At 59.1% G+C, this 54,845-nt stretch carries 58 protein-coding genes and 4 tRNA genes (2 of these 62 only partly in view); 33 read left to right on the top strand and 29 right to left on the bottom strand.

What is annotated here, in order from left to right:
• Positions 1-556: the 3' portion of a 16S rRNA (cytidine(1402)-2'-O)-methyltransferase gene (gene rsmI / locus ACFPM8_RS03960; RefSeq protein ID WP_378995180.1), read on the top strand. It extends 347 nt beyond the left edge of the window; the window shows 556 of its 903 coding nt (coding positions 348-903); its start codon lies beyond the left edge, outside the window; the stop codon is at positions 554-556.
• Positions 557-744: 188 nt separating this feature from the next.
• Positions 745-2,658, top strand: coding sequence for a potassium transporter Kup (locus ACFPM8_RS03955; RefSeq protein WP_378995178.1), 1,914 nt, complete (start codon positions 745-747; stop codon positions 2,656-2,658).
• Between the two features lie 52 nt (positions 2,659-2,710).
• On the opposite strand, the gene trmB is transcribed toward ACFPM8_RS03955, so the two are convergent.
• The 6 genes from trmB to ACFPM8_RS03925 form a co-directional block, all read right to left on the bottom strand.
• A complete protein-coding gene (gene trmB / locus ACFPM8_RS03950) occupies positions 2,711-3,400 on the bottom strand; it encodes a tRNA (guanine(46)-N(7))-methyltransferase TrmB (RefSeq protein WP_378995176.1) in 690 nt (229 codons plus the stop codon).
• Between the two features lie 224 nt (positions 3,401-3,624).
• A complete protein-coding gene (locus ACFPM8_RS03945; protein WP_378995174.1) occupies positions 3,625-3,882 on the bottom strand; it encodes a BTH_I0359 family protein in 258 nt (85 codons plus the stop codon).
• Between the two features lie 376 nt (positions 3,883-4,258).
• Positions 4,259-5,794 carry a YifB family Mg chelatase-like AAA ATPase gene (locus ACFPM8_RS03940; protein WP_378995729.1) on the bottom strand — a complete coding sequence of 512 codons (1,536 nt, stop codon included), beginning with the start codon at positions 5,792-5,794 and terminating at the stop codon, positions 4,259-4,261.
• 22 nt (positions 5,795-5,816) lie between these two features.
• Entirely contained in the window at positions 5,817-6,053 is a 237-nt protein-coding gene (locus ACFPM8_RS03935; protein WP_378995172.1) for an accessory factor UbiK family protein, read from the bottom strand.
• Between the two features lie 93 nt (positions 6,054-6,146).
• A complete protein-coding gene (locus ACFPM8_RS03930) occupies positions 6,147-6,872 on the bottom strand; it encodes a GNAT family N-acetyltransferase (protein WP_378995170.1) in 726 nt (241 codons plus the stop codon).
• Between the two features lie 70 nt (positions 6,873-6,942).
• Complete coding sequence (locus tag ACFPM8_RS03925; protein ID WP_378995168.1) at positions 6,943-7,401, bottom strand: GNAT family N-acetyltransferase; 459 nt, start codon at positions 7,399-7,401, stop codon at positions 6,943-6,945.
• Between the two features lie 127 nt (positions 7,402-7,528).
• On the opposite strand from ACFPM8_RS03925, the gene glmU reads away from it, so the two are divergent.
• Positions 7,529-8,893, top strand: coding sequence for a bifunctional UDP-N-acetylglucosamine diphosphorylase/glucosamine-1-phosphate N-acetyltransferase GlmU (gene glmU / locus ACFPM8_RS03920; protein WP_378995166.1), 1,365 nt, complete (start codon positions 7,529-7,531; stop codon positions 8,891-8,893).
• Between the two features lie 46 nt (positions 8,894-8,939).
• Here glmU and ACFPM8_RS03915 read toward each other — a convergent pair whose 3' ends face one another.
• Positions 8,940-9,404: an Lrp/AsnC family transcriptional regulator gene (locus ACFPM8_RS03915; RefSeq protein ID WP_378995164.1), complete on the bottom strand. Its 465-nt coding sequence runs from the start codon at positions 9,402-9,404 to the stop codon at positions 8,940-8,942.
• A 164-nt stretch (positions 9,405-9,568) separates the two neighbouring features.
• Here ACFPM8_RS03915 and glmS point away from each other — a divergent pair, with 164 nt between their 5' ends.
• Positions 9,569-11,386, top strand: coding sequence for a glutamine--fructose-6-phosphate transaminase (isomerizing) (gene glmS, locus ACFPM8_RS03910; protein WP_378995162.1), 1,818 nt, complete (start codon positions 9,569-9,571; stop codon positions 11,384-11,386).
• A 103-nt stretch (positions 11,387-11,489) separates the two neighbouring features.
• On the opposite strand, the gene ACFPM8_RS03905 is transcribed toward glmS, so the two are convergent.
• The 9 genes from ACFPM8_RS03905 to ACFPM8_RS03865 all read right to left on the bottom strand — a co-directional run bounded on the left by ACFPM8_RS03905 (position 11,490) and on the right by ACFPM8_RS03865 (position 18,729).
• Positions 11,490-12,149 carry a YoaK family protein gene (locus ACFPM8_RS03905; protein ID WP_378995160.1) on the bottom strand — a complete coding sequence of 220 codons (660 nt, stop codon included), beginning with the start codon at positions 12,147-12,149 and terminating at the stop codon, positions 11,490-11,492.
• A 26-nt stretch (positions 12,150-12,175) separates the two neighbouring features.
• A complete protein-coding gene (locus ACFPM8_RS03900) occupies positions 12,176-12,601 on the bottom strand; it encodes a DoxX family protein (protein ID WP_378995158.1) in 426 nt (141 codons plus the stop codon).
• 34 nt (positions 12,602-12,635) lie between these two features.
• Positions 12,636-12,788, bottom strand: a complete 153-nt coding sequence (locus ACFPM8_RS03895; protein WP_378995156.1) for a DUF1427 family protein — start codon at positions 12,786-12,788, stop codon at positions 12,636-12,638.
• Positions 12,789-12,800: 12 nt separating this feature from the next.
• On the bottom strand, positions 12,801-13,019 hold the full coding sequence (locus ACFPM8_RS03890) for a DUF1427 family protein (RefSeq protein ID WP_378995154.1): 219 nt from the start codon (positions 13,017-13,019) through the stop codon (positions 12,801-12,803).
• Between the two features lie 20 nt (positions 13,020-13,039).
• Positions 13,040-14,899: an amidohydrolase gene (locus ACFPM8_RS03885; protein WP_378995152.1), complete on the bottom strand. Its 1,860-nt coding sequence runs from the start codon at positions 14,897-14,899 to the stop codon at positions 13,040-13,042.
• 84 nt (positions 14,900-14,983) lie between these two features.
• Complete coding sequence (locus tag ACFPM8_RS03880) at positions 14,984-15,637, bottom strand: hydrolase (RefSeq protein WP_378995150.1); 654 nt, start codon at positions 15,635-15,637, stop codon at positions 14,984-14,986.
• A gap of 70 nt (positions 15,638-15,707) precedes the next feature.
• Positions 15,708-16,409: a pirin family protein gene (locus tag ACFPM8_RS03875; protein WP_378995147.1), complete on the bottom strand. Its 702-nt coding sequence runs from the start codon at positions 16,407-16,409 to the stop codon at positions 15,708-15,710.
• Between the two features lie 402 nt (positions 16,410-16,811).
• On the bottom strand, positions 16,812-17,738 hold the full coding sequence (locus ACFPM8_RS03870; protein WP_378995145.1) for a LysR substrate-binding domain-containing protein: 927 nt from the start codon (positions 17,736-17,738) through the stop codon (positions 16,812-16,814).
• Positions 17,739-17,817: 79 nt separating this feature from the next.
• Positions 17,818-18,729, bottom strand: a complete 912-nt coding sequence (locus ACFPM8_RS03865) for a LysR family transcriptional regulator (RefSeq protein WP_378995728.1) — start codon at positions 18,727-18,729, stop codon at positions 17,818-17,820.
• A 170-nt stretch (positions 18,730-18,899) separates the two neighbouring features.
• Here ACFPM8_RS03865 and ACFPM8_RS03860 point away from each other — a divergent pair, with 170 nt between their 5' ends.
• From ACFPM8_RS03860 to ACFPM8_RS03835, 6 genes are all read left to right on the top strand, one after another.
• Entirely contained in the window at positions 18,900-19,664 is a 765-nt protein-coding gene (locus tag ACFPM8_RS03860; protein WP_378995143.1) for an SDR family oxidoreductase, read from the top strand.
• Between the two features lie 302 nt (positions 19,665-19,966).
• Complete coding sequence (locus ACFPM8_RS03855; protein WP_378995726.1) at positions 19,967-20,287, top strand: hypothetical protein; 321 nt, start codon at positions 19,967-19,969, stop codon at positions 20,285-20,287.
• Entirely contained in the window at positions 20,284-21,333 is a 1,050-nt protein-coding gene (gene mdtN, locus ACFPM8_RS03850) for a multidrug transporter subunit MdtN (RefSeq protein ID WP_378995141.1), read from the top strand. Before ACFPM8_RS03855 ends, mdtN begins: the two co-directional genes overlap by 4 nt.
• Complete coding sequence (locus ACFPM8_RS03845; RefSeq protein ID WP_378995139.1) at positions 21,314-23,323, top strand: FUSC family protein; 2,010 nt, start codon at positions 21,314-21,316, stop codon at positions 23,321-23,323. The genes mdtN and ACFPM8_RS03845 overlap by 20 nt, the downstream gene beginning before the upstream one ends.
• Entirely contained in the window at positions 23,310-24,866 is a 1,557-nt protein-coding gene (locus ACFPM8_RS03840; RefSeq protein WP_378995137.1) for a TolC family protein, read from the top strand. The genes ACFPM8_RS03845 and ACFPM8_RS03840 overlap by 14 nt, the downstream gene beginning before the upstream one ends.
• Before the next feature lie 220 nt (positions 24,867-25,086).
• Positions 25,087-26,367, top strand: a complete 1,281-nt coding sequence (locus ACFPM8_RS03835) for a glycosyl hydrolase family 18 protein (protein ID WP_378995135.1) — start codon at positions 25,087-25,089, stop codon at positions 26,365-26,367.
• 52 nt (positions 26,368-26,419) lie between these two features.
• On the opposite strand, the gene ACFPM8_RS03830 is transcribed toward ACFPM8_RS03835, so the two are convergent.
• The 3 genes from ACFPM8_RS03830 to ACFPM8_RS03820 form a co-directional block, all read right to left on the bottom strand.
• A complete protein-coding gene (locus tag ACFPM8_RS03830; RefSeq protein ID WP_378995133.1) occupies positions 26,420-26,956 on the bottom strand; it encodes a DUF2058 domain-containing protein in 537 nt (178 codons plus the stop codon).
• 75 nt (positions 26,957-27,031) lie between these two features.
• A complete protein-coding gene (locus tag ACFPM8_RS03825) occupies positions 27,032-28,099 on the bottom strand; it encodes an alpha/beta fold hydrolase (protein ID WP_378995131.1) in 1,068 nt (355 codons plus the stop codon).
• 235 nt (positions 28,100-28,334) lie between these two features.
• Positions 28,335-29,252, bottom strand: a complete 918-nt coding sequence (locus tag ACFPM8_RS03820) for an alpha/beta fold hydrolase (protein ID WP_378995129.1) — start codon at positions 29,250-29,252, stop codon at positions 28,335-28,337.
• Between the two features lie 286 nt (positions 29,253-29,538).
• On the opposite strand from ACFPM8_RS03820, the gene ACFPM8_RS03815 reads away from it, so the two are divergent.
• Positions 29,539-30,471: a LysR family transcriptional regulator gene (locus tag ACFPM8_RS03815; RefSeq protein WP_378995127.1), complete on the top strand. Its 933-nt coding sequence runs from the start codon at positions 29,539-29,541 to the stop codon at positions 30,469-30,471.
• Between the two features lie 23 nt (positions 30,472-30,494).
• Here the strand turns inward: ACFPM8_RS03815 and ACFPM8_RS03810 are convergent, their stop codons facing one another.
• The gene (locus ACFPM8_RS03810; protein WP_378995125.1) at positions 30,495-31,241 is read right to left on the bottom strand and encodes an SDR family oxidoreductase; all 747 of its coding nucleotides are present in this window, start codon (positions 31,239-31,241) and stop codon (positions 30,495-30,497) included.
• 168 nt (positions 31,242-31,409) lie between these two features.
• On the opposite strand from ACFPM8_RS03810, the gene ACFPM8_RS03805 reads away from it, so the two are divergent.
• Together ACFPM8_RS03805 and ACFPM8_RS03800 are read left to right on the top strand one after the other, a co-directional pair.
• Complete coding sequence (locus tag ACFPM8_RS03805; RefSeq protein WP_378995123.1) at positions 31,410-32,306, top strand: LysR family transcriptional regulator; 897 nt, start codon at positions 31,410-31,412, stop codon at positions 32,304-32,306.
• A 174-nt stretch (positions 32,307-32,480) separates the two neighbouring features.
• Entirely contained in the window at positions 32,481-33,551 is a 1,071-nt protein-coding gene (locus ACFPM8_RS03800) for a purine-nucleoside phosphorylase (protein WP_378995121.1), read from the top strand.
• Positions 33,552-33,623: 72 nt separating this feature from the next.
• Here ACFPM8_RS03800 and ACFPM8_RS03795 read toward each other — a convergent pair whose 3' ends face one another.
• Entirely contained in the window at positions 33,624-35,555 is a 1,932-nt protein-coding gene (locus tag ACFPM8_RS03795) for a M66 family metalloprotease (RefSeq protein ID WP_378995119.1), read from the bottom strand.
• 236 nt (positions 35,556-35,791) lie between these two features.
• On the opposite strand from ACFPM8_RS03795, the gene ACFPM8_RS03790 reads away from it, so the two are divergent.
• A complete protein-coding gene (locus ACFPM8_RS03790; protein WP_378995117.1) occupies positions 35,792-35,887 on the top strand; it encodes a hypothetical protein in 96 nt (31 codons plus the stop codon).
• A gap of 62 nt (positions 35,888-35,949) precedes the next feature.
• Positions 35,950-36,849: a LysR substrate-binding domain-containing protein gene (locus ACFPM8_RS03785; protein WP_378995115.1), complete on the top strand. Its 900-nt coding sequence runs from the start codon at positions 35,950-35,952 to the stop codon at positions 36,847-36,849.
• A gap of 86 nt (positions 36,850-36,935) precedes the next feature.
• Here the strand turns inward: ACFPM8_RS03785 and ACFPM8_RS03780 are convergent, their stop codons facing one another.
• Together ACFPM8_RS03780 and ACFPM8_RS03775 are read right to left on the bottom strand one after the other, a co-directional pair.
• Positions 36,936-37,436 (bottom strand): hypothetical protein, encoded by a 501-nt coding sequence (locus ACFPM8_RS03780; protein ID WP_378995113.1) that lies wholly within the window; start codon positions 37,434-37,436, stop codon positions 36,936-36,938.
• Between the two features lie 13 nt (positions 37,437-37,449).
• The gene (locus ACFPM8_RS03775; protein WP_378995111.1) at positions 37,450-38,295 is read right to left on the bottom strand and encodes a hypothetical protein; all 846 of its coding nucleotides are present in this window, start codon (positions 38,293-38,295) and stop codon (positions 37,450-37,452) included.
• A 418-nt stretch (positions 38,296-38,713) separates the two neighbouring features.
• On the opposite strand from ACFPM8_RS03775, the gene ACFPM8_RS03770 reads away from it, so the two are divergent.
• The 6 genes from ACFPM8_RS03770 to ACFPM8_RS03745 all read left to right on the top strand — a co-directional run bounded on the left by ACFPM8_RS03770 (position 38,714) and on the right by ACFPM8_RS03745 (position 42,905).
• Positions 38,714-38,962 carry a SymE family type I addiction module toxin gene (locus tag ACFPM8_RS03770; RefSeq protein WP_378995109.1) on the top strand — a complete coding sequence of 83 codons (249 nt, stop codon included), beginning with the start codon at positions 38,714-38,716 and terminating at the stop codon, positions 38,960-38,962.
• Between the two features lie 221 nt (positions 38,963-39,183).
• Entirely contained in the window at positions 39,184-39,921 is a 738-nt protein-coding gene (locus ACFPM8_RS03765) for an SDR family NAD(P)-dependent oxidoreductase (RefSeq protein ID WP_378995107.1), read from the top strand.
• 199 nt (positions 39,922-40,120) lie between these two features.
• A complete protein-coding gene (locus tag ACFPM8_RS03760; RefSeq protein WP_378995105.1) occupies positions 40,121-40,663 on the top strand; it encodes a GbsR/MarR family transcriptional regulator in 543 nt (180 codons plus the stop codon).
• Positions 40,663-41,085, top strand: coding sequence for a thiol-disulfide oxidoreductase DCC family protein (locus ACFPM8_RS03755; protein WP_378995103.1), 423 nt, complete (start codon positions 40,663-40,665; stop codon positions 41,083-41,085). Before ACFPM8_RS03760 ends, ACFPM8_RS03755 begins: the two co-directional genes overlap by 1 nt.
• A gap of 79 nt (positions 41,086-41,164) precedes the next feature.
• Entirely contained in the window at positions 41,165-42,439 is a 1,275-nt protein-coding gene (locus ACFPM8_RS03750) for an SDR family oxidoreductase (protein WP_378995101.1), read from the top strand.
• A 1-nt stretch (position 42,440) separates the two neighbouring features.
• Positions 42,441-42,905, top strand: coding sequence for a DUF2269 family protein (locus ACFPM8_RS03745; protein WP_378995099.1), 465 nt, complete (start codon positions 42,441-42,443; stop codon positions 42,903-42,905).
• A 53-nt stretch (positions 42,906-42,958) separates the two neighbouring features.
• On the opposite strand, the gene ACFPM8_RS03740 is transcribed toward ACFPM8_RS03745, so the two are convergent.
• From ACFPM8_RS03740 to ACFPM8_RS03725, 4 genes are all read right to left on the bottom strand, one after another.
• Positions 42,959-43,549, bottom strand: coding sequence for a hypothetical protein (locus ACFPM8_RS03740; RefSeq protein ID WP_378995097.1), 591 nt, complete (start codon positions 43,547-43,549; stop codon positions 42,959-42,961).
• Positions 43,550-43,755: 206 nt separating this feature from the next.
• Positions 43,756-44,688, bottom strand: a complete 933-nt coding sequence (ttcA, locus tag ACFPM8_RS03735) for a tRNA 2-thiocytidine(32) synthetase TtcA (protein WP_378995095.1) — start codon at positions 44,686-44,688, stop codon at positions 43,756-43,758.
• A gap of 14 nt (positions 44,689-44,702) precedes the next feature.
• Positions 44,703-45,101, bottom strand: a complete 399-nt coding sequence (locus ACFPM8_RS03730) for a dihydroneopterin aldolase (RefSeq protein ID WP_378995093.1) — start codon at positions 45,099-45,101, stop codon at positions 44,703-44,705.
• 4 nt (positions 45,102-45,105) lie between these two features.
• Complete coding sequence (locus ACFPM8_RS03725) at positions 45,106-45,858, bottom strand: SDR family oxidoreductase (RefSeq protein WP_378995091.1); 753 nt, start codon at positions 45,856-45,858, stop codon at positions 45,106-45,108.
• Positions 45,859-46,137: 279 nt separating this feature from the next.
• Here ACFPM8_RS03725 and ACFPM8_RS03720 point away from each other — a divergent pair, with 279 nt between their 5' ends.
• The gene (locus tag ACFPM8_RS03720; protein ID WP_378995089.1) at positions 46,138-47,319 is read left to right on the top strand and encodes a class I SAM-dependent methyltransferase; all 1,182 of its coding nucleotides are present in this window, start codon (positions 46,138-46,140) and stop codon (positions 47,317-47,319) included.
• Positions 47,320-47,356: 37 nt separating this feature from the next.
• Positions 47,357-47,551: a DUF2905 domain-containing protein gene (locus tag ACFPM8_RS03715; RefSeq protein ID WP_378995087.1), complete on the top strand. Its 195-nt coding sequence runs from the start codon at positions 47,357-47,359 to the stop codon at positions 47,549-47,551.
• A 192-nt stretch (positions 47,552-47,743) separates the two neighbouring features.
• Here the strand turns inward: ACFPM8_RS03715 and arsC are convergent, their stop codons facing one another.
• Together arsC and kefC are read right to left on the bottom strand one after the other, a co-directional pair.
• On the bottom strand, positions 47,744-48,100 hold the full coding sequence (arsC, locus tag ACFPM8_RS03710; protein ID WP_378995085.1) for an arsenate reductase (glutaredoxin): 357 nt from the start codon (positions 48,098-48,100) through the stop codon (positions 47,744-47,746).
• Positions 48,097-49,953, bottom strand: a complete 1,857-nt coding sequence (gene kefC, locus ACFPM8_RS03705; RefSeq protein WP_378995083.1) for a glutathione-regulated potassium-efflux system protein KefC — start codon at positions 49,951-49,953, stop codon at positions 48,097-48,099. Before kefC ends, arsC begins: the two co-directional genes overlap by 4 nt.
• A 177-nt stretch (positions 49,954-50,130) precedes the next feature.
• On the opposite strand from kefC, the gene ACFPM8_RS03700 reads away from it, so the two are divergent.
• The 10 genes from ACFPM8_RS03700 to rplA form a co-directional block, all read left to right on the top strand.
• Entirely contained in the window at positions 50,131-51,120 is a 990-nt protein-coding gene (locus ACFPM8_RS03700; protein WP_378995081.1) for a gamma-glutamyl-gamma-aminobutyrate hydrolase family protein, read from the top strand.
• A 219-nt stretch (positions 51,121-51,339) separates the two neighbouring features.
• Positions 51,340-51,425: transfer RNA gene (locus tag ACFPM8_RS03695), tRNA-Tyr, on the top strand.
• 60 nt (positions 51,426-51,485) lie between these two features.
• Positions 51,486-51,559: transfer RNA gene (locus ACFPM8_RS03690), tRNA-Gly, on the top strand.
• 60 nt (positions 51,560-51,619) lie between these two features.
• Positions 51,620-51,694: transfer RNA gene (locus ACFPM8_RS03685), tRNA-Thr, on the top strand.
• Positions 51,695-51,822: 128 nt separating this feature from the next.
• Positions 51,823-53,013, top strand: a complete 1,191-nt coding sequence (tuf, locus tag ACFPM8_RS03680) for an elongation factor Tu (RefSeq protein WP_378995079.1) — start codon at positions 51,823-51,825, stop codon at positions 53,011-53,013.
• A gap of 106 nt (positions 53,014-53,119) precedes the next feature.
• Positions 53,120-53,195 (top strand) — tRNA-Trp (locus ACFPM8_RS03675).
• 36 nt (positions 53,196-53,231) lie between these two features.
• Positions 53,232-53,615: a preprotein translocase subunit SecE gene (gene secE / locus ACFPM8_RS03670; RefSeq protein WP_378995077.1), complete on the top strand. Its 384-nt coding sequence runs from the start codon at positions 53,232-53,234 to the stop codon at positions 53,613-53,615.
• The gene (nusG, locus tag ACFPM8_RS03665; RefSeq protein ID WP_378995075.1) at positions 53,615-54,211 is read left to right on the top strand and encodes a transcription termination/antitermination protein NusG; all 597 of its coding nucleotides are present in this window, start codon (positions 53,615-53,617) and stop codon (positions 54,209-54,211) included. Before secE ends, nusG begins: the two co-directional genes overlap by 1 nt.
• Positions 54,212-54,412: 201 nt before the next feature.
• Positions 54,413-54,844, top strand: coding sequence for a 50S ribosomal protein L11 (rplK, locus tag ACFPM8_RS03660; RefSeq protein WP_038484621.1), 432 nt, complete (start codon positions 54,413-54,415; stop codon positions 54,842-54,844).
• On the top strand, positions 54,844-54,845 hold a 2-nt sliver of the coding sequence (gene rplA / locus ACFPM8_RS03655; protein WP_378995073.1) for a 50S ribosomal protein L1. It continues 694 nt past the right edge of the window; a 2-nt sliver of its 696-nt coding sequence is all that appears in the window; its start codon straddles the right edge of the window (only 2 of its three bases are visible, at positions 54,844-54,845); its stop codon lies off the right edge, out of view. Before rplK ends, rplA begins: the two co-directional genes overlap by 1 nt.

Here is a 54,845-nt window from a genome sequence, read left to right as displayed (position 1 = left end):
AGCGCGGATTGTCGATGCGGTGTTGCAGGCCGGCTTGCGGGCGCTGCCGCTGCCGGGACCGTCGGCTGCGATTACCGCGTTGTCGGTCAGCGGCCTGCTCAACGACCGGTTTTATTTTGTCGGGTTTTTGCCGAGCAAGGCACGCCAGCGCGAGATCGAACTGGCGAGCCTGGCCGGCATCGGGGCGACGCTGGTGCTGTACGAGGCGCCGCATCGGATTGTCGAAACGGTCGATGCGCTGCTGCAGGCGTTCGGCCCGAGCCGGCAAATCGTGCTGGCGCGCGAGCTGACCAAGCTGTTCGAAAGCGTGCATCGTTGCGCGTTGGCCGATGCGCCGGCATGGCTGGCGGCCGATGGCAATCGTCAGAAGGGAGAATTCGTGCTGTTGATCGAAGCCGCGCCGGTGGCGCTGGATGACAGCGCGGAAGGCGAGCGCGTGTTGCAAATCCTGTTGGCCGAGTTGTCGATCAAGCAAGCGGCGGCACTGGCTGCGCAAATCACCGGGCAAAAGAAAAATGCCCTGTATGAGCGGGCCTTGGCCCTGAAGAATGCCTAAATCCAATTCCCGGTAGGATGGCGATGTTTTTCCGCAACGACAATGTTGTCGCAAATTGGTTGGTGGGCCGGGTTCGAGAGTAAAATCCGGCACCTTGCGCGATGTGTCTGTAAGTTATTAAAGAAGAAATTCAATGGCATTAAGCGAGACATGCCTTGCTGGATGTCCGGCTTGGGCTTACCACCGAGATGAAAGAAATCATGAGTTCTACGCAAACTAGGAATGTCGCCGGATTCGGCTCAGCCAAGTTACACATCATTACGCTGGCCGCACTGGGCATCGTGTTCGGCGATATCGGCACCAGCCCGCTGTACGCGCTGAAAGAGTGTTTTAGTACGGAACACGGCATCCCGTTTTCGCCGGATGCGGTACTGGGCATCATTTCCATGCTGTTCTGGGCGATCACGATCGTGGTCTCTCTCAAATACATTTTGTTCGTGATGCGTGCCGATAACAACGGCGAAGGCGGCGTGCTGTCGTTGATGGCATTGGCGCTGCGGACCGCCACCAGCGGCTCCCGCAACGCCAAGATTTTGATGATGCTGGGCGTGTTCGGCGCCTGCATGTTTTATGGCGATGCGGTGATCACGCCGGCAATCTCGGTGTTGTCGGCAGTGGAGGGGATAGATATCGCCACGCCGGCCTTATCGCATTACGTGGTGCCGATCACGGTGGTGATTCTGACGGTGCTGTTCCTGATCCAGCGTCACGGCACCACCTTGGTCGGCAAGCTGTTCGGCCCGGTGATGTTTGTCTGGTTTCTTGCGCTGGCCTTGCTGGGCGTGGTCAATATGATGAAAGCGCCGCAGATCCTGGCGGCGGTCAACCCGTATCACGCGATTGCTTTCATGCAGCAGCACGCGCTGCAAGCCTTCGTGGTGCTGGGTTCGGTGGTGCTGGTGCTGACCGGCGCCGAGGCGTTGTACGCCGACATGGGGCACTTCGGCATCCGGCCGATCCGATTTGCCTGGCTGTACACGGTGATGCCTAGCCTGATGCTGAACTACTTCGGCCAAGGCGCGAATCTGTTGGTCAATCCTTCGGCGATCCAGAATCCGTTCTACCTGATGGTGCCGGACGTACTGCTGGTGCCGATGGTGGTGCTGGCGACCGCCGCCACGGTGATCGCCTCGCAGGCGGTGATCTCGGGCGCGTTCTCGATGACCAGCGAAGCGATTTTGCTGGGCTTCGTGCCGCGCATGCGGATTTTGCATACCTCCGAGGACGAGCGCGGCCAGATCTACATCCCCATCATCAACTGGATGTTGCTGGTGCTGGTGGTTGCAGTGGTGCTGGCATTCAAGAAATCCGATAACCTGGCCGCCGCGTACGGCGTGGCAGTGACCACCACGATGCTGATTACGACAGTGCTGGCAGGGGTGGTGATGCGCAGGATATGGAAGTGGCATCCGCTGTTGGTGGCGCTGGTCATCGGCGGATTCTTCATCGTCGATTTCGCTTTCTTTTCCGCCAACCTGCTGAAAATCGTCGACGGCGGCTGGTTCCCGTTGCTGCTCGGCGCGATCGCATTTTTCCTGCTGATGACCTGGTATGCCGGACGCATGTTGTTGCGTGAGCGCACCAAGGATGAAGGCATTCCGCTGGAGCCGTTTGTCGAAGGCTTGCTGGCGCATCCGCCGCATCGGGTGGAAGGCACCGCGGTGTTCATGACCGGCAATGTGGAGACCGTGCCGGTGGCGATGCTGCACAACCTGAAGCACAACCGCATTTTGCACAAGCGTGTGTTCTTCTTGAAAATCAGCATCTGGGATGTTCCGTTCGTCGAAGACAGCAAGCGTTTGTCGCTGAAAAAACTGGGCAGCGACGTGTATATCCTGCGCGCCGCCTTCGGCTTCAAGGAAGCGCCGGACGTCAACACCGTGATGGCGCTGGCGACCGCACAGCATGGACTTGAATTCGACCTGATGGATACGTCGTTCTTCCTGGCGCGCGACACCGTGGTGCCGAGCAAGATTCCCGGCATGCACCTGTGGCGCGAAAAGCTGTTTGCCTGGATGTATCAGAACGCCGCCAAGCCATCCGACTTCTTCCATATCCCGGTCAATCGGGTGGTCGAGTTGGGAACCAAAATCGAAATCTGAGCGTTTCGATGAAGAAACCAGGAACCGCTGCTGTTCCTGGTTTTTTTTTCGCTTATTTTTCTGCGATCCCGTCCAGCTTCACCTGGCAACGCCACAGCGTATGTCCCGACGCCAGATATTTGTCCTCGAACGGCGTGATAGGCGTGGCCGGCAGATATGCCGTGCAAGCGACTTCCTGCGCGCTTAACTGCGTCAGCGCGGCAGCGCATTCCTGCACGTAAATCTGCCAGTTGCTGCGGCACTCCAACACTCCTCCCAGCGCCACGATAGTAGGAAATACCGGATGCCCGTGCCAGCGCCGGCTGAGCTGGCCGATCTTCGGCCACGGATTCGGGTACAGCAGATAGTGGCGAACCGGAAAAATCCGTGCGGCCAATAGCAGCCGCCAGTAGTCCACCAGGTCGGCGCGAATCCGGATGAAGTTTTGCGGCAGCGGCCCAGGCCCCGGCCACAAGGTATTGCGGCCGACCCGATCGGCGGACTGATCGACGCCGATCACGAAATGATCCGGAAACTGTGCGGCCAGATGCATGGTCGACAAGCCGACTCCGCAACCGGCATCGAGAATCAATGGCAATTCGCCTGCCGCGCGCCAGGCGGCGATGCTGCTGTCGAACGCGCTCTGGTTGTAGGCGCTGACCGGTTTCTGGAATTGATGCGCCGCATGTTTGGCGACGGTCGCCGTCAGTTGGTCGTGCACGCCGGTCTGGGCACTGAAAATAGGGCTGGAATTTGCGCGCATGCAGCTGAAGACTTACTAAAGGGAAAGGATGGGGGAGGGTACACCAGGGCACCTCGAAAAACCTACTGCGCGGCCCAATCTCGGGCCTGTGATGCTCATCGTACCTCCGTACGACTGCGCTTCTCGCCCCGACCTTGGGCCGCTCGCTACGGTTTTTCGAGGTGCCCTACAAAAAACGATTCCCGCATCAGCGGGAATCGAGGTTGGGGGCGATGTCGGCAGGCTTACTGTAGCGTGACCGGCTGACTCATCATCGCGTCGTAGTTACCCAGAAAGGCATCGATATCTTCAATGCTTGGTTCGGTGGCGATCAGATCCTCAACTCCTTTACGGAAAAATTCTGCTAAGGCACCACCAATGAAAATTTCGCGCTTGAACGATTTATCGACGATTTCGTAACCGCCGAAACGCAAAGCTTCGCGCTGTTCATCCGCACCAAATTCAACGACGCTGTATTGGTCACTGTTGTAGATCAGGTTCATTATGCGCTCCCGGTAAGCCAACTAATTAAGACAGAAGGTAATGATCGAGTAAGCAGTTTTCAAGCCAGCAGCAGAAAATATTGTTTGAAACTCCTTTTCCAGTTGAGGTGTTTTGGATGGGAAACATTTTTCGGTGAAAGGATATCAAGTGCCTATCCTCTTTACATACTACGCCGCGATATGTCTTTGTCACGCAATAAATAGGACTTATCTGATTTGCTGCCACATATTGCAACTGAAGGGCACCTCGAAAACCGAAGCGAGCGGCTCAAGGTCGGGGCGAGAAGCGCAGTCGTACGGAGGTACGGCGACGATCCTTGTCACCCCTGCAGCCCCGAGATTGGGCCGCGCAGTAGGTTTTTCGAGGTGCCCTGAATTATCTATCCCGCAACGCTCGTCGATATTGAATCGCCTCTGCCACATGCGGCCCGGCAATGGTGGCCGCGCCTGCCAGATCGGCAATCGTGCGCGCGACTTTGAGTGCGCGATGATAGCCGCGTGCCGACCAGTTGAGATGCGTCATCGCGCTGCGCAATAATTGTTCGCCGGCGCTATCCGGCTGGCAATAATTGTCAATTTCGGTGGTGGACAAGCCATAGTTTCCCTTGCCCTGGCGCGTCAGTTGCGCTGCATGCGCACGCTCGACCCGGGCGGCAATCGCGGCCGACGGCTCGCCATCGGCTTGTTGCAGCAATTGCTCGTGGGGCAATGCGCCGACCTGGATCTGCATATCGATGCGATCCAGCAAGGGACCGGAAATCTTGTTTTGATAGCGGGCGATATTGTCCGGCGTGCAACGGCACTGGTTGGCCGCGTGTCCCAAATAGCCGCACGGACACGGGTTCATTGCCGCGATCAGTTGGAATTGCGCCGGGAAATCGGCTTGCCGCGCCGCCCGTGAAATCGTGATGCGGCCCGATTCCAGCGGCTCGCGCAACACCTCCAGCACGCGGCGATCGAATTCGGGCAGTTCATCAAGAAACAACACGCCGCGATGCGCCAGCGAAATTTCTCCGGGGCGCGGGGTGCCGCCGCCGCCAACCAGCGCCACGCCGGATGCCGTGTGATGCGGTGAACGGTAAGGCCTCACTTTCCAGTTATTGCTGGAAAAACCGCTGGTCAGCGATTGCACCGCCGCCGACTCCAGCGCTTCCTGGTCGGTCATCGGCGGCAAAATCCCCGGGAAGCGTGCCGCCAGCATCGATTTCCCGGTGCCGGGAGGCCCCACCAGCAGCGCGCTGTGACCGCCGGCGGCGGCTACCTCAAGAGCCCGCTTGGCTTGCAACTGTCCTTTGACATCGCTGAAGTCGAGGTAGCGCGGCGCTCGCGCCTGCGGCCGTGCGACGTGACGCGTCAGCCTTGCTTCAGTTTGTTTGGAAGAGAAGTGGGCGCATACGTGCAGCAATGAATCGGCAGGGAAAATGCTGGCATCGGCGACCAGCGCGGCTTCATCGGCATTGGCGCGCGGCAGGATGAATGCGCGCTGCCTGCGGTTGGGGGCGGCGTCGCGGCGGTCCGCCGACGTCATCGCAAACGTCATCGCCAGCGCGCCGCGTATCGGTCGCAACTCGCCCGACAACGACAGCTCGCCGGCAAATTCATACTGATCCAGTTCGGCCGCCGGCATTTGGCCGGAGGCGGCCAGGATGCCGAGTGCGATCGGAAGGTCGAAGCGGCCGGACTCTTTAGGCAAATCCGCGGGTGCCAGGTTGACGGTGATGCGGCGTGAGGGGAATTCGAAACAGGCGTTCTGCAGCGCCGCCCGGACCCGGTCTTTCGATTCCTTGACCTCTGTTTCCGGCAGGCCGACGATGGTGAAAGACGGCAAGCCATTCGCCAGATGGACTTCAACGGTGACTTCGGGAGCTTGCATGCCTGCCAGCGCCCGACTTTTCAATACCGCCAGCGTCACTGGCAGCGGCGCGGTTGGCCTGTCACTGGCGCTTGGCCTCAAGCTCGGCGACTCTTGCCTCCAGCGCTTCCAGTTTGGCCCGGGTCGCCGCCAGCACCTGGGTTTGCACATCGAACTCTTCGCGCGTGACCAGGTCGAGTTTGGAGAAACCCTGACTTAGCATTGCCTTGACGTTCTTCTCGATATCCTTGGCCGGCGAATGTTCGATGGCTTGATTGATCTTGGCTTGAATGTCGTCGAAAAAATTGGGTTTGTTCATGATCGTCCTCTACGGGCTAAATAAAAATGATAACTCATACCAACCAGGCGGGCATTGAAAACCTGTGCCTGGCCACGGTATTTAAGACTTGCCTTATGCGGCGGCTGTCAACCGGTCGGCGCGAATCTCCGTCAGCGATTTGAGCTGATGTCCGGCGGCGTCGAAGTTATCCGGCCGCAGCCAGCTTTCAAACACGGCGCGTTCTGCCGGCCACTCGCCATCCAGCATGGAAAACCAGGCGGTGTCTCGATTCTGTCCTCTAAAGACGCGATGTTGCCGAAACACGCCTTCTGCCGTAAACCCGAAACGGCGCGCCGCTTGCTGCGAGCGCAGATTGAGGGTGTTGGTCTTCCACTCCAGGCGCCGATAGCCCAAGTCTTCGAACGCATGCCGCGCCAGCAGATAAATCGTTTCAGTGGCGGCCCGGGTCCGCTGCAGACTGGCGCTGAACCAGACGTGGCCGATTTCGATAGAGCCGTGTTCCGGCGTGATGGCCAGATAGGCGATCGTGCCTGCTGCCAGGCCGGTCTGTTGATCGACGATGGTGAAGAAATGCGGATCGCTGGAAGCCGCGCAGCTTGTTAGCCACGCCGTAAAGTCTTCCCGCCCCTGGAACGGGCCTGACGACAAATAATCCCATTGATGGGCATCGGCGCCGGGGCCGCATGCGGCCAGATATAAGGCTTCGGCGTCGCGCTGCGGATCGATGGGCAGCAGCCTTACGTTGGCTCCCTGCAAAACAGTGCGTTGCGGCAGGCGTGCCGGTTGCCAATCCGGCAGTGGGCGGGCATTTTCCAACGGAAAAGATGGTTGTGGCATGAGTGTTTCGATAAATGATGAATCGGATTAAAAATGCGCAGCCGCAGTACGGGCCGGTTGCGCGCAGAGCTCAGTCTAGCTGTTTGCGGTATTGGACAAAGCCGGAACGCTGCGCGATGCGGTCATACAGCTGCATCGCGGTGGCATTGGTTTCATGGGTCAGCCAGTGCACGCGAGTGCATTGTGCGGCTTTTGCCTCCGCGCAGACGTGCTCGATCAAGCGGCGGCCGATGCCGCTGCCGCGCTGCTGCTGATCGACGAACAAATCTTGCAGATAACAGGTATCGGCCACGCTCCAGCATGAGCGCTGGAAGATCCAGTGCGTCATGCCTACCGCCTGGCCGTCAACCATCGCCAGCGCGCCAAACATCGGCTCGCCGGGATCGAGCAGGCGCTGCCAGGTCACCTGGCTGGTGGCGTCCGGGATCTCGGCCTGGTAAAAGATTTGGTACTTTCGCCATAGCGGCAGCCAGAGCGGATGGTCTTGCGCAGTGAGCGGCTTGATGTGCGTGCTTGCATCCGAGGTCAAGATAAATTCTCCATGCGAAGTGGTGGACCGGAGATTTTACTGTGCCGTTGCGGCGCGCAGTGATGGCGGCCGATTCCAGGCCGAAACCGGCGTGATAAAATTTTGCACCACTTTTCTTGAGCACCTTATGAACATTGTCATTCTCGCCGCCGGTATGGGAAAGCGCATGCAGTCCGCGCTGCCGAAAGTATTGCATCCGCTGGCGGGCAAGCCGCTGCTGGCCCATGTGGTCGATACGGCGCGCGCGCTGTCCCCGACCAGCTTGTGCATCATCTACGGCCACGGCGGCGATGCCGTGCCGCGCGCATTTACCGCTTCGGACCTGACGTTTGCCAAGCAAGAGCCGCAACTGGGCACCGGCCATGCGGTCGCGCAGGCCGCCGCGCAACTGGATGATGCGGTGCCGACGCTGGTGTTGTACGGCGATGTGCCATTGACCGCCGGCACCACATTGCAACGGTTGCTGGATGCTGCCGGGAGCGACAAGCTGGCGATCTTGACGGTAGCGCTGGACGACCCGACCGGTTACGGCCGCATCGTGCGCGAGAACGGCAATATCGTCCGCATCGTCGAGCAAAAGGACGCCACCGCCGAGGAACGCGCGATACGCGAATGCAACACCGGCATCCTGGTAGCGCCGACCGTGCAACTCAAAAAATGGCTGGCGAGCTTATCCAACAACAATGCTCAGGGCGAATATTATTTGACCGATATCGTGGCCAGCGCGGTCGCCGACGGCATGCCGGTGGTATCGGCGCAGCCCGCTGCGGTATGGGAAACGCTGGGTGTCAACAGCAAGGTGCAGCTTGCGGAACTGGAGCGCATCCACCAACGCAGCATTGCCGATCGCCTGCTGGAGCAAGGCGTCACGCTGCTCGACCCGGCGCGGCTCGATGTGCGCGGTACGCTGACTTGCGGACGCGACGTCAGCATCGATGTCGGTTGCGTGTTTGAGGGCAATGTGACGCTCGAAGAGGGCGTCGTTATCGGCGCCAATTGCGTCATCAAAAATGCCCGTATCGGGCGCGCCGCCAACATCAAGCCGTTTTGCCATATCGAAGATGCGACTGTCGGTGCAGCGTCGCAGATCGGCCCCTATGCGCGCCTGCGGCCGGGCACCGAACTGGGCGAGGAGGTCCATATCGGCAATTTCGTCGAAGTTAAAAACAGCCAGATCGCAGCCGGCAGCAAAGCCAATCATCTGGCCTACGTCGGCGACGCCACGATCGGTTCAAGAGTCAATATCGGCGCCGGCACCATCACCTGCAACTACGACGGCGTCAACAAATTCCGCACCATCATCGAAGACGACGCTTTCATCGGCAGCGACAGCCAGCTGGTGGCGCCGGTCCGGGTCGGCAAAGGCGCGACCCTCGGCGCCGGCACCACGCTGACCAAGGATGCGCCGGACGGCAAGCTGACCGTATCGCGTGCCCGGCAAGTCACCATCGACGGTTGGCAGCGGCCCGTCAAAATAAAAAAGGCACCCTAAAGTCGGGCCGTAGCAAGCGCGGATGCGCTTGCTGACGGTTCATGCGTCACACCGCAATCCTGGTTTCAAACTTGCTGCGGTGAATCGAAAAATAACTGCGCACGTTCCGCACATTCTTTTGCGCGGCAAACAGTTGGTGGGCCAGCGCATGATAAGCCGCCATGTCCGCCACCTGCACCACCAGCACAAAATCCGGTCCCGGCGATACTCGATAACATTGCAGCACCGCCGGCTCGCCGGCCACCAGCGTCTCGAACTCCACCTGCCGTTCCGCCCCCTGATGGTCGAGCGTCACTTCAACAATCGCCATCAGCCGGGGCCCGACCAGCTCCGGCGCCACCAGCGCCACCTGACGCGTAATCACGCCCGCATCCGTCAAGCGCTTGACTCTCCGCAGGCAGGTCGGCGCCGACGCATGCACCTGTTGCGCCAGCTGATGATTGGTTTGCGACGCATCCGCTTGCAACGCGTTCAAAATACGGCGATCCAGCTCGTCCAGATCAATCTCCATGGTATGCCTTGTAATTTATCGTCTTTAAATTAATATAAATGAAATTATATTTCACATGAAGAATTGCATGAAATAATCGTTCAAAATATTGATGTTTTAGAAGTCTTATTTCTTGCGTACTCCCCTAAGATACGGCCATCACAACTTACAAAGTAGAGGCCCCCATGTGCGGAATCGTCGGCGCAGTAGCGCAAATCAACGTCACCCCTATCCTGTTGGAAGGGCTCAAGCGGCTCGAATATCGGGGTTATGACTCCTGCGGCGTGGCCTTGCATGTCGACGGCAAATTGCAGCGTTCGCGCAGCACCTCGCGCGTGGCAACCCTGGAAGCGCAAGTCGAACAAGCCGGCCTGGCCGGCTTCACCGGCATTGCCCACACCCGCTGGGCCACCCATGGCGCGCCGGTCACCCACAATGCCCACCCTCACTTTTCGCGCGAGCGCATCGCGCTGGTCCACAACGGCATCATCGAAAACCACGACGAATTGCGGAGCGAGCTGCAAGCGGCCGGTTACGTTTTCGAGAGCCAGACCGATACCGAAGTGATCGCCCACCTGGTCGACCATATGTATACCGGCGACTTGTTCGAGACGGTCCAGCAAGCGGTGCGCCGCTTGACCGGCGCCTATGCGATCGCCGTGTTTTGCGTCAATGAGCCGCATCGCGTGGTCGCCGCGCGCCAGGGTTCGCCATTGATCGTCGGCCTTGGCCAGGGTCAGAACTTCGTCGCCTCGGACGCGATGGCGCTGGCCGGCACCACCGACCAGATCATCTACCTGGAAGAGGGCGACGTGGTCGACCTGCAACTGCAGCGCTGCTGGATCGTCGACGCCGCCGGCAAGTCGGTCGAGCGTCCGGTCAAGACCGTGCATGCCTACACCGGCGCGATCGAACTCGGCCCCTACCAGCACTTCATGCAAAAGGAAATTTTCGAACAGCCGCGTGCGATTGGCGACACCCTCAACGGCGTCACCGGCATCATGCCGGAACTGTTCGGCGACAACGCCTTCAATGTCTTCAAGCAAATCGACTCGGTATTGATCCTGGCTTGCGGCACCAGCTACTACGCCGGCCTGACCGCCAAATACTGGATCGAATCGGTTGCCAAAATCCCGGTCAACGTCGAGATCGCCAGCGAATACCGCTACCGCGATAGCGTCTCCAATCCGAACACGCTGGTGGTCACCATCTCGCAAAGCGGCGAAACCGCCGACACCCTGGCGGCGCTCAAGCATGCTCGCGAGCTGGGCATGCAACACACGCTGACCATCTGCAACGTCGCCACCAGCGCCATGGTGCGCGAGTGCGCGCTGGCCTACATCACCCGCGCCGGGGTCGAAGTCGGGGTCGCTTCGACCAAAGCTTTCACTACCCAACTCGCCGCCTTGTTCCTGCTGACCTTGGCGCTGGCGCAAACCAAAGGCCTGCTCAGCGAAGAGCAAGAAGCCGCCCACCTGAAAGCCATGCGCCACCTGCCCGTTGCGTTGCAAAGCGTACTGGCGCTGGAGCCGCACATCGTGGCCTGGGCCGAAGCCTTCGCCCGCAAGGAAAACGCGCTATTCCTGGGCCGCGGCATCCACTACCCGATCGCCCTGGAAGGCGCGCTGAAGCTGAAAGAAATCACCTACATCCACGCCGAAGCCTATGCCGCCGGCGAGCTCAAGCACGGCCCGCTGGCGCTGGTCACTGAAGAAATGCCGGTGGTCACGGTAGCGCCCAACGACGCGCTGATCGAAAAGCTGAAATCCAACATGCAGGAAGTCCGCGCCCGCGGCGGTCAGCTATACGTATTCGCCGACGCCGACTCGCACATCAAGTCCAGCGAAGGCGTGCACGTGATCCGGCTACCGGAAAACTACGGCCTGCTGTCGCCTATCCTGCACGTGGTGCCATTGCAATTGCTGGCGTATCACACGGCACTGGCGCGCGGCACCGATGTCGACAAGCCGCGCAATTTGGCGAAGTCGGTGACGGTGGAATAGGGCGAAGTTTGGTGAGGGGGACTATATAGGCAGGAAAAGAGTCCCAGCTGCGCCTGACGATGAAAACTCAAATCGTCTCTGGCTTGCATCTGGGATTTCTCGATCAACGTTTTCCTGGTAGAGCAAAGCCAGCCAATATCAAAATAGGGACCAGCAGGCTCCAGAATTGCCAATACACACAGGCAAAAGCGCCGTTGGTCGCACCTATGCCAAACGCCAGCACAGGCCATAAAAATTTGTGGATGCGTTGTCCTGGCGCGCCGTCGCTACCGCCTCTGCTCCAATCCACTAAATCGATCACGAGTTGCGTGACGTTGCCGGTCATGACGGTAGTGGGCGTGGTATCGGCCAGAATCAGGCGATTGGCCGCATTTTGTACGCCCATCGCCGCCGCCCCCGCCATGCCGGCGCATAGGGCGGCCAGGGTGTTGGTCGTGCTTATTGGTTCTGCCTGCCAGCCCAGCAGCATAAAGGCCAACAGGAAGCATATCTGCATGCCGAACACGGGACGCAACGGCTCCCGGTTCCTGCTCTGCAGCGCGTGAACGCCCAAGCGCGTCAGCGCTACTGCCGCCACAAAGGCCGGGAAAGCCAGGAATTTGATCAGCACGCCGTGGCTGGGCCGCGCCAGTTCGCTGCCTATCAGCACAAAATTGCCGGTGACGTGGGCGGTAAACAGGCCGGACAGCGACATAAACCCAACGGTATCCACGTAGCCTGCCACGTAGCCCAGCCCGATTCCGAGATACTTGTTTTGATTCATACGCGATCCCATCTCCGATTCCGGCCTCATCCGCGATCTCGCAGCGCGGTTTCCAGCGAAAAACGTCCGGGTCCCGCCAGCGCTATGCCGGCGAAGATGGTCATCAGCAGCCATCCGAACTGACCTTCTGCAATACTCCATTCCGGGTGCACAAATACCATGGACACCAACAGCAGGAACAGGATGGGCAGGCAGGCCAGCCGGGTAAGAAAGCCCGCGGCGATCAGCAGCGGGCACAGCACTTCGGCAAAAATCGCCAGCGACAACGTGAGACCGACTCCCATATGAAAAGGATCTTCGATGTGCCCCAGTTCGCTGCTGTAGTGCAGCAGCTTGGGCAGGCCGTGCACATATAGCAGCAGGAAGGCGCCGGCCAACCTGAGCAGGAGCAGGCCGGCATCGGGGGTGCCCTGCTTCATCCAACTACCACTGTCAAAGTTCATCATCGTCATCGCGCATAGTCCTATCGTCGTTGATTGGTCTTGTTTAAACAAAAGTTCCGGCCAGCACATAACCAGCGCTCATGGCTACAACCAGCAGCGCTCCTATGGGCGTGGGCGGCGCCGGGGATGGGATGTCTTGCCAGCGGCAGAATGCGCCGATGGCCAGGCCCAATAAAGCTCCAATTGCCAGTTCCATGTCATATCCCCTTCATTTCTTCTCGATCGCATGTCCGGCGCACAGGTCCTTGTTGTCGGCCGCACGCAGCTGGCAATAACGATCCACCAGCCAGTAACCGGTACTCATCATCAGCACCAGCAAGGCGCCGCTCAGAACCGGCGGCGAAGGTACAGGAATGTGGGTCAGGCGACAGGCAATGCCAACGACAAAGGACAGCAGCAAGCCGACGACGATTTTGGTGTAAGGCACGATGGTTTCTCCTGGCCGGCTCAAAATGCAAAGCAACTGCAGCCCAGCGCGCCCCAGAAACCGGCAAACTCCGACACCGGCACGCTGGACTTGCGCGCCACGTCGTGCGCATGCGCATGCACGCCGCAGGCGCCGCGGCACTGGTGCGGCAGCAAGGCCTGGCGTTGTGCCGCAGTTTTGGAAGCGGGCCGGTAGTGGCCGGGGACCTTCGCTACCGGCGACCAGTCCGGCAGAACGGGCAGGGAGCCCGGGGCCAGCGAATCGAATTCCTGCGCGCCGTACACGATCTTGCCGCCGACGATGGTCATCACGGATTCGATGCCCTTGATGTCTTCTTCGTCGACGCTGAAGAAGTCGGCCGAGAGCACGGCCAGGTCGGCCAATTGACCAGCCTTGATCTGCCCCTTCTTGCCCTGCTCATTGGAAAACCAGCTGCTGCCCGTGGTCCACAATTCCAGTGCGGTGTCGCGCGACAAACGCGCTGCAGCGTCATACAGCCGCAGGCCTCCCACGGTGCGGCCCGACACCAGCCAATACAAGGCGGTCCACGGGTTATAGCTGGCCACCCGGGTGGCATCGGTGCCGGCGCCCACCGGCACGCCCATTTCCAGCATCTTGGCAACGGGCGGCGTGGTGCGCGCCGCGTCGGCGCCATAGCGCTCGACAAAGTACTCGCCCTGGAACGCCATCCTGTGTTGAATCGCAATGCCGCCGCCCAAGGCGCGCACCCGCTCTATATTCCGGTCCGAGATGGTTTCGGCATGATCGAACAACCAATGCAAGCCGTCGAACGGGATCTCGCGGTTGACCTTTTCAAAGACATCCAGCATGCGGCTGATCGATTCGTCATAGGTGGCGTGCAGGCGGAAGGGCCAGCGCTGGCTGACCAGATGGCGCACGACTTTTTCCAATTCGTCTTCCATGCCGGCAGCCAAGTCGGGCCGAGGTTCCAGAAAGTCTTCAAAGTCGGCCGCGGAAAACACCAGCATTTCGCCGGCGCCGTTGTGGCGGTAAAAGTCGCTGCCGTCGCCCGGTTGGACCATCTGTGTCCATTGCTGGAAATCTTCCAGTTCCTGGCCTTTTCTTTGCGTGAACAGGTTATACGCGATGCGCACGGTCAGTTGCTCTTCCTTGGCAAGCTGATCGATGATGGCATAGTCTTCCGGATAGTTCTGGAAGCCGCCGCCGGCGTCGATGGCGCTGGTCAAGCCCAGCCGGTTCAGTTCGCGCATGAACTGGCGGGTGGAGTTGATTTGCAAATCCAGCGGCAACTTGGGCCCCTTGGCCAGAGTCGCATACAAGATCATCGCATTCGGGCGCGCGATCAGCAGTCCGGTAGGGTTGCCGGCGGCATCGCGCTGAATTTCTCCGCCTGGCGGATTGGGCGTGTCCTTGGTATAGCCAACCGCTTGCAGGGCCGCCCGGTTCAATAGCGCGCGGTCATACAGGTGCAGGATAAAGACCGGCGTATCGGGTGCCGCGGCATTGATTTCTTCCAGGGTGGGCATGCGCTTTTCGGCGAACTGGAACTCGGTCCAGCCACCGACCACGCGCACCCACTGCGGATGCGGCGTGCGTGCCGCCTGTTCTTTCAACATGCGCAGGGCATCTGCCAGCGAAGGCACGCCCTCCCAGCGCAACTCCAGGTTGTAGTTCAGGCCGCCGCGTATCAAATGGATATGCGAGTCGTTCAAGCCCGGGATGACGGTGCGCCGCCGCAGGTCGATGACCTGGGTGGCAGCCGTCTTGTATTGCATGACGTCTTCGGTGGAACCGACCGCCAGGAATTTGCCGTCCTTGACGGCAACGGCGCTAGCCGTGGGCTGGCCGCGGTCTACGGTGTGGATGCGTCCATTGTGGAGAATCAGGTCGGCGTGCATGATGCCTCTCAAAAATTAGCTGTTGAAACCGGCCGGTCGCGCCTGGCGGCATGGCAACCGGCCGAGCTTGGCGCCTGGGCCTATTTAGTGGCCTTCGCTCGCATTGAACATGGTCTTGGCGTAGATCAGGCCCAGGCCGTATCCGCCGCCGTGGGCGATGGAGGTGGCGACCGTCTGATCATAGGTCTCGCCGCGAGCCCAGTCGCGCTGCAATTCCAATAGATATTGCAGCGAAGTCATAGGGCGGGCGCCGGCCTGAATCATGCGTTCCATCGCACGCTGGTGAGCTTCGTCGGACACGTCGCCGCAAGCATCGGCGATCACATACACTTCAAAGCCCTGATCCAAGGCCGACAACGCCGGGCCAACGATACATACCGAGGTCCACAAGCCGGCCAGCACAATCTTTCCTTTGCCGATGGCGTTCACGCGCTCGGCGATGCGGCCATCTTCCCAGGTGTTCATGGTGGTACGGTCGATCACCTGCTCGTTGGGGAACACCGATTTGATCTCGTCGAACATAGGTCCGGAAAAGGATTTTTCAGCGACCGTGGTCAGTATGGTCGACGCCTTGAACTCTTTGGCGGCCTTGGCGACCAGGGCCGCATTGTTGCGCAAAGAGGCCACATCAATCGACTTGGTGGCAAAAGCCATTTGCGACTGATGGTCGATCATGATCAGGGTGTGGTTGCTGGGATTTAACATGGTCTTGCCAGGTTCTGCTTTTGCTACGGGCATGATGCGCTCCTTGAGGTAGGTCATGAATAAAGGCCGATGCTTGGCAAGGGCCGGGTTGGATTAGGTGAAATTAATAAGGTAAATCGAATAACAAGATTTCAGCGGCTTCGGCCTGACTCAATGTCACCGTGCTTTCATCAGTCATTTTTAGGGCGTCGCCGGCCGCTAAGATCGTGCCGTTCACGCTCAGTTGTCCACGCGCCACATGAAGGTATGCGGTGCGCCCGGGGGCAAGCGCATGCTGGACCTGGTCGGTTCCGTTCAAAATCGATGCATAAATCGCGGCATCCTGATGGATCAACACCGAGCCGTCGCGACCGTCCGGCGAAGCGATCAGGCGTAACTGCCCCTTCTTCGACTCCGGGCTGAAGTGCTTTTCCTCATAGCCGGGTGCAATCCCTTGCACGTCGGGAGTAATCCAGATCTGCAGGAAATGCACCGGTTCCGAGCGGGAGTGATTGAACTCGCTGTGGCGAACTCCGGTTCCCGCCGTCATGCGCTGCACGTCGCCGTAGTGCAAGACCGACCCGGTACCCATGCTGTCCTTGTGTTCCAGCGCGCCGTCCAGGACGTAGGAGATGATCTCCATATCGCGATGTCCGTGCGTGCCAAAGCCCTGAGCCGGTTGCACGCGGTCTTCGTTGATGACCAATAGCGGACCAAAACCTGTGTGTTGCGGATCGTGGTAATGCCCGAACGAAAAGGTATGGCGTGAATGCAACCAGCCGAGATTGGCAACCCCGCGATCCTCACTCTTACGAATTTGCAACATGATGTTCTCCTTCGCTTCCTTGCTGATGCCGCCAAAACTTACTTGGAATAAACATCAGCAAAATTATGTTGAATAATTTCGAATAAATAATTCTATGAATTTTCTGCATTTGCCTGCTGAAAACTCAGTGATTGAATTATGCTCACTCGCGAAACAAAAGAAAAACGGATAAATTACAGTTGTATGTTCGAATATTTCGAACATTGAAAATGTGCGGCAGTAAGTAGCAAATAGTGAGCAAGACCGATAGTTAGGCTTGGTTGACGGCAACCGGCGGGGATTGCGCCGGTTCCCTAAAGGAGTTACTGAAGTATGCGGCGCGCCTGTTCCTGCGGACCGACTTTTTGGCTGTCAAGCGCCCGCCAAAAGCAAGCGGGATACAAGTTAATGGTTGTCGCGGCTTTAGAAATCGACGCCCGGCACAAAACGCATCAGTTGCTCAAATGCCCCAGGCTGACGCATGCGCTTAAGCCACCAGCTGAGCGCCGCACCGTTTTCGCCAGTTCGCCAAGCCAGGAAAACTTCTTCGTCGTTACGAGGCTCTTCCACGTCTTTTTGTACCAGTGCGCCGGACGCGATGGCAGCGCGCGCGCATGGCTCGGGCAGGAAGCCGAAACCTAGTCCTGCCAACTGGAATTGGTATTTGCTACGTATATCAGGGATCGTTAATGCGTCCTGCCCAAACAACAACCCTACAGTACGCGGCCGCAATGTTCGAGCCGAGTCGGCCACGACGACGGCACGATAAGGATGCAAGTCCGACTTATTGAGCGGTCTGTCAATGCGCGCCAGAGGATGGCCAGGAGCGACCGCAAACACAAACGGAATTTTTCCCAATGAGTGCGCGTTGTATCCACCGCCGGAGGGTCCTTCGCCCACCGCACCCACCAGCACATCCACTCGCCGCTCAAGCAAGGATTCCCAGGTTCCAGACATTGCGTCATGCATGATGCGCAAGCGGGTGCGATCCGCTACCATGTAAAATTCCTTGATCATGTCTGCTAGCGCAATCGGAGCAAACAAGGAATCCAAGCCCAAGGACAGTTCCGTTTCCCAGCCAGAAGCCACCCGGCGCACCCTGTGCTCCAGGTTTTCTGCCGCCTTCAGCAGATACCGACCCTCTCTTAACAATTCTTCGCCCGCTGGCGTCAAGCTGACCTTCGGACCGTTACGCTCAAACACTTGAACGCCCAGATCATCCTCCAGCTTGGAGACCGTATAGGAAATCGTCGAAGGTACGCGATGCAATTCAGTGCCGGCGGCGGAAAAAGATCCTCGTCGATCTATTGCGTCCAGAATTTGTAGAGCATCAAGGCTTAGTCTTAACATTCGCTATATTGAATTTGGTTATCTAACTTTTCCATACGTTGTAGCGCATTTCCAACCCGGCGCAGTCTATCATTCCGCACTAGGCATTGACGTCCCATGGCGGCGTCCCTTTGAAGGCGTCGGCGAGGAAATCGATCATGACACGAACCTTCGCGCTGAGATGACGGCGGCTCGGGTAAACCGCCAGGACATCAATGTCCGGCAAGCGATAGCCCGGCAGCAGCGGTATAAGTCGTCCGGCGCTCAAGTCGGCGCCGATCAGGAAGCTGGGTTGCCAGATGATGCCTAGTCCTGCCAGCGCCGCCGAGCGGGCAGTATCGCCATTGTTGGTGTGCATGACGCATGACACCTTTACGGAGCTGGCCTTGCCATCGACATCCGTGAAGTTCCATTCGTCGGCGGTCGCAGAGTAGCTGTATCCGATGCAAGCGTGGCTGCTCAGATCGGATGGAGTTGTCGGAGTCCCGTGCTTGCGAAGATAGGCAGGCGAGGCACAGACGATGTTATGTGAGGTGGCGAGTTTGCGCGCCGCATAGGAGCTCGAACCGGTACGTGAGATGCGAATCGCCAAGTCATAGCCTTCTTCAACGATATCCACTACGCGGTCAATCAGTGCGACATTCAGCTCCACTTCGGGATAGCGCAGCAGGAATTGCGGCCAGAGCGGCGCCAGATGGAGAATGCCGAAACTTAGCGGCGCATTGATACGCAGCACGCCGCGCGGTTTCATGGTGGCCGATGATGCGATCAGTTCGATTTCGGCGACTTCTTCAAGTAGCACCTTGGCCCGTTCAAAGAGCGCCTCGCCACTTTCCGTCAGCGACATTTTCTGAGAACTGCGATTGAGCAGCCTGGTGCCCAAATGGGATTCCAGATCACGGATATAACGCGTCACGTTGGCAGGAGAGGTCTGCAGGGCGTCAGCCGCGCGAGCGAAACCATTTTTTCGCACCACTTCAACAAATACCTCAAGGGCACGCATGCGATCCATCGTTTTCTTCCCGGTAGTTGATTCATAAATGCTGAACGTATTATGCATTTTTATCGTATTGATGAATGCATTTGTGAGTCATATAGTGTTTTCACGGGCCGAGCTAACGCGTTACTGCCCAATCAGTCAGTAAGCCAACCGGCAATGAGTAATCTTTTAGGAGTAACACCATGAATCGATTAAACGGAAAAGTCGCCATCATCACGGGCGCAAGTGCAGGGATTGGTCGCGCCACGGCAAAGTTGTTTGCCAACGAGGGCGCCAAACTGGTGGTCGCAGCAAGGCGCCAGGCTGAACTCGATAGTTTGGTGGCCGAGATCACGGCAGATGGCGGCGTTGCCGTCGCCCTGGCTGGCGATGTAACCAGCGAAAGCTATGCACAAGCCCTGGTTGAATTGGCATTGGCAAAATTCGGGCGTCTCGACGTGGCTTTCAACAATGCCGGCATTCTGGGAGAAATGGGGCCAACTACCGGTGTCTCGGAACAGGGTTGGACTGCGGCGCTAAACACCAATCTCACCAGTGGTTTTCTGGGCGCCAAGCATCAAATCCCGGCGATGCTGAAAACCGGCGCCGGTTCCATCATTTTCACTTCGACCTTTGTCGGCTACAGCTTTGCATTCCCCGGGGTGGCAGCCTATGCCGCCAGCAAATCCGGCCTGATTGGGCTGACCCAGGCGCTGGCTGCTGAATATGGCCCGCAAGGGATTCGCGTCAATGCGATTTTGCCGGGCGCAGTTGACACGCAAATGTATCGCGACATGAACAATACCGCCGAATCGCAAGCGTTCATTACCAACATGCATGCACTGAAACGCGTCGCGCAGCCGGAGGAGTTGGCGCGTTCGGTGTTGTACCTGGCCTCGGATGACTCTTCTTTTATCACCGGTACGGCTTCGTTGATCGATGGCGGCGCATCGATCACCCGCGCGTGATCAGCCTGTTTAATCAGGTTCGGAAGCATTGACGAAATGGGTGGCCGCGATAACGCGGCTTTACCCAACTCGCCAATTACCTCTGCCTTAAGGCGGCCTAGAAAAAAACAATGCACGTAACAATGTTTTCGCAAATAGTTAAATTCCCTCAACAGATAAAAACTGATCAATGTAAAATTCCCGCATCGAAAGGGCTGCGTTTAGACGGAGAAGCCACACGAACCGAACTCGAAGGCGTCGAGCTGGCTGCCAAATAAAGCATCATGACGTTTGCCGGCATAACAACAATCATCCCCGTTACCATGTTGCTCACACTAACCAAACCACGCATAGGCGACGCAAGCGCGCGCCGCACACGGCAGCTGCCGGCTATCGCCGTCCTCAGCCTGTTCCTGCAAGGATGCGCGCCGCGTGGCGCACCCTCATATGAAATTTTCGGTGCCTATTTTCCGCTCTGGCTCCTGGCCGGGGTGCTCGGTCTTATCAGCGCGCTGATCGCTCACAGAGTCTTCGTCTCCACCGGATGGGCGCAGATCGTACCGTTCCAGCTTTCCGTCTGCGTGGCGATCGGCGTGACCGTCGCCGTACTTGTCTGGCTCTCTGGAACAGGACGCTTGATATGAAAATGGCCGGCATGCGCAAAATCTCCCTCAAAGGCCGCGTGATCGCGGCCGTGATTGTCACGCTGGCTCTGATCGCAGCGTATTACGCGTATTACCTGACATCCCGCTTTCCGTCGACCGACGACGCGACCATCGACGCCGATGTAGTGCATGTCGCGACGCCGGTCGGCGGGCGGATGGTCAAGCTGCTGGTGGAAGAGAACCAGCGGGTCGCTAAGGGCGACGTGCTGTTCGAGATCGATCCCGTACCGTATCGCCTGGTGCTGGCGCAGGCCAAGGCCGATCTCGGACTCGCGCTCGCAGCGCTCGACACGCGCCGCAAGACGATCACGAGCGAGCGCGCGAACGCTGTCATTGCCGACGACCAGGCCAGCAAGGCCGCGCGCAGCTACGAATTGGCGACACGCACTGTGCAACGCATCGCTCCGCTCGCCGCGAAGGGCTACGTGCCCGCTCAGCAATTGGACCAAGCGCAGGTCACGCAACGCGAAACCGAGCTGTCGCTCAAGCAGGCGCAGGAGCAAAAGCGGGCGACTGCGCAATCGATCGGCGACGAAGCGGATGCGATCGCCACCGTCCATGCGCGCGAGGCCGCACTCGCGCTCGCGCAGCACAACCTCGACGAGACCGTCGTACGCGCGCCGCACAACGGCTTCGTCACCGGGCTCTCCGTGTTGGCAGGCGAAACGGTCGGACCGAACCAGTCGATCTTCACGCTAGTGCATGCGGACGAATGGTTCGCGGTCGCGAACTTCCGCGAGGCGTCGCTTTCGCAGATTCAGGTAGGCGACTGCGCAACGGTGTATTCGATGATCGACCGCAGCCAAGCGATCCGCGGCAAAGTTGTCGGCATCGGTGCGGGCGTGTCTGATTCCGACCGCATCAATTTGCCGCGCGCGCTGCCGCTCGTCCACCAGTCAGTGAACTGGGTGCGCGTCGCCCAGCGTTTCCCGGTGCGTGTGCATCTCGACGAACCGGTCGCCCGCTTGGTCCGAGTCGGTGCGAGCGCGATTGTCGAGGTCAGGCATGGTGCAGCCTGCCGCTGACTTTGGCCGGCCCGGTGCGGCCGCTCTGCTGAAGCTGCTCGCGCCGTATCCGGGACGTGCGGCGATGGCGTGGCGCGTTGCGCTCATCTGCGCGCTGACGGCGCTTGTGACAAGTGCTTACGGCACACCTGAAGCGGCCATCTCCGCATACGCCGTGTTCTTCTTGAATCGCCCCGACAGGCTAACGAGCGCGCTGCTGAGCGTCGCGATGCTGCTACTCGTCACCGTCCTTCTGGGGCTCGTGCTGATCGTGGCGATATGCGTGCTCGACGATCCGGTCTGGCGCGTCGCCAGCATTGCGCTGCTGTCGATAGGGCTCTTGTTCGTGACCTCGGCGAGCAAGCTGCGACCGGTGGGTGCGATTGTCGCGATGATCGTCGGGTTTGCGCTTGACAAGCTCGGCAGCGTCCCATTTGGCGAAGTGGCGACGCGCGCGCTGCTCTATGTCTGGTTGATGGTTGCGATCCCGATCGGTATCGCGATTTGCGTGAACCTGATCCTCGCGCCGTCGCCGCGCCGGCTGGCGTGCCGTGAACTGGCCAAACGCCTGCGGCTCGCCGCCCGCAGCCTGAACGATCCAAATGCGGCGCGCGATGGACTTGCCGCCTGCCTACGCCAGGGCGATGCGCAAATCGGCACGTGGCTGAAACTGTCCGTTGTCGAAGGATCGTCGGTGCGCGCCGATGCAGGCGCGTTGAAACAAGCGGTGTCGTCGACGCTGGCGATCCTGGTCGCCGCCGATCTGGCCGCGCATGAGCCATCGGGACGACTGCCTGCCGCGTTCAGCGCGCCGATTATCGAGACGCTTGAAGAGATGGCGGACATGCTCGATGCCGGCGGCTACCCGGTCGACATCGAACTCGACCTGCCGGCAGACAGCAATCTGACGCCGCTGATGCGTATCGCCGTCGCCAGCCTGCGCGACGCGATCGTCGGCTTCGCCGCGGTCGAATCCGAGGCCGCGCCGGCGCAGTCTCCGCCCAGGCGCGGCGGCTTCTTCCTGCCGGACGCATTCACGAATCCTGATCACATCCGCTACGCGTTCAAAACCACCGTGGCAGCCATGTTCTGCTACCTGCTCTATTCGCAGCTCGACTGGCCCGGCATTCACACCTGTTTCATCACGGTCTACATGGTTTCGCTCGGCACGACCGCTGAAACCGTCGAGAAACTGACGCTGCGCATCGCGGGCTGTCTCATAGGAGCACTGCTCGGTACCGCCGCAATCGTGTATGTGATGCCCGGGCTGACGTCGGTCGGCGAGCTGATGGGTGTCGTGCTGATCGGCGCCTGGCTCTCGGCGTGGGTCGCGTTCGGTTCGCCGCGTATTTCCTATGCCGGATTCCAGATCGCGTTCGCGTTCTTCCTGTGCGTGATCCAGGGCGCGGCACCCGGGTTCGACCTGACGCTCGCGCGCGACCGCACGATCGGGATATTGCTCGGCAATGTGGTCGTCTATCTGGTCTTCACGCGCGTGTGGCCGGTCAGCATCGCGGTACGGATCGACGCTACCCTCGCCGCGCTGCAACAGCAATGGATGAGACTCACGGCGCTTGGCCAAACGACCACGCGCCGCGCGCAGGCGGCGAGCGCGATGGCACAGTACGGCGCACTCGCTCAGGATCTCGCGCTGGCGCACTACGAGCCTTCGTGGGTGCGTCCCGCGCCGCAATGGATTGCCGAGCGTCAGCGCACTCTGGCCGAACTCGGAGCGCTGGAAGGGCCGATGTTCCTGCTCGCCGAGCGATCCACAGGCGACGCGGCGATAGGCGCTTGGCTGCGGCGACTGACGGGCGCAGCATCGCCAGAACCGACCGAAGTGGGACAGACGATCAGGCCTAATCCGGACCGGAAAGACGCGACGACCGACGCGCTCACTGCAGCTGTGCGCGTCGCGCTGATAAACCTGGGTAACGCCCGCCTCATCAAACTCAAGCACGGCTCCTCGGGCGGTGCGACAAAGGAACAAAATACCCATGAGCCGACTTAATCAGTCATTCGCACTGGCGATCCTGGCAGCGGCCAGCCTGGCAGGATGTGCCACATCGTCGCTCGACATGGCGCCCGAAGGTCCCGATCGCCCATGGCAACCGCGAACGAACGCGGCGGGCGCCATTGTGCCGGGCCCGGCGGCAGCGACGTCGGCATTGGCTACCCCGCCGAGAAGCTATCAATTACCCGCCAATCCCGCGCTTGCGACCGTGCCGCCTCCCTCCGCACTGGAACAGACGCACGCATACGGATTGCCGGAACTGATCGACATCGCCGAATCTGCCAACCCGTTGACTCGCATCGCGTGGAACGACGCGCGCAACGCCGCGCTCGCGGCCGGCATCGCGAAGAGCGCGTACTTGCCGCAACTGTCCATGGCGGCCATGGGGCAATACGCGAACGGCCACGGCAACAGGTCGTCGATACTCGGCGATTCGTCGGTCAGCGGTTCGACCCATGGTGCGACATCGGTGCTGTCGCTGCAGTGGCTGCTATTCGATTTCGGCGGACGCGCTGCGCGGGTCGAAGCCGCGTCGCAGGGGGCGGTGATCGCGAACATCGGTTTTACCGCCGCTCACCAACAGATCATCTACAACGTCAGTACCGCGTTCTATACGTATCAGGCGGTACGCTCGCGCATCGCCACGGCGCAGCAGGGGCTCGACAATGCCGAGGCGATTCTGACTGCGGCTCAGTCACGCTACAAACGCGGCATCGGCACCGTCATTGAAGTAGCGCAGGCCAAATGGAACCTCGCGCAGGCGAAGCTCGGGCTGGTTCAGGCGCAGGGTACGGAAAGCGACAGCTATCTGGCGCTGCTCTCGGCGATGGGCATTTCGCCGTTATCGAAACCGAAGATCGCCGAAATGCCGGTGCATCCACTATCGCCTGCGATCAGCGAATCGATCGACCGGATCGTCGCGTCCGCGATCGCCCGGCGTCCCGATGTGTTGAGCGCCTACGCGGCCGAACGGGCCAATTTCGCGAAGGTAAAGGCAGCCGAAGCGGAATTCATGCCGAAGGTATTTTTATCGGCCACCGGAGCGTACAACACGAGCAGTTCGTCGATTTCCGCGGTTCCGCCGGTCGGACAGCAACTGCCGACTGTCAACGTAAACGGAAGCCGTTACGGTGGGAACGTGATCGTCGGTTTGACGATCCCGCTGTATGACGCCGGCTTGCGTTCGGCTGCGCTTGCCCAGGCGCGCAATGATGCCGACAGTGCATCCACCCGCCTGGCCCGCAGCCGCGAAGAGGCCGTGCGGCAGGTGGTCACGGCACAGAACACCTTGCAGGCTAGCCTTGCGACACACGCCGCCGCCAAGGAACTGCTGGCCGCGGCGCAAGTGACGTACGATGCCGCGTTCGATGCTTATCGGCAGGGTGTCGGCTCGGTCACGGATTCCCTGCTTGCGCAGAATCAATTGCTGGCGGCGAAGAATGTCTATGCCGACAGTTACAGCGCCGCATTGTCGGCGGCGGCCACGCTCGCGCTCGCGACCGGTTCCGTCGATTCGATTGCGGCCCAGCCTGCCTGGTGATCGGCGAGGTATGGTGCGCTGCCTGTTCAGGCAATGGAACCGCTTGGCATGGCGATGCCACTCAGATACGGATAGACAGCCATTGACGAGACTCTTAAATCATTCTTCCTCATGAAAATATAAAGAGTGAGGTGGCTGAATGCAGCAAGAAATACGGCAGTACACCGCATGACATTTCGTATAGCTACGCCAGCCAACCAAGCCCACCCAGGAGAATAATTTGAAACTGAAGATGATCAAAGGTCTAGCCCTCGGTCTTTCATGCCTCGCAATTTCAGCGCACGGCGCTACGCAACAGAATGGTGCAGAGGCAGCTGCCGATGTCGAGCAAGCCGGGCATCAAGCCGCGCCGACTTGCCACTACAGCACCTGGACTGAAGGCGTCGACTATGCGGTAGGCAGCATCGTGAAATACCCTGCCAACGGTTCTTTTTATAAAGAGACGCATGCCGGCAGCAACGGCAGCGACGGCAGCAATCCGACGTCCAACAGCTGGTATTGGGCCCCCGTTGCCTGCAGCGGCAGCTCGACGTCGACGCCGAAACCGCCATCGAAAGCACCGTCAAACGGCTTCATTTTCAGCCCTTATTTTTATTCCGGGGACTACAACGGCACGCAACTCAATACCGCAGTGACCGGCAAGTCGGAACCTTTACTCAAGGCGATGCCGGGCAAGCTGTCGGCGGTTACCTGGGCGTTTGCTACCGGCAGTTGCGGCAGCGAAAACTGGAACGGCGTCTCGGCTGCGGCATTTGCCGCCGCCAACGTCGCCAGTTTTGTCAGCGCGGGCAAGAAATACATCGTCTCGACCGGCGGCGGCGGCGCTAACTTTAGCTGCACCTCGGACGCCAATTTCGCCAAGTTCATCAAGACCTACTACAGCGCCAACCTGTTGGGCATCGATTTCGACATCGAGAATACCCAGAGCCAAAGCGATATCAACAACCTGGTCGCGCGGGTAGCGGCGGCGCAGGCGACTTACCCGCACCTGCGCTTCAGCTTTACGCTGGCGACCGATGGCGGCAACGAAAGCCAAAGCCTGGGAAAAATGGGGGTGAGGGTGATGACCGCGATCCAGAACTATGGATTGAAGGATTACACGATCAATCTGATGACCATGGATTTTGCCGATTCGGGGCAGGCAAATTCGTCGCTGTGCACGCTCAACAGCAGCCGCAAATGCGATATGGGCAAATCAGCGATCAGTGCCGCCCAAAGTTTGCACAATCACTGGAAAGTCCCGTACAGCCAGATCGAGTTGACGCCGATGATCGGTGGTAACGACAGTATCGACGAGACCTTCACCCTGGCCGACGTCGTCACCGTATCGAATTTCGCATCGGCCAATAAACTGGCGGGCATCCATTTCTGGTCGTTTGAACGCGACCGCGATTGCGCCCCGGCGAACAAGGACAACCACTCGTCCAACACCTGCAACAACTACGGCAAGGCCGGCACCCTGGGCTATACCAATAAGTTCATTTCCGCTCTGGAACTCTGAGCGGATGGTTTGACAGGCCGGGCCGCCAATCGCGGTCCGGTGTGTACCAGCGCTACCACATCAAATCGTCCGGGTTCTGGAAGGCCGCATACGGATCGTCCGCGTCGATCTCGGTGCTGGTCTTGTTGACCCGCACGACCAGCGAGGGATCGCGCTCCGCGATCTTGTCGGCGATTATCCTGGGCACCAATTCCCTGGCGTCGCCCTGGCAGACGATCACCAGGCGCCCGGCCACCAAATGCTCCTGGACCGCGGCCGACACGTACAGCCGTTCGATCTTCTTGTCGTAGGTGAAATTGTAGGCAATGTCGCCGCTACCCTTGCTTTGGCGATTTTGCTGCACCATCTGGGCAATTTGCGCCGCGATCGCCTTTTGGGCGGCGGCCGCATCGCGCTGGGCATTGAGTTCGCGCGCCCGTTCGGCATTCTTGCGTTGCGTTTCGAGTGCCGCCAGGCGCGCTTCATCGACAGTGACCGTGCCGGTCCGGCGCTCGATCTTCTTTTGCTTGTTCTTGTCCTGGTTGACCAGTTTGGCTTTAGTTTTGTCGACCAGGCCGGCTTTCAAAAATTGCTCTTGTAAAGAGGCCATATGTGCTGCTCCGTAAATTGGGGTCCGCTAGCATAACAAAATCGGCTCTGCGGCCCCCCGATTGCGGCCTTGCGACTATTGCGCGCTTAACTTCTGCGCCGTACCGCCATCGTCAATCGGGAAGAAATCCTTCAGCAAATTGAAATACGCATCCGTTTCTTCCACCCAGGGCCGGTGTCCGCTGCGTTCAAAGACCACCAGCTTGCTGCTGGAGGCGGGCAGGGCGGCCTTGATTTCACCGGCTATCTTCGGCGTACCGACGCGGTCGTAACGGCCGACGCAGACCAGGGTCGGGACCGTCAGGGATTGCATGCGGGGGCGCGGATCGTAGCGCTTCATGGTGCCGGCCACCTGCCATTCCGGATCCTCGCCGATGAAGCTGCGGTACACATCGGAGTTCGAGCCGTCCGCCGGATCGCTGGATTGAAACAGCTTGCTCTCCAGGTCGGGATCGCGCCAGTAGATGTCGAGCTCGGTCTTTCCATAAAGCTCCCCGTATTCCGCAGCACTCGATTTAACACCGCGTGCCCGCAGTTGCATCAATTGCTCCCAAATCTCGGGAAACTGATTGCGCGCGGTGAAATTGACGCTGTCGATATTCTGCTGCCAGCTGTGCGCATTGAGCATCGTGCTGGACAACACCAGCCTGGAGACATGCTGCGGATACTTCAGTGCATATGCGAGCGCAGGCATGCCGCCATACGAATGACCGATCAACGAGATCCGGTCATATCCCAGCGCGATGCGCAGTGCCTCGATGTCTTCGGCGTCGCGTTCCACCGTGTATTCCTTAGTGTGTTGCGGCGCTAATCGATCCGATCGGCCGCGGCCGATGTTGTCCAGATACACAACCGTGTGTTCAGCGGCGAGCCGCGAAAACCACGGATGAAACGACGCATGGCTTGAACCGGGGCCGCCGGCGACCAGGAAGATCGGAGAGCCGGAGCCCTCGGTTTCATAATAAATTTTGCCGAATCTGGAAGGCGCGAACTGCCCTTTGCCGTGCATCTCTATGCCGCTCTTGGCCGCCGTCTCGACGCCGGTCTGCGCCATGGCGCTTGCCGGGAGCCAGCTGGCCATCGCGGCCGTCAATATCAGTGAAGCGATTTTTAAAACGCCGTTTTGACTAACTTGCGATTTCATTGTTTTCCTTTTTGGTGATCGAAAATTCTCATCTGACTTGCTGCCCGTCGAAGGGCAGCTGCATGCAATTACTTTGCCAGCATTTAGTGGACTGAAACAACCAATTCAAGAGCGCCTGTCACGTACCCGACACGCATGGCGGCGTTGCAAATGCTCGCAATAGTCTCGCTATTGCTGCGCTTTACGCCTTGCCCTGCGCGCCGGGAACGCGCCCTTCGCTCTCGAATCGGCTGTTTCAGTCCACTAGGAACTTAGTGACGCGGCCGGCGATCTCCGCGGAGTCCTCTTCCAGGGCGAAGTGACCGCTATTGAGCAGATGCAGCTCGGCATTTTTCAGGTCCTGCAAATAAGCGTGGGCGCCGGCCTCGATAAACAAGGGGTCGTTCTTGCCCCACACGATCAGGGTCCGCGGCTGGCTCTTGCGAAAATAAGCATGCCAGGCAGCGTATTGCTCGAGATTCGAGTGGTAGTCGACCAGCAGATTCATCTGGATCTTGCGATTCAGGTCGTTTTGCAAGCCGTCTTGGTCATGCGTCCATGCATCCGGGCTCAATTGTTCCGGATTGCGGGCGCCGGTTTTGTACATGAACTGCACGCCTTGCGGACTCAGGACCTGTGCCATGGCGCGTTCGGTGTCGGGATTGATGCCGACGCTGAGCCGCTTGATGTCGCTCGCCACTTGCGAGGACAGACCTTCCTTGTAGGCATTGGCGTTCTGGATGATCAATGCCGAAATCCAGTCGGGGTGATTGGCGGCCATGCGGTAGCCGACCGGTCCGCCAAAATCCTGGACATACAGCGCAAACTTTGTCAGCCCTTTCTTTTGCACGAAGCGCGTCATGACGTCGGCCAGCCCGTCAAACGTCGGCGTGAACGCCGCGCCTTCCGGTACTTCGCTATAACCGCTGCCCGGATAATCGGGCGCAACCACGTGAAATTTGCCCATCAGCGCAGGAATCAAATCGCGGTACATATGCGATGACGAAGGGAAGCCGTGCAACAGCAGAACGGTCGGATTGGCCGGATCGCCCGCCTCGCGGTAAAAAATCTTGATGCCGTCGACGTCCTGGGTGCGGTAAGACACTTGTGTCGCGGCGTGCGCGTCAAGCGATGAAAGCAGCGCAATAAATAAGCCGATGAGTTTCGATTTCATGATGTGCTCCTGATAGGAAAGAATGGTTGGCAGTAATTTTTCGTTTCGTTAAAGGACCTCTAAAAATCTACTGCGCGGCCCAATCTCAGGGCTGTGATGTTCGCCGTACTTCCGTACGACTGCGCTTCTCACCCAGACCTTGGGTCGCTCGCTACGGTTTTTAGAGGTCCTTAAAATCTTGCATGTCAGAAATATACCTGCATTCAATAGTCACGATAAGACGGCTAATTGGATAAACTCTGTCCATTAATAATGGACAGTGAATAATGGACAGTGCGCGATCAACATGACGAATCTTTCCTCGATCAATCTCAATCGTTTGCTGGTGTTTGTCACGGTAGTGGAGGCCGGCTCGCTGACCGCGGCGGCCAGCCGGCTGGGCCTGACCAAGACCATGGTGAGCACCCACATGCAGCGGCTGGAGAGCGAGATCGGCGCCAGCCTGCTGCTGCGTACCACGCGCAGCCTCAAGCTGACCGACGCCGGCGAGGCGTTTTACGAAGCCAGCCGCCGCATCGTCAGCGATGCGGAGAGCGCGATCACGGCCGCCGGCCACAATACGGCGGAGCCGCGCGGCACCTTGCGCATCACTGCGCCGATCGACTACGGCGCAACCGTCGTCACCCCGGTTGCGGTCGCGCTGCAACAGCGCTACCCGCTGCTGAAAATAGAATTGCTGACCGGCGACCGCCACTTCGACCTGGTCGCGGACGGCATCGACGTCGCCATCCGTATCGGACAACTGGCTGATTCCGGCCATCAGGCGGCGCGCGTCGGCAGCTATGCCGTTTGGCTGGTGGCGAGTCCGCAGTTGCTGAGCCGGGTTGGCCAGCCGCAGACGCCGGAAGATCTCAGGGATTTGCCGTTTGTCGCATTGTCGGTATTGCCGCAACCCGTGACGTGGACTTTCAAGAGCCAGGGCGAGGCAGAGCGAACCATCCGCTTCAACTCGGCGTTTTCCGCCAACACGGCCTACGCTGCCCGCATCGCCGCGCTGGCCGGAGGCGGGCTGGCGATATTGACCGACTTCGCCGTGGCGGAGGATGTCGCGGCGGGTCGCCTGGTGCGCCTGCTGCCCGACTGGGATCTGCCGGGCGGCGGCATTTATGCGGTGTTCCCGGCCTCGCGCCATCGGCCGCAGAAGACGCGAGTATTCATCGACGAACTAAAAAAGCATGTCGACCAATCGCGTGGAAGCAGCCGAAGGACAGTCGCTTAGGGGCCGTACCTGGCGCCGGCGGATCAGACTATCCCGCCGTTGGCGCGCAGGGTCTGGCCGTTGATCCAGGCGCCGTCGGCGGCGGCGAGGAAGGCGACCGCGGCCGCAATATCCGCCGGCTGGCCCAAACGTTCAAGCGGCGCCAGCTTGGCCAGCCGATCGATCACCTCTTGTGGTTTGCCGTTGAAGAACAGGTCGGTGGCGGTCGGTCCTGGGGCGACCGCATTGACTGTGATGTTTCGTCCGCGCAATTCTTTGGCGAAGATGCTCGTCATTGCTTCGACCGCGGCCTTGGTTCCGGCGTAAACACCGTAAGTAGGCTGGCGCATGCCGACCACGCTCGACGAGAAGTTGATGATGCGGCCGCCATCGCGCAGGCGCTTGCCTGCTTCACGCAGCGTATTGAAGGTTCCCTTCAGATTGATGGCGATCTGGCGGTCGAAGGTCGCGTCATCGGTCTCGGCGATAGTCGCAAGCGCCATGACGCCGGCGTTGTTGACCAGCACGTCGATGCCGCCAAACGCTTGTTCGGCGGCGTCGAACATGGCGCGCACGGCTGCCGGATCGCTGACATCGGCCTGCACGGCCAGGGCTTGGCCGCCTTCTTCGGTAATTCTGCGCGCCAGCGCCTGGGCCGGTTCCGCGTTGCCCGCATAATTGACGACCACGGCAAAACCGTCGTCCGCCAGACGCTGCGCCACTGCGGCGCCAATGCCGCGCGACGATCCCGTTACGATTGCTACTTTTCTGTTTGCGTGTGCGTGATGCATTTGAAGCTCCTTGAGGTTAGATTTCAGCACTGCTTGAGCCGCCCCATTGGTTCCGGTGAACCGGTTTTGCGGGCAGTGCGTGCATCATGCCGATTAAGCTTCGGTAGATAAACTAGCTCGGTTTGCTTAGACTGTTCAATTCAGATTAACAATGATGCCGACACTTTTATGGACAAATTTGAATCGATGCGGATTTTCACGCGCATCGTGGAGTTGAAAAGCTTCACTCGTGCGGCTGAAGACCTCGGCTATCCGAAGTCGACGGTGACCAACGCGATCAAGCAGATGGAAGCGCGCTTGCGAGTGCGGCTGCTGCACCGCACCACGCGCCAGGTGACGGCCACCCTTGATGGCGAGGCCTATTACGTCCGTTGTGCACGCCTGCTGGCCGACCTGGAAGAAACGGAAAATGTGTTTTCGGAGGCGGCCGCCAATCCCGGAGGCAAATTAAGAGTCGACATGCATGGACCGCTTGGCCGCCATTTTGTGCTGCCCTTGCTGGATCAATTCTGCGCGCGTTACCCGAATATCGAATTGCAGATCGGGATGGGCGACCGCTTGGTCGACTTGGTGCGGGAAAACATTGACTGCGTGCTGCGCGTGGGCGAATTGCGGGATTCGTCGATGGTCGCAAGACGGGTAGCCAGCCTGGAGCAAGTCACCTGCGCCAGTCCGGCCTACCTGAAGTTGCATGGCGAGCCGCGCACAGTCGAGGAACTTGCGAGACACCGCGCCGTGAATTTTTTCTCGGCCCAAACCGGAAAATTTTATCCGTTTGAATTCAAGGTCGGCGGCGCGATCCGCGAGGTCGCCCTCAACGGCACGGTATCGCTCAACAATGCGGACGCGTATATACAGTGCTGCCGATCCGGCTTTGGTTTGATCCAGTTGCCGCGCTACAGCGTGGCGCCCCTGATTGCGGCGGGCGAGCTGTGCGAAGTGCTGGCCGACTATCGGCCGAATCCGTCGACCGTCTCCGTGCTGTATCCGCATCATAGGCAACTGTCGCCCAGGGTTCGCGTGTTCGTGGATTGGCTTGCGAGCGTATTTGTTGCTGTCGGCTAAAGCTTGACGGCTAAACACGGCGAAAGGTGTTTTCGGCAGACTTTATTGCTTATTTGCACTAATGAGCATTTAATATCGTGCCGTCGGGAAATATTTTGGCCAATATTGGCTGGAACCGTATCCGATCGTTTCCGACAGCCTTTCTCATCCACTTCTTTCCCATAAGGAAAACCAATGTTGAGTCGTTCTATTCTTTCCGCAGCCCTAGCCCTTTCCACGCTCGCCGCCTGCACCACCGCGCCGTCGTTCGCGCAGGACAGCCGCGGCGACACACTCGCTGAAGCCGGCGCTCATGGCCGCCCGGTCAAGGTCATGATCATTTCGATGTTCGGACCCGAAGGCAAAGCCTGGCTGGATCGCCTCGGGCCGTGGAAAGCCGTCCCGGTGCCGGGCCTGTCGCCGGACTATCCCGACGTGCACTGCAATAAACAGGATGTCTGCGTGATCACGACCGGCATGGGCTACGCGAATGCGTCGGCGTCGATGATGGCGTTGACGTTCTCGTCGCGTTTCGATCTGCGCCATACGTATTTCCTGATCTCGGGGATTGCCGGCGTCGATCCCGCGCGCGGCACCGTCGGTTCGGCGGCGTGGGCCAAGTACCTGGTCGATTTCGGCATCCAATGGGAACTGGATGCGCGCGAAATTCCGGCCGGCTGGAACACCGGCTACCTCGGCATCAACACCAAGAACCCGGCCGCCAAGCCGCCGCTCGACTATCGCAATGAAGTGTTCCAGCTGAATCCGAAACTGGCCGACGCCGCGTTTGCGCTGTCGCGCAACACGGTGCTGGCCGATAGCACGCAGGCCCAGGCCGCGCGCGCGAAATACAATTACGCGCCGGCCAACCAGCCGCCTGCGGTGGTCCAGTGCGACATCCTGTCGGGCAATACCTGGTGGTCCGGCACGCTGCTGGGCGAACGCGCACGCGAATGGACCAAGATTCTGACCGACGACAAGGGCGTGTATTGCATGACGGCACAGGAAGACAATGCGACCTTCGAAGCCTTGAAGCGGGCATCGAGCGCCAAGCGGGTGGATCTGAGCCGCGTGGCGGCGTTGCGCACCGGATCTGATTTCGACCGGCCGTACCAGGGCCAGACCAGCGCCGACAACCTGCTCAACTATGCGGACCAGGGCGGCTTCTTGCCGGCGACGGAGAATCTGTACCGCGCCGGAAATCCGCTGGTGCAGGACATCGTGCTGCACTGGGGTGAATGGCGCGACGGAGTGCCGCGCCGGTAAACGCGCATGAAGGAGCCGGTTCGCGCACGATTGCTGCGTGCGAACCGGCTGTCATTCCTCACATTTGCCGACTTATCGACTCAGCAGCACAGTCGGATTGGCCGGTACGCCATTCCATCCCATCGGGGTATCCAGCAATTCGATCTTGCTGATGCTCTTGTTGGCCGGCACGTTGATTCCCCATACCTTGAAGCTGTCGCCATTGAGCGGATCGAGCGCGGCGGCCGGGATCGCTCCGGTCGGGCTGAACCAGGGGCGGGCGCCGCCCTGCAGCAGCACATGCAGCAAGGACCCGTCGCCGTAAGTTACCCGCACCGTATAGTCGCAGCCGCTGGCATGGCAGTACCAGGGGGTGGCGCCGGTGTTGGGCGTGATCTGGGCCAGTTGCGCGGGGGCGGTCGGATCGACCTGGCGGACCAGATTGCCTTGATACGCCAGCGGCGGGTAGATCTGCGATACGCCCGCGGTGCCGGCCAGGCTATAGGTGATGACGATGGTTTGCACCGGCACGTTGCGCTGGCTCGGCAATCCCATGTCGAAACCGTACAGGCCGCCGTCAGTGGTGGCCGGCGTCACCGCCACCCGCTTCTTGGCTATGCCGTCCCAGCGGCTATAGCCGGTGGCCGATGCCTGATCGACAAAAATCCTGCCGCCGGAATATTTATGCACGCCTTTGGCATCGGCCGTGGTCTGGCCCTCGAAATAGCGCTGGATCACGCCCGCATTGAAATCGGAGAACATCGTGAAGCGGTAGCCGGCAGCTTGATCGCCGGAACCGCCCTGCATCGGGTCCTGCTTGATGCAGCGGCCGCTGCCGTCCTTGATCCGGGAGCTGCTGGATTGGCAGTTTTTGTAGCTGTCGGCGGTGGTCGGCAGGAACGGCGCCAGCAGCTGGCCGCGGCCGGCATCGTAACCCCAGGCCGAGCCCAGCAGACTGCCGCTGATGTAGGGATACGCGCCATTGGCGTAAGCGTCGCCGGCATGCGGCATGCCGAACGCGTGGCCTTGTTCGTGGATAAACACGCCCGCATAGCGGAAATCGCCGGTCGCGACCGAGCCGCCGACCGAACCCAGTCCGCCCCAGGGATCAGCGTAAGCGCCGTTGGCGCCTAGCATCAACAGCGGTGCGTAGTATTGATTATTGGTGCCGGCCTCGCCATTGGCGGAACGGATCGCGCTCAGGATAGGGAGGGTTGCGCCCATGATCGCGTAGCCGTCTTTTTGCTGGTCCTTGTTGGTCACGCGATAGGCGGCATTGCCTTTGCCGTCGGGGCCGATGATGTAGTAAGGCCAGATGACCCGTCCGGCGGGGTGATTATGCATATTGAGCTTTGCCACCGGCCACTTCGCATACAGCTCCTGATAGGTGGCGGCATCCGGATTGGCGGTCACCGAGAAAGGCTGGGTGTTGCTGTCGTTGGCGCCGAACAGGTAAAACGGCAAGATCCGCATGTCGAAATCCGCATCCATGCCGACTTCCGGCTGCTTGAAATCGCTGGCCGCGTAATTGTCTGCGCTGACCCGCAACATGACACCAGGCGTCACCCATGCGGCCGGCAGCGTCACGCTATAGCGGTTGCCGGCATAGGCCGGACCGGCGGCTTCGGTGGGCGGCAGGCGGTCGGGAGTATTCAGCGCCAGCGCGCCCAGCTTGCTGTTGTTGAGCCAGGCTTCCAGCACCGGCCGCTGAGGCTGGGCGGCGCCGAGGTCAACCATCACCAGCGCATCGCGTTGTGCGCTCAGGTGCAATGTCCCTTTGGCGCCGGGCAGCGACCAGCTCAAGCCGGCCTCCGGCAAGACATGGGTTTGCGCCGCTTCAAAACTGTTGATCAGCAATTGCGGCGCGGCGCTGCCGGCCCCCGAACTGCCGCTGCCGATGTTGCCGCTGCCGGCAGCAGAGCCGTTATTGCTGCCGTTACTGGAGGAGCCCCCGCCGCAGGCGGCCAGCAACAACGATGCGGCGAGTGCCGAGAGGGCGAGTGAAATACGAGGTGATCTTGCCATGACGAGCCGTTCAAGAAGGAATTAAAAAAAGCAATGCAGGGCCCCGTGGCGAGGCCAGCTGCATTGCTGCAAACGAGGACATTGCAGTCGTAGGGCGGATGAGCGCAGCGTTATCCGCCGATGGATGTGCCACAGGTGTTTGACGCATCCAGAACGGCGGAAGACGCTACGCTTTTCCGCCCTACTTGCCGCAAACGAGGCATCTGATGACGACGAAATGCCATTGAAAAATTTACTTGAGGGAACAAACAGCAAGAGCTGTACCAGTCGCCTGTCAAGAGGGGGGCAGGTGCCGGTCTTGTGAAACTGACCAAAGACGTCACTTGAGATGACAAACTGCGCGCAATCACGGAGGTGATGCGACGTTCCAAATTTGAATAAAAATAAATCTGAGATGGACGACCTTAACGACCTATATCTGTTTTCCCAAGTGGTGGAGGCAGGCGGTTTCTCGGCCGCCGAGCGCGTTACCGGCATTCCGAAATCGCGTCTGAGCCGTCGCATCGCCGCCCTCGAAGCGCAGCTGGACGTGCGCTTGATCCAGCGTTCGGCGCACCGTTTCCATGTGACGGCGATCGGTGAAAGCGTCTATCGCCATGCCCGCGCCATCGCCAATGAGGTGGGGGCGGTGCGGGCTACCGTCAGTGCAACCTTGAGCGAGCCGAGCGGGCTGATTCGGGTCAGCGCGTCGCTGCTGATCGGCGAAATGATGCTGGCCGGCTGGCTGGCCGACTTTGCCAACCTGCATCCCAAAGTACGGGTCGCGCTGGACCTGTCGAACAAATATGTTGACCTGCTGGCCGAACGGATCGACCTGGCGATCCGCTTTTCCAGCAAGCCGCTGGCGTCGGCCGACATCGTCGCGCGGCCGCTCGGCACTTCGCGCATGGTGCTGGTGGCCAGCCCGGCGCTGCTGGCCGCGCATGGAGTACCGGCCGACATCGGCGAGCTCAATGCTTGGCCGGCGCTGGCGCAAGGCAGCCTGGAAGCGATCCGGCCCTGGGCCTTCCAGGGCGACGATGGACAAACCGTGCTGCATTATCCGCAGCCGAGATTCGTCACCGACAATCTCCAGGCGCTGCGCGAAGCCGCGATCCGCGGCACCGGACTGATCCAGCTGCCGCTGCATGCATGCAGCGAGGCGCTAGCCAACGGTCAGCTCAGCATCTTGTTGCCGCAGCGGGAACCGCCCGTTACCACGGTCTACGCGATCTATCCAAGCCGGCACGGCATGCCTTCGGCGGTGCGGGCGCTGGTGACGTTTTTGGAGGAACGTTTTGGCGCGTTGGGGTAAAGGGTTATTGAGTGGAAAGAGCAGGCTCAATGTGACGCCGCCCGGGACCAAGGTTACGGACGGCGTTGCTGGGCCTGGCTGACACGCTATGGCGTTGAATTTTTGTTGATAGAGAAAGGCTTCACGGTAAATTTCTCACCATGGGCATCGCAGTCTTTTGCGACGCCTTCCCACCATGCGCGGGTTTCAATATACGTGCTGCCATTGAGCTCATCTTCGGTTTCAACTGTGTCCTTCCCAAGCACCAAATTACGGCGAGCCGTCATGAGTCCCCTGTCCCGAGAATCTGGATATATGCTGCCGCCCCATAAAATCAGAGCGCGCTCTTCTTTCCAGTGCACCCAGACCATCGAATTTCCACTGGCCCAGTTGTAGCCGACGATACAAAAATGATTGGTGGAGCGGTTTTTTTTGTCAGAGACGATCCGATTTTTCAGTGCGCGTTCTGGACGAATAAAGTAAGGGCTTCTTGACACGGAAAAGCGTTCACTGGGTTTGGTCCCAAAATCGGGGTAGTCATCCTCGGCATGAGAAGCGATGGATGTGAAAGATGTCAGCGCCACAAGGCAACACAGTATTTTATGCATGTCGTTATCTCCTTTATGGCTTCTTTACATTTCTCAGTAGCGGGTCTTCCTTGAATTCTCGCGTCAACGTATAAAAATCCTGACCGCCTTGAGTTTGGAATTTAACGAAATTCGCCCCTGGGTGTCTTGCGTCAGCAGTTTTCCATGCATACAAACGGGTCGGACTGGGATCGGAGCCCGGGTTGATGCCAGTGGCAACGTCGATCGCATTTTGAACATATTCTCGACAAGCGGCATGTCGCTGATCGCTGGCGTCGTTAGCTATCCTGACAATATCCTTCAAGTTGATACTTTGTTGTCCGGTAAGAGCTGGATAGCTCTGAAACCCTTCGACTTGGTTACGCGCCTTGATGAGCGCAGTTATGCTGCTGACATTGTCCGCCCCGAAATGTCGTGATCCGAATTTGAGCCTATTCATCAATACGTGACGCATCCATTGCATCGATGTGATGGCCTGCGTCATAGACTGGAATTCGCGGGAACTAGGCGGAATGTTTTCCACCAACAGCACCCTAGCCAAAATCCCCTCTTCACTGTCCACCGGCGGCAATTTCAACTCCGGCAGGACGGTGATATGCAGCGCCTCGGTGCCCATGTCTTGCCAGCCGTTGTGGGCATAGGCGCGAATCAGGACCGGGACGGCGCTGACCGATATCGCTTCAAACTTCAGGCGTTGCTCGATATTTTTGTTGTTGACCGCCAGCGGGGTCACTTTGACTTGATGATGAAATGCGCTTTTGATCAGCAGGTGTTTGCGATCCGGGCCGAAGCCCTGCACTTTAAACGGCAGGCTGTTGCCGACAATTAAAGTGAAATGACGCTCGAGCGGGGTGTCATTCATTCTGAGATAACGGGCCATGCGGTCTCCTGTAAGGGGAAGCTATCGGGAACATCAACTCCTGCGGAAATGCGCTGTGAATGGTATGTCAACATTGAAATAAAGACAATTAATTGGACTGGCAAATCCAGCTGGCACGGCATGCCGTCGGCCGTTGATTGTCATGGCATTCAATAGCGTTTATAGTCGGCCGGTCCTCGCAGAAAAAGAACGGGGATAGGTTTCGTAGCCTGATCATCAACCGGCGAACGTGCCGCTCTTGCGGCTTTTTTTTGCGTTCGCTCTGCCTTTGTACGTCCCTATGGACGGCAGTGGCGGGGAGCCCTCGGGCTACCGGTTTGGTTGGTGCCGGTCTACGAATCCTGTCATCTGCCGTCCTCCCGTTTCGTAGCGGGAAGCGGCTCTTTAATTTTTTTCTTACCAACTTAAGGAATCCGCTATGACCAACTTTCGTACGTCTAAACCACCCCCCAAATCCATTCCATCCACGCAAGACAGTTCCATCACCACATCCACCAGCAACCACCTCCCAGACCGGCATTTAACCGTCGGCGTCTGTCCGGAGGGTAAGCTCAGAACCCCCTGGATTCGGCTGCGCGGCAAGTGGCTATTAGCAGCCGGCTTCACGCCCCAGACCCGGATCCGGGTGCAGGTGAGACGAGGCTGCTTGTTCATCACTAGAGAGTAAAAAGTAGGGCGGATGAGCGCAGCGTTATCCGCCGCTGGATGTGTCACAAGTGTTTGAGGCATCCAAAACGGCGGAAGGCGCTGCGCTTTTCCGCCCTACGATTTGGGTTGAGTCGCGTTGCATTTGTAGAACGCGGCGTGTGCATTGCTGCGGCTACCACATCGACGCCGCCACCCGTATCTTGTTGCCATCGCAATCCAGTGATGACAACAGGAGAACATATGAAGATGAAAGACAAAATTGCCTTGGTCACCGGCGCCTCGCGCGGTATCGGCGCGGCCATCGCGCGCAAACTTGCTGGCGAAGGCGCCAGCGTTGCGGTGGTCTATAACGGCAACCGGAATGCGGCGCAACAGGTGGTGCAAGCCATCCGCGGCAGCGGCGGCCAGGCTGCCGCGTTTCAAGCCGATGTGGCGGATGAGGCTTCGGTGCAGGCGATGGTGCAGCAGGTCGCGGCCGCCTTCGGCCGGATCGACATCCTGGTCAATGCCGCCGGCATTCTCGAGGTGGCGCCGGTCGGGCAGATCTCGCGCGAGTCGTTTCACGCGCAGTTTTATACCAATGCCTGGAGCGTGGTCGCCGCCACGCAGGCGGTGCTGCCTTATCTGCCGGTGACCGGCGCTTGCATCGTCAATGTTTCAAGCAGTCTGGTGCTGCAGCCCAAGCCCGGCTCGGCTGTTTATTCGGCCAGCAAGGGGGCGGTCGACGTGCTTACGCACAGTTTTGCGTTGGAGCTAGGCGCTCGCGGGATCCGGGTCAACGCCGTGGCGCCGCACATCACCCGCACCGACATGACCGCCGGCATCCCGCCCGAGCGGATCCAGGCCGAAACCGCATTGACCCCGCTGGGACGCTTGGCCGAGCCGGAAGATATCGCCGATGCGGTGGCGTTCCTGGCGTCCGACGATGCGCGCTGGATTACCGGGCGCACGATTCTGACGGATGGCGGACGGATGTAAGGCGTTCACCGAAGCGGGAAGGGGCGGGTATCGGGTACCCGCCTCAGGGACGCAAACGCTTCCGGTTTCAGGTCGCATAGTCAACAACAGGCTGGTGCGGGCACCGGCTGGAGCAATCGCACTGATCGTTTTGCAAGCTTTGACTTCGGCATAAATTAAGTCTAGTATTTCTGTCGTGACAGAAATTACGAAAATTATTATGCGACTTGGTCCTACGATGCAAAAGTACATCCTCCACTGGGGCGAAATGGGTGCCCGCTGGGGAGTCAACCGCACGGTGGCGCAAATCCATGCGCTGCTGTTCCTGTCAAATCATCCGCTGCCGGCCGAAGACATCGCCGAGACGCTGGACGTGGCCCGCTCCAACGTCAGCAACAGCCTGAAAGAACTGCAAAGCTGGGGCCTGGTGCGGATTACCCACATGCAAGGCGACCGCCGCGATCACTTCCTGGCGCATCAAGACGTGTGGCAAATTTTCCGGGCCATCGTCGAAGAGCGCAAACGCCGCGAAATCGACCCGACCCTGTCTGTCTTGCGAGAATGCGCGATCGAAGCCGAGCAAGATGCGCTGCTGGAGCAGGCGACCCGGGACAAGATGGATCAAGTGCTGGAGTTTGTCGAAATGCTGACGGCGACCTATGACGACTACAAGCATCTGTCGCCAGCAACCCTGCAACGCTTTCTGAAAATGGGCGGCAAAGTCGCACGCCTGCTGAGCGTGGATGAAAAAGGAAATAAATGATGAGCACCCCGGAACTGACCTTGTTTTTCGATGGCAACTGCCCTTTTTGCGCCGCAGAGATGCGACGTTTGCGTCATTGGGATAAAGCGGCGCGCCTAGGCTTCGTCGATGTTGCGCTGCCCGGATTCGACCCGGCGCCGCTCGGCGTGGACATGGCCGCGCTCAATCGCGAACTGCACAGCCAAACCGCCGCAGGGCGGATGCTGGTCGGCATCGACAGCCTGTTGGCGGCGTACACCTTGGTCGGCCGCGGCTGGATGGTGTTGCCGTTGCGGATACGGGTGCTGCGGCCGCTGTTGTCCGGTTTGTACCGCCTCTTCGCCCGCAATCGCTACCGCTTGTCGCGCTGGATGGGTTACAAGACGGCTCCCGCTTGTAGCGAAGGCGTGTGCGAGGTGGGTAATCCTTTCTTCAAGCGATAATTTTTTTGCTTCGATATTTCTCTTTTTACAGAATAAACAGACGGAAAATCATGCGGATTCCAACAATTAAGGAGGCGGCATGAACGTCCTTATCCTCGGCGCCAGCGGCTTGATCGGCAGTCGCCTGATGCCGGCGCTGCGCAGTGCCGGATGCACGGTAACCGGCGCCGGCCGCCGCCAACCCGACGATGTCTTGCAGTCAGAATGGCGGTCACTGGATTTCGCCGAGTTGACGACGGTAGGGGCGTGGATTCCGCACCTGGCCGGGGTGGATGCGGTGGTCAACTGCGTCGGCATCTTCCGCGAGTCGCAGTCGGGCGACTTCGACCGGCTGCATCGGGCCGCACCGATTGCCTTGTTTGCCGCCTGCGAGTTGCTCGGCATCCGGCGTCTGGTGCATATCTCGGTGCTGGGCTGCGGCGTCGACGCCGCGACCGAATACTGGCGCAGCAAGGGGGCGGCTGAAGCCGATTTGCTGGAACGGCCTGCGAATCCCAAGTTCAGGACCACCGTGGTTCGGCCATCCCTGGTGTACGGCGCAGACGGTCTCAGCAGCCGCATGTTCCTGACGCTGGCGACCTTGCCGTTGCTGGCGCTGCCGCTGGCACATAGCGCCAGGGTGCAGCCTATCCATGTCGACGATCTGGTCGAGCTCCTGGTCAAGCTGGTCATGAGCAACGATAGCGTGCCGCGCGAGATCGCCGCGGTCGGGCCGTGTGCGCTGACGATGGCCGACTATCTGGCGCAATTGCGGCGCGGCATGGATGCGCCGCCAGCCGTCGTGTTGGATTTGCCGCTGCCGCTGGCGCGGCAGATGGCGCGCCTCGCCGCACTGCATCCGGCCAGCGTATTGACGCCGGATGCGCTGATCATGCTGGCCGGCGCAAACACTGCGGATGCGGGGCCGGTCGCGGAATTCCTGGAGCGCGCGCCGCGCGAGCCTGACACCTTCGCCAAGCCGGAGCAACGGCCGGCTGCCGTGCTGGCCTGGGGTCTGCCGCTGGCGCGCATGGCAGTCGCCGCGTTGTGGCTGATCACCGCCGCCGTTTCCTGGTTTGCCTGGCCGCACGCCGAAAGCAGCCGCTGGCTCGCCGCTTGCGGCATCCCTGCCGACTGGCGGGAAACGACTTTGCTGGCTGCCAGCCTGGCCGATGCGGCAATCGGGATTGTGCTGGTGGTTCGCCCCCGCCACTGGCTGTGGCCGTTGCAGATCGCGTTGGTAGGCGGTTATACCGTCGTCATGAGCGCCTGTTTGCCGCAGTTTTGGTTGCATCCGTTTGGCCTGTTGAGCAAAAACCTGCCGATACTCGCATTGATGGCGATCATGTGGCGGCTTGAAGGAAAGAGGAATTGAGATGGATTACCTGACGCTCAAATGGCTGCACATCCTGTCCGCCACCTTGATGTTCGGCACCGGCTTCGGCACCGCGTTTTATATGTTTTTTGCCAATCGCAGCGGCAATGTGCAGGCGATGGCGGTGGTCACGCGCTGGGTGGCCAAGGCGGACTGGTGGTTCACGACGCCGGCCGTCATCGTGCAGCCGGTTTCAGGCTTGTGGATGATGCATATGGCGGGTTATCCGTTCAGCTCGCGCTGGATCATGTGGTCGCTGGCGCTGTACGCGCTGGCCGGCTTGTGCTGGCTGCCGGTGGTGTGGCTGCAATTGAAGATGCGCGATATGGCGGCCAGCGCCGCTGCCGGCAATACTGCGCTGCCCGAGCGCTACTGGCGCTTTGAGAAAATCTGGACTGTGCTTGGCTTTCCGGCGTTTGGCGGTTTGCTGGTGGTGTACTGGCTGATGGTGCATAAGCCGATGTAAAACCCGGATTCGTCTGGGTCGGCATTACACCAACCCAGTCGCATTCTCAACAATCAATAGCGCTGCCAGAAACCGCCGGAGAAGGCCCAGCCGCTGCCGCTTCTGATCCAGTGGCCGGGGGCCCAGAAATAGCCGTCGCGCCGTGTTTCCCAATGGCCGTTGACCCAGTTGTGCTGGCCATTGTCCCAGCGCCAGTAGCCGCCGATCCAGACGTGGTTGGGGCTAGGCGCCTGGGTGATGATTTCCACCCGCGGCGCCGGCGGCGCTACGTTGACCACGATAGGCGCGGTGTTGTAGGACGGGCTGATCGCCACCCAGCGGCCCGGATGATAGTTCCATTGGCCGCCGTCCAAGCTCCAGTAGGCATGTTGAAACACCATGTTCTGCCGCGCTTGTTCCCAATGTCCGTTGCTCCAGACGTAGCGGTTGCCTTCCCACTTCCAATGGCCGGCGATCCAGTATGCATCGGGATAAGGAGCCGGCGGCATCACTTCCTGCAGCGGCGCCGGCGGCGCTTGCGCCACCCGGACTTCCTTGTAGACGACATGGGTGCGCGGCGGCTCGACCACGCAGCCGGCAAGCGACAGGGTGCTGGCGGCGGCTAGCGCCGACAAGCAATAACGTTGGAATTCACGACGTTTCATTTATAGCTCCAGAGAGAAAGGTTCTGGCGTATGAACGGTTCGGCGTGCGAAAAGATTACAGCGCTTACAAATGCTTGCAAGCTTGTGAAAAAGGGCGCTGTGGTCTACCCAGCGCCCTTACGATTTTTTTAGATGCGGCCTTAACTAGTTGAGGACAGAGTAATTCGCCACGCTACGGTGGCTTTTAAACTCTGTCCTGCAACTGGTTAATCTGCCAGCTGCAACGGAATAATGCTCGACACCGTGGCCGACGGCGTCGAGCACGGATCGTCGTCGAAAGCGATATCGCCATTGGGGTCGGCGATGCCGCTGGCTTTCAGGTCGGCAAAGCCGAACAGGGCGCGGTCCATCAAATGCGACGGCGCGACGGTCGACAGCGAGGAAAAAATATTCTCGACCCGGCCTGGGAATTTCTTTTCCCACTCGCGCAACATGCCCTTGATTTGCTTGCGTTGCAGGTTTTCCTGGCTGCCGCACAGATCGCAGGGAATGATGGGGAATTGCTTGACCTCTGCATAGCGCGTCAGGTCGGCTTCTTTCACGTAGGCCAGCGGCCGGATCACGATTTGTTTGCCGTCGTCCGATTGCAGCTTGGGCGGCATGCTCTTCAATTTGCCGCCGAAGAACATATTGAGGAAGAAGGTTTCCATGATGTCGTCGCGATGATGGCCGAGCGCGACCTTGGTGGCGCCGAGTTCGGTCGCGACCCGGTACAAAATCCCGCGCCGCAGCCGCGAACACAGCGAGCAGGTGGTTTTGCCTTCCGGGATCACGCGCTTGACGATGCTGTAGGTGTCCTGGTTTTCGATGTGGAACGGGACTCCGAGCTTGCTCAGGTAGGCCGGCAGGATATCGGCCGGGAAATTCGGCTGCTTCTGGTCCAGGTTGACCGCGACAATGTCGAAATTGATCGGCGCCCGCTCGCGCAAGGTGATCAGGATATCCAGCAAGGCATAGCTGTCCTTGCCGCCCGACAGGCACACCATCACCTTGTCGCCGTCTTCTATCATGTTGAAATCGCCGATCGCCTGCCCGACCTGACGGCACAAGCGCTTGTGCAGCTTGTTGTTCTCGTGGGCGGTTTTTTCGATGTCTTTGTGGCTTTGCGCCGGTGTGTCTTGCATTGTTACGTCATTCATCATTAGCTCCAACTTCATGCTTTCGGCTTGATCCGGAATACTTCGACGCCGACCGAATGGCAATCGGGATAAGCGTCGGGTTTCTCGGTCGAGACTCGCACCGCCCGTACTTTCGGGTGCTGCAGCAGCGCCTCGGCGATGTCGTCGCACAGGGTTTCCTGCAGGTGAATATGGCCTTCCGCCATGCGTTTGGCAACCGTGTTGCGCATGAAGTCGTAATCGACCACTTCATCCATATGGTCCTTGTGCGGGGTCGACACCGCCAGCGGGATAAACAGGTCGACGTTGATCAGCGCGCGTTGCTCGCCTTTTTTTTCAAATTCGAAGACGCCGAGGTTGATCTGCACTTCGTAGTCGCGCAGGAACAGGCGACGGCAATCGCTAAGGTCGGGATGGATAAGTGCGGAGAGCATGGTTTCAGTCAGCAGTCAGAGAGGAGGAGCGGATTGCCGCTGGCGGCAATAAATGTTGGCCGCCGTCGACCAGCAGCGTGCTGCCGGTAACAGCGGTGGAGGAGGCGATAAAGCAGACGGTGGCGGCGATATCGTCCAGGGTTGACGGTGTTTGCGGCTGCATCGCGCCAAGGTCCAGCGCCGGCGCGATCCCGACCACCCGCACCTGCGGCGCGAGCGCCTGCGCCAGCAGGGTGGTGGCGCTGTGCAGCGCCGCTTTGGACAATGTGTAGGATAAAAAATCCGGCTGCGGATTGAACAGTTTTTGATCCAGCAGATTGATCACTACCGCTTGCGCGCCGCCGGTCTTGAGCGTGGCCGCGTGCAGCGCTTGCGCTAGCAGGATGGGCGCAGCAAGATTGGCGCGCATGTGGCGCTCCAGCCCTGCCGCCGAAAATCCGGGCGCGCTGTCGTGCTCGACGTGGCTGGCGTTGTTGACCACGCATGAGACGCTGCCGAGCGCCGCAATCACGCTCGGCAGCAAGGCGTTGACCTGGGTTTCGTCGCTCAGCGGACATTGGATCGTGATCGCCTGCCGTCCCAGCGCCGTGCATTCCTGCACCAGCGCCAGCAGCGCTGCCGGCGCGGCGTCATCCTGGTAATGCAGCGCCAGGTCCCAGCCCTGTTGCGCGAGGGCGAGCGCGATGGCCCGGCCTACCGGGCTGGCGGCGTCGGTGACAAGGGCAACGGCAGGTGATTGGGGACGCTTGGTCTGCATTTTGTTTCTTAGAAACGGTGTCTGGTTCTGTCGATCGCTGGCGCGCCGGCTAAATTGTGCTTTTTGATTGCCATCAAATGCCGACCTAGCAGCCTGTCGGGCATAGGAGTAATCGGCTGCAAAAACGCCTGAGCGGTCCATATTTCACCGATATTTTTTCCAATAGTCCCGCTATTGGAAAAAATATCGGCAAAATCTGTCCTCGCTCAGCCATTTTTTCGCTTCGATTCCCTAAGTCCGACAGGCTGCTAGCGCGCGATATCTCCTACAATACCGCCCATGCAACTGCAACTACCTGAAGCTTCCATCGAAGCGCAGCGCGCATCGCGCCTGCTACACAAGCTGATCGCCAGCGAGATTCGCCAGCACGACGGCTGGATTTCATTCGCTCGTTACATGGAGCTGCTGCTGTACGCGCCGGGTCTCGGCTATTACAGCGGCGGCGCCGCAAAATTGGGCAAAGACGGGGATTTTACAACCGCGCCCGAGATTACGCCGCTTTTTGGCGCGACATTGGCGCATTTGGCCACAGAATTGATCGCATCGTCGGCCAATCTGCAGGCGCAAATCCTTGAATTCGGCGCCGGCAGCGGCCAACTGGCGTTCGACATCCTGACCGAGCTGGCGGCCGACCCGGATGGGCCCGCGCTGCAAGCCTATTACATCGTCGAATTGTCGGCCGAATTGCGCGCGCGGCAACAACAGAAATTGCGCGGCTTCCCGCAGGTGCAATGGCTGGACCGCCTGCCCGAAGCTTTTTCCGGTGTGGTGCTGGGCAATGAGGTGCTGGACGCGATGCCGGTCGAGCTGGTGGTGCGCGCCGCACAAGGCTGGCAGCAGCGCGGGGTCGGGCTGGCTGAAACAGGCGGCGAAGCGGACGAAGCAGCATTTGTCTATCGCGACCGTGCGGCCGATCCGGCGCTGGTGGCGCAAATCCCGGACGCCGATACGCTGACGGTCGGCCACTTGACTGAAGTGCATCCGGTCGCGATCGGCTTCATGCATACGCTGGCGGCGATGCTGAAAGCGGGGAAGGGCGGCGTCGCGTTGTTGTTCGATTACGGTTTTCCGGCGGCGGAATATTACCTGCAGCAACGCGATCAAGGCACTTTGATGTGCCACTACCGCCATCACGCCCATCCCGATCCGTTTTATTTGCCGGGTTTGCAGGACGTCACCGCGCACGTCGATTTCACTGCGATGGCGCGTGCCGCCCTCGACGGCGGGCTGGATTTGCTGGGTTACAGCAGTCAGGCCGCGTTTTTGCTGGAGGCCGGGATCGGCCGGTTGCTGCTGCGCACCTCGCCCGACGATCCGCTGCAATATTTGCCGCAAGCCAATGCCTTGCAAAAGCTGGTGTCGCCGGCCGAGATGGGGGAGCTGTTCAAGGTGCTGGCGGTCGGCACCCAGGTCGAACTGCCCGAGCGCTTTAGCCGGCATGACCGGAGCCATCGGCTGTGAAAATTCTGGCAATGGTTATCGCCACTGAAAGTGCCGCATGATCCGCTGGCTGCTGGTGATTTTTATCGCCGTCGTCGTGTTTTCCAGCGCCTTGCCGTGGCTGGAAAAATTCGGCATCGGCCGCTTGCCGGGGGACCTGCGCTTTACGCTGTTCGGCAAAAAGTTTTCATTCCCGTTTGCGTCGACCATCCTGCTGTCGACCGTTATCTTCCTGCTGGCGCGCTTTTTGTAGTTAGTAGGGCGGAAAAGCGCAGCCCTTGCAGGGCGCGTATCCGCTGGCAGGCGGATACCGTTCAGCAGGCGGATGGCATGCCATCCGAAACCCCTGCTTCACCCTTCCGCCATGTTGGATACATCGAATGCATGTGGCACATCCATCGGCGGATAACGCTTCGCTCATCCACCCACAAATTGCTCCGGGATTTTAGGCGGTCAGCAGCCCGTCCAGCAATTGCGGCGGACGGCCGATGACGGCGCTCTGGCGGTACACCACGATCGGGCGCTGTAACAGCTTCGGATGCTCGGCCAGCGCTTGCAGCAGGGCCGCATCGTCGGCCTGGGCCAGATTCAGCGCCGCGTATTCTTCCTCGTTGTCACGCACCATCGCACTGACCGATCCGCCCAATTGGCGGTGCAGCTCAGTCAGTTGCGCCAGCGACAGCGGGGTTTTTTGGTAGTCGACGACTTCCAGCGCGACGTTATGCTGGTCGCTGAACTGTTGCGCCAGAGCCAGCGCTTCGCGTGATTTTGAGCAGCGTGGATTGTGATAAATCGTGATCATGTTTTTTCCTTGTGGTTTTCTTTACTGCGTTGGCCCAGCGGGATGATTTCATCGTCCCAGTCGCCGGTCGGCGAGTCTTCGCACAGGGTGCGGTCATGGGCAAACATTTCTTCCAGTTCTTCGCGCGCCTTCTTGGCGATCGAGACCATTTTCTGCTGGTCCTTGTGATGCGGATATAACTCGTGCAAGGTTTGCAGGTTATGGGTGCGGAATTTCATCGCCGCCTGGCGCGCGTGATAAGCGTCGAAGCCCAAATGCCGCAGCGCTTGCCGGCCCAGCTGGAGCGCCGATTCGAAGGTCTCGCGCTCGATCACGGTGACGCCCAGATTCATCAGCTCGAAGTAATGCGTGACGTTGCGCGCCCGCGCGATGATCTGCAGCTGGGGAAATGCGTGGCGCACCGCCGCCACCAGTTTCACGCTGCCTTCGACATCGTCTATCGCCACCACCAGCAGCCGTGCTTTGGCGATGCCTGCCGTCCGCAACAAGTCGATCCGGGTGGCATCGCCATAAAACACCTTGAAGCCGAATTTGCGCAGCAGGTCGATCTGGTCCGGGTCATGGTCGAGCACGGTCAGGCCGAATTGGTTGGCGTGCAGCAGGCGACCGATAATCTGGCCGAAGCGGCCGAAACCGGCAATGATTACCGGGTTTTCGTTGTCGTCGATTTCATCGGGCGGGCGTTGCGTGCTGCGCCGGAACCAGGGTTCAAGCAATTTGTCGTACAGCACCAGCAGCAACGGCGTGGTGACCATCGACAAGGCCACCACTACCACCAGGATGGACGATGTTTCCTGTGTAAAGACATGTGCGGTGGCGGCCGCGCCGAACACCACAAAAGCGAACTCGCCGCCTTGCGACAGCAGCACGGCAAACAGGAATTGTTGTGCGCGGGCGATCTTGAACAACTTGCTGAGCAGGTAAAGCACGCTCAGCTTGATCGCCAGGAAAGCCGCTACCAAGCCGAGAATCAACCACGGTTGCGCCAGGAACAGGCCAAAATCGACCGACATCCCGACCGCGATAAAGAACAGTCCCAGCAGCAAGCCTTTGAACGGCTCGATATCGGTTTCCAGCGCATGCCGGTATTCCGAATCGGCCAGCAGCACGCCGGCCAGGAAGCTGCCCAGCGCCATCGACATGCCGACCGTTTGCATCAGCAAGCCGATCGCGATCACCAGCAACAGCGCAAATGCAGTGAATATTTCACGCAGTTCAGTCTGTGCAATCAGCCGCAACAGCGGCCGGACCAGATAGCGGCCGCCGACAATCAGCGCGGCAATCACCGCCGCCACTTTTGCCGCGCCGCTCCATCCTTCGCCGCTGCCATGGGCTGCGGCAACGCCGAGCACCGGCACAATCGCAATCATTGGAATCGCCGCGATATCCTGGAACAGCAGAATCGCGAAGCTGGCGGAGCCGGCCGGGGTCGCCGTCAATTTGCGTTCGCCCAGGGTTGCCAGCGCGATGGCGGTGGACGACAGCGACATCCCGAGCGCTGCAATCAACGCTGTTTTCCAATCGATCCCGACCGCCACCGCGGCGCCGAACAGCGCCAACGTGACGGCGCCAACCTGGGCGCTGCCCCAGCCGAAAATCGGTCTGCGCAAGGACCACAAGCGTTTTGGGTCGAGTTCCAGTCCGATCAGGAACAGCAGCAATACCACGCCGAATTCGGAAAAATGCAGGATGTCTTCGACGTTGTCGATCAGGCGCAAGCCCCAAGGGCCGATCGCCATCCCGGCCAGCAGATAGCCCAGTACGGCCCCCAGCCCCAGCCGTTTGGCAATCGGCACGGCAGCGACCGCGGCCGCCAGGTAGATCAAGGCGTTGAAAAGCAGGTTATGTTCCATATGCGGATGGTGGATAGCTCAGGTCGGTGGGGCATGCATTATGACAACTAGGCGGTGCATAAGATGAACTGAAATGGAAAACGGCGCTCAATGACACTCAGCAAGCCTATACTTTAACAAGCTGATTTTTATCGATGTGCCGCAGTTTACCCAACATTCATTTCATTCCCAAAGAACATGTCCGAAATTCATAACCCCGAAGCCGGCGATGCTCAGAAGCATGCCGAACCTGCGACCGAGCCTGCCTCTGCCGAGCCAAAGCCGGCACCGGCCAAGCCGACGGAGCCAAGCGACAGCGATGCGCCGTGGCCGCAAACCTGGAAGCTGATTGCCGCCCGTTTCCGCGCCTTGTCGGACAAGGCCGGACGGCGCATGATGCAGCGCACCCTGAAGATCGGCATCTCGGCCCGGATTTTTCATCCGGAAGAGGGCGCCAAAGGGCTGCGCGGACGTACCTTGCAATACCTGGAAGAGTCGATCGCTCAATGGGTGATGTCGCGCAACGTGCTGGTGTTCATGATCCCGACGGTCAATACCAATGGACTGGTGCATCCAAGCAGCATTCGCTTGCGCGACTATGCCAAGCACCTGGACGGCCTGGTGCTGCAGGGCGGCGCCGATGTTTCGCCGCAGAGTTATGCGCAAGCGGCGACCCGGCCGGAATGGGGCGGCGACCGCGTGCGCGATATGTACGAACTGGAGTTGCTGCACGAATTCATCGAAGCCGGCAAGCCGGTGCTAGGCATTTGCCGCGGTTGCCAGTTGATCAACGTGGCTTTCGGCGGCACCCTGTATCAGGATATTGCGACCGACGTGCCGACCTCGATCAAGCACGTCAATGACGAATACGATCGCCTGCATCACGCGATTCATTTCCCGCAAGGTTCATCGCTGGCAACTTTGTTCAGCGCCCAAAGCGACGAGCACCGTGAGCTGGTGGTCAATTCGATTCATCACCAGGCGGTCAAGGATTTGGGGCGCGATCTGACGATCGAAGCGGTGTCCGGAACCGACAATATCATTGAAGCAATACGTTACCGCAAAGCACCATTTGTCATGGGCGTGCAATGGCATCCGGAGTTCCATCGGGCCGGCGGGCCGCAGTTGTTGGATTGCACTCCGATCCTGGATGGATTTTTAAGAGCTGCGCGCGAAACGCGTTTCTGATATTATTTCAGCCCCTTGACCGGCGATGAAATCCCCGTGCCGGCAAGTCCCTGGTGTCGAAGCGCTTGATGCGTGGAAATTTCTGTTGATTTGGGCGATGAGGCCGGATCGAATAGCTTGTTTAGCGATTTATTTGCATAAATTTAGAAATTTCTTAGAAAAATCATCGCTAGCAGTTGACACTTGGGAAGAGCGTTACTATAATCCGGGGTTCCCTGCGGAGAGGTGGCCGAGTGGTTAATGGCAGCAGACTGTAAATCTGCCCTCTTACGAGTACGCTGGTTCGAATCCAGCCCTCTCCACCATTTTGGGAAGAAGTGAAAAGTAGTAAAGCAGTTCAAAATTGTTGCGGTTGAAGTGAACTAGCGGGTGTAGCTCAATGGTAGAGCTGAAGCCTTCCAAGCTTATGACGAGGGTTCGATTCCCTTCACCCGCTCCAGTAGATTTTATAAAGTTGGGCGTGTTGTTGCTTAGAAGTAAAAAACACACGAACAGCATAGCCCTTGTAGCTCAGTGGTAGAGCACTCCCTTGGTAAGGGAGAGGCCACGTGTTCAATCCACGTCAAGGGCACCAGAATTAAGCATGTTTCGGTGTCTGCAGTTTCTGCAAATGGGTGCCGACGAAATAGTAGGTCAATATTCAATCTGTAAGACGGTCGGGCGCGTGCCTGAACATTCTCATCAAATCGTTAGGAGTCCAAGATGGCAAAAGGCAAATTCGAGCGGACCAAGCCGCACGTGAATGTGGGCACGATTGGCCACGTTGACCATGGCAAGACCACGCTGACCGCGGCAATCGCGACAGTATTGTCGAAGAAGTTTGGCGGCGAAGCCAAAGCCTACGATCAAATTGACGCAGCGCCAGAAGAAAAAGCGCGCGGCATCACGATCAACACCGCGCACGTTGAGTACGAAACTGCCAATCGCCACTACGCCCACGTTGACTGCCCAGGCCATGCTGACTATGTGAAAAACATGATCACCGGCGCGGCGCAAATGGACGGCGCGATCCTGGTCTGTTCCGCAGCTGACGGCCCAATGCCGCAAACCCGCGAACACATCCTGTTGTCGCGTCAAGTTGGCGTGCCATACATCATCGTGTTCCTGAACAAAGCCGACATGGTCGACGACGAAGAGTTGCTCGAGCTGGTCGAGATGGAAGTGCGCGAACTGCTGACCAAGTACGAATTCCCAGGCGACGATCTGCCTATCATCAAGGGTTCGGCCAAGCTGGCACTGGAAGGCGACACTGGCCCACTGGGCGAGCAAGCGATCATGGCACTGGCGGAAGCACTGGATACCTACATCCCGACACCGGAACGTGCTGTTGACGGCGCATTCCTGCTGCCAGTGGAAGACGTGTTCTCGATCTCCGGCCGCGGTACTGTGGTGACCGGTCGTGTTGAGCGCGGCATCGTCAAGGTTGGCGAAGCACTGGAAATCGTTGGTATCCGCGATACTCAACAGACAACTTGCACCGGCGTTGAAATGTTCCGTAAGCTGCTGGATCAAGGTCAAGCCGGCGACAACGTTGGCGTGCTGTTGCGCGGTACCAAGCGTGAAGACGTGGAGCGCGGCCAAGTGTTGGCCAAGCCAGGTTCGATCAAGCCGCACAAGCATTTCACCGGCGAGATCTATGTTCTGTCGAAAGACGAAGGCGGTCGTCACACACCATTCTTCAACAACTACCGTCCACAGTTCTACTTCCGTACCACGGACGTGACTGGTTCGATCGAGTTGCCGAAGGATAAAGAAATGGTGATGCCAGGCGATAACGTGTCGATCACCGTGATGTTGATCAACCCGATCGCGATGGAAGAAGGTCTGCGTTTCGCGATTCGCGAAGGTGGCCGTACCGTTGGTGCTGGTGTTGTTGCCAAGATCATCGAGTAATCGAGAAAAGCTGTAACGCGCCGCGACCCGGGAATTTCTCGCCTCGCGGCGTTGATGTCTGATCTGGTTGTACTAGGCAACTAGATCAGAAAAGTGTTTTAAGCGTAGGGGTGTAGCTCAATTGGCAGAGCGCCGGTCTCCAAAACCGGAGGTTGGGGGTTCGATGCCCTCCGCCCCTGCCACCGATTCAGGTGTAGGGTACTGAAAGTAAACCGCGTATGTCTAACCACCCTGTGCAAACTGTCGGCGAGTCCGGCAGCAAGCTCAAAGTAATAATGGCAGTTTTGGCTGTCGTCGCCGGCGTTGTCGGCTTTTATTTTTTGTCGGGCCAGTCTGGTCTGGCACGCGCTGGCGTGCTGGTTGCCGGTTTGGTGGTGGCAATCGCCTGTGCATGGACCTCGACTCAAGGTCGTGAATTCCTCGGTTTCGCCAAGGAAGCCGTGCGCGAAACAAAAAAAGTTGTTTGGCCAACGCGCAAGGAAGCGATGCAGATTACTGCCATCGTTTTTGCATTTGTGCTGGTAATGGCGATTTTCCTGTGGGGCATCGATAAGCTCCTCGAGGTCTTGTTGTACGACGTGATTTTGGGCTGGAAACAATAATGAGCGAAAGCACACAAAACGATGCGCAAGCAACACCGGCCGTAACGGTTCCGGCGTCTGCTGGCAAAAAGCGCTGGTATGTGGTGCATGCTTATTCCGGTATGGAAAAGAGCGTGCAACGCGCCCTTACCGAACGTATCGATCGTGCCGGAATGCAAGACCTGTTTGGCCAGATCCTGGTGCCGACCGAAGAAGTCGTCGAAGTCAAGAGTGGTCAAAAATCTGTCACCGAGCGTCGTTTCTTCCCTGGCTATGTGCTGGTCGAAATGGAAATGACCGACGATACCTGGCATTTGGTCAAAAACACCAACAAGGTAACCGGCTTTATCGGCGGCAAGTCAAATAAACCAACTCCGATTCCGCAGCATGAAGTCGACAAGATCATGCAGCAAATGCAAGACGGTATCGAGAAGCCACGTCCAAAAGTGTTGTATGAAGTGGGCGAACTGGTGCGGATCAAGGATGGTCCTTTCACCGACTTTAACGGCAATGTGGAAGAAGTGAATTACGAAAAATCGCGCGTTCGCGTGACGGTCACTATCTTCGGTCGTGCAACTCCGGTTGAGCTGGAATTCGGTCAAGTCGAAAAAGTTTAATTTGCCATTTTGATCTAAATGGCAGCAACCGGCGAAGAGAAAAAATCGCTGGAAATGTAAGCAGCAAACGCCGTTCGGAGCGTCATGAATTCAAACCTCATGGAATTCGATGCAGTAAGAGGAGCCCTAATAGGTCGTTGCCTGCTTTAATCCGCAGACTGATCGAAAAGGCGCTAATACTCAATCAACGTAGGAGCCCTCATGGCAAAGAAGATTATTGGTTTTATCAAGCTGCAAGTGCCAGCTGGTAAAGCAAACCCATCCCCTCCAATTGGTCCAGCATTGGGTCAGCGCGGTCTGAACATCATGGAATTCTGTAAGGCATTTAATGCCCAGACCCAAGGTGTTGAACCAGGTCTGCCAATCCCAGTCGTGATCACCGCATTCGCTGACAAGTCCTTCACTTTTGTGATGAAGACGCCGCCAGCAACGATTCTGATCAAGAAGGCTGCCGGTATCACCAAGGGTTCGGCTAAGCCGCATACCGATAAAGTCGGTTCGATCACCCGCAAGCAAGCAGAAGAAATCGCTACCTTGAAGAAGCCCGATTTGACTGGTGCTGATCTGGAAGCTGGCGTACGTACTATCGCCGGTTCTGCTCGTTCGATGGGTATCACGGTGGAGGGTCTGTAAT

The organism is Paraherbaspirillum soli (assembly GCF_042654985.1).
GTDB lineage: Bacteria > Pseudomonadota > Gammaproteobacteria > Burkholderiales > Burkholderiaceae_D > Paraherbaspirillum > Paraherbaspirillum soli.
The sequence above is the reverse complement of the archived record's forward strand: the minus strand, read 5'-3'. Positions and strand labels throughout refer to the sequence as shown.

Excerpts from the sequence above, each read along its gene's own strand:
- ACFPM8_RS03955 (WP_378995178.1), top strand. The coding sequence starts at position 745 with ATGAAAGAAATCATGAGTTCTACGCAAACTAGGAATGTCGCCGGATTC.
- trmB (WP_378995176.1), bottom strand. The coding sequence starts at position 3,400 with ATGCGCGCAAATTCCAGCCCTATTTTCAGTGCCCAGACCGGCGTGCAC.
- ACFPM8_RS03945 (WP_378995174.1), bottom strand. The coding sequence starts at position 3,882 with ATGAACCTGATCTACAACAGTGACCAATACAGCGTCGTTGAATTTGGT.
- ACFPM8_RS03935 (WP_378995172.1), bottom strand. The coding sequence starts at position 6,053 with ATGAACAAACCCAATTTTTTCGACGACATTCAAGCCAAGATCAATCAA.
- ACFPM8_RS03930 (WP_378995170.1), bottom strand. The coding sequence starts at position 6,872 with ATGCCACAACCATCTTTTCCGTTGGAAAATGCCCGCCCACTGCCGGAT.
- glmU (WP_378995166.1), top strand. The coding sequence starts at position 7,529 with ATGAACATTGTCATTCTCGCCGCCGGTATGGGAAAGCGCATGCAGTCC.
- ACFPM8_RS03915 (WP_378995164.1), bottom strand. The coding sequence starts at position 9,404 with ATGGAGATTGATCTGGACGAGCTGGATCGCCGTATTTTGAACGCGTTG.
- glmS (WP_378995162.1), top strand. The coding sequence starts at position 9,569 with ATGTGCGGAATCGTCGGCGCAGTAGCGCAAATCAACGTCACCCCTATC.
- ACFPM8_RS03905 (WP_378995160.1), bottom strand. The coding sequence starts at position 12,149 with ATGAATCAAAACAAGTATCTCGGAATCGGGCTGGGCTACGTGGCAGGC.
- ACFPM8_RS03900 (WP_378995158.1), bottom strand. The coding sequence starts at position 12,601 with ATGACGATGATGAACTTTGACAGTGGTAGTTGGATGAAGCAGGGCACC.
- ACFPM8_RS03895 (WP_378995156.1), bottom strand. The coding sequence starts at position 12,788 with ATGGAACTGGCAATTGGAGCTTTATTGGGCCTGGCCATCGGCGCATTC.
- ACFPM8_RS03885 (WP_378995152.1), bottom strand. The coding sequence starts at position 14,899 with ATGCACGCCGACCTGATTCTCCACAATGGACGCATCCACACCGTAGAC.
- ACFPM8_RS03880 (WP_378995150.1), bottom strand. The coding sequence starts at position 15,637 with ATGCCCGTAGCAAAAGCAGAACCTGGCAAGACCATGTTAAATCCCAGC.
- ACFPM8_RS03875 (WP_378995147.1), bottom strand. The coding sequence starts at position 16,409 with ATGTTGCAAATTCGTAAGAGTGAGGATCGCGGGGTTGCCAATCTCGGC.
- ACFPM8_RS03870 (WP_378995145.1), bottom strand. The coding sequence starts at position 17,738 with ATGTTAAGACTAAGCCTTGATGCTCTACAAATTCTGGACGCAATAGAT.
- ACFPM8_RS03865 (WP_378995728.1), bottom strand. The coding sequence starts at position 18,729 with ATGGATCGCATGCGTGCCCTTGAGGTATTTGTTGAAGTGGTGCGAAAA.
- ACFPM8_RS03860 (WP_378995143.1), top strand. The coding sequence starts at position 18,900 with ATGAATCGATTAAACGGAAAAGTCGCCATCATCACGGGCGCAAGTGCA.
- ACFPM8_RS03855 (WP_378995726.1), top strand. The coding sequence starts at position 19,967 with ATGTTGCTCACACTAACCAAACCACGCATAGGCGACGCAAGCGCGCGC.
- mdtN (WP_378995141.1), top strand. The coding sequence starts at position 20,284 with ATGAAAATGGCCGGCATGCGCAAAATCTCCCTCAAAGGCCGCGTGATC.
- ACFPM8_RS03845 (WP_378995139.1), top strand. The coding sequence starts at position 21,314 with ATGGTGCAGCCTGCCGCTGACTTTGGCCGGCCCGGTGCGGCCGCTCTG.
- ACFPM8_RS03840 (WP_378995137.1), top strand. The coding sequence starts at position 23,310 with ATGAGCCGACTTAATCAGTCATTCGCACTGGCGATCCTGGCAGCGGCC.
- ACFPM8_RS03830 (WP_378995133.1), bottom strand. The coding sequence starts at position 26,956 with ATGGCCTCTTTACAAGAGCAATTTTTGAAAGCCGGCCTGGTCGACAAA.
- ACFPM8_RS03825 (WP_378995131.1), bottom strand. The coding sequence starts at position 28,099 with ATGAAATCGCAAGTTAGTCAAAACGGCGTTTTAAAAATCGCTTCACTG.
- ACFPM8_RS03820 (WP_378995129.1), bottom strand. The coding sequence starts at position 29,252 with ATGAAATCGAAACTCATCGGCTTATTTATTGCGCTGCTTTCATCGCTT.
- ACFPM8_RS03815 (WP_378995127.1), top strand. The coding sequence starts at position 29,539 with ATGACGAATCTTTCCTCGATCAATCTCAATCGTTTGCTGGTGTTTGTC.
- ACFPM8_RS03810 (WP_378995125.1), bottom strand. The coding sequence starts at position 31,241 with ATGCATCACGCACACGCAAACAGAAAAGTAGCAATCGTAACGGGATCG.
- ACFPM8_RS03805 (WP_378995123.1), top strand. The coding sequence starts at position 31,410 with ATGGACAAATTTGAATCGATGCGGATTTTCACGCGCATCGTGGAGTTG.
- ACFPM8_RS03800 (WP_378995121.1), top strand. The coding sequence starts at position 32,481 with ATGTTGAGTCGTTCTATTCTTTCCGCAGCCCTAGCCCTTTCCACGCTC.
- ACFPM8_RS03795 (WP_378995119.1), bottom strand. The coding sequence starts at position 35,555 with ATGGCAAGATCACCTCGTATTTCACTCGCCCTCTCGGCACTCGCCGCA.
- ACFPM8_RS03785 (WP_378995115.1), top strand. The coding sequence starts at position 35,950 with ATGGACGACCTTAACGACCTATATCTGTTTTCCCAAGTGGTGGAGGCA.
- ACFPM8_RS03780 (WP_378995113.1), bottom strand. The coding sequence starts at position 37,436 with ATGCATAAAATACTGTGTTGCCTTGTGGCGCTGACATCTTTCACATCC.
- ACFPM8_RS03775 (WP_378995111.1), bottom strand. The coding sequence starts at position 38,295 with ATGGCCCGTTATCTCAGAATGAATGACACCCCGCTCGAGCGTCATTTC.
- ACFPM8_RS03770 (WP_378995109.1), top strand. The coding sequence starts at position 38,714 with ATGACCAACTTTCGTACGTCTAAACCACCCCCCAAATCCATTCCATCC.
- ACFPM8_RS03765 (WP_378995107.1), top strand. The coding sequence starts at position 39,184 with ATGAAGATGAAAGACAAAATTGCCTTGGTCACCGGCGCCTCGCGCGGT.
- ACFPM8_RS03760 (WP_378995105.1), top strand. The coding sequence starts at position 40,121 with ATGCGACTTGGTCCTACGATGCAAAAGTACATCCTCCACTGGGGCGAA.
- ACFPM8_RS03755 (WP_378995103.1), top strand. The coding sequence starts at position 40,663 with ATGAGCACCCCGGAACTGACCTTGTTTTTCGATGGCAACTGCCCTTTT.
- ACFPM8_RS03750 (WP_378995101.1), top strand. The coding sequence starts at position 41,165 with ATGAACGTCCTTATCCTCGGCGCCAGCGGCTTGATCGGCAGTCGCCTG.
- ACFPM8_RS03745 (WP_378995099.1), top strand. The coding sequence starts at position 42,441 with ATGGATTACCTGACGCTCAAATGGCTGCACATCCTGTCCGCCACCTTG.
- ACFPM8_RS03740 (WP_378995097.1), bottom strand. The coding sequence starts at position 43,549 with ATGAAACGTCGTGAATTCCAACGTTATTGCTTGTCGGCGCTAGCCGCC.
- ttcA (WP_378995095.1), bottom strand. The coding sequence starts at position 44,688 with ATGAATGACGTAACAATGCAAGACACACCGGCGCAAAGCCACAAAGAC.
- ACFPM8_RS03730 (WP_378995093.1), bottom strand. The coding sequence starts at position 45,101 with ATGCTCTCCGCACTTATCCATCCCGACCTTAGCGATTGCCGTCGCCTG.
- ACFPM8_RS03725 (WP_378995091.1), bottom strand. The coding sequence starts at position 45,858 with ATGCAGACCAAGCGTCCCCAATCACCTGCCGTTGCCCTTGTCACCGAC.
- ACFPM8_RS03720 (WP_378995089.1), top strand. The coding sequence starts at position 46,138 with ATGCAACTGCAACTACCTGAAGCTTCCATCGAAGCGCAGCGCGCATCG.
- ACFPM8_RS03715 (WP_378995087.1), top strand. The coding sequence starts at position 47,357 with ATGATCCGCTGGCTGCTGGTGATTTTTATCGCCGTCGTCGTGTTTTCC.
- arsC (WP_378995085.1), bottom strand. The coding sequence starts at position 48,100 with ATGATCACGATTTATCACAATCCACGCTGCTCAAAATCACGCGAAGCG.
- kefC (WP_378995083.1), bottom strand. The coding sequence starts at position 49,953 with ATGGAACATAACCTGCTTTTCAACGCCTTGATCTACCTGGCGGCCGCG.
- ACFPM8_RS03700 (WP_378995081.1), top strand. The coding sequence starts at position 50,131 with ATGTCCGAAATTCATAACCCCGAAGCCGGCGATGCTCAGAAGCATGCC.
- tuf (WP_378995079.1), top strand. The coding sequence starts at position 51,823 with ATGGCAAAAGGCAAATTCGAGCGGACCAAGCCGCACGTGAATGTGGGC.
- secE (WP_378995077.1), top strand. The coding sequence starts at position 53,232 with ATGTCTAACCACCCTGTGCAAACTGTCGGCGAGTCCGGCAGCAAGCTC.
- nusG (WP_378995075.1), top strand. The coding sequence starts at position 53,615 with ATGAGCGAAAGCACACAAAACGATGCGCAAGCAACACCGGCCGTAACG.
- rplK (WP_038484621.1), top strand. The coding sequence starts at position 54,413 with ATGGCAAAGAAGATTATTGGTTTTATCAAGCTGCAAGTGCCAGCTGGT.